The organism is Bifidobacterium rousetti (genome assembly GCF_008698235.1).
GTDB classification, from domain to species: domain Bacteria; phylum Actinomycetota; class Actinomycetes; order Actinomycetales; family Bifidobacteriaceae; genus Bifidobacterium; species Bifidobacterium rousetti.
This window is the reverse complement of the sequence record NZ_PEBH01000011.1, coordinates 1-57671: the sequence shown is the minus strand read 5'-3', so window position 1 is coordinate 57671 and position 57671 is coordinate 1. Positions and strand designations below refer to the sequence as shown.

The 57671-nt window shown below is 64.8% G+C and carries 43 protein-coding genes; 37 read left to right on the top strand and 6 right to left on the bottom strand.

What is annotated here, in order from left to right; all coding sequences use genetic code 11:
• The first annotated feature begins 16 nt into the window (after positions 1–16).
• The 4 genes from pgi (at position 17) to CSQ85_RS10895 (ending at position 4154) form a co-directional block, all read left to right on the top strand.
• Positions 17–1717, top strand: coding sequence for a glucose-6-phosphate isomerase (gene pgi / locus CSQ85_RS10910; protein ID WP_150384070.1), 1701 nt, complete (start codon positions 17–19; stop codon positions 1715–1717).
• A gap of 133 nt (positions 1718–1850) precedes the next feature.
• Positions 1851–2759, top strand: coding sequence for a DUF362 domain-containing protein (locus tag CSQ85_RS10905; RefSeq protein ID WP_150384069.1), 909 nt, complete (start codon positions 1851–1853; stop codon positions 2757–2759).
• Positions 2760–2865: 106 nt separating this feature from the next.
• Entirely contained in the window at positions 2866–3483 is a 618-nt protein-coding gene (locus CSQ85_RS10900; protein ID WP_150384068.1) for an ECF transporter S component, read from the top strand.
• A gap of 200 nt (positions 3484–3683) precedes the next feature.
• Positions 3684–4154 (top strand): DUF1893 domain-containing protein, encoded by a 471-nt coding sequence (locus CSQ85_RS10895; protein WP_190973019.1) that lies wholly within the window; start codon positions 3684–3686, stop codon positions 4152–4154.
• Positions 4155–4203: 49 nt separating this feature from the next.
• On the opposite strand, the gene CSQ85_RS10890 is transcribed toward CSQ85_RS10895, so the two are convergent.
• Together CSQ85_RS10890 and CSQ85_RS10885 are read right to left on the bottom strand one after the other, a co-directional pair.
• A complete protein-coding gene (locus tag CSQ85_RS10890; RefSeq protein WP_219894866.1) occupies positions 4204–5619 on the bottom strand; it encodes a class I SAM-dependent rRNA methyltransferase in 1416 nt (471 codons plus the stop codon).
• 133 nt (positions 5620–5752) lie between these two features.
• Positions 5753–6256 carry a hypothetical protein gene (locus CSQ85_RS10885; protein WP_150384066.1) on the bottom strand — a complete coding sequence of 168 codons (504 nt, stop codon included), beginning with the start codon at positions 6254–6256 and terminating at the stop codon, positions 5753–5755.
• Positions 6257–6781: 525 nt separating this feature from the next.
• On the opposite strand from CSQ85_RS10885, the gene rplS reads away from it, so the two are divergent.
• The 7 genes from rplS to araA all read left to right on the top strand — a co-directional run bounded on the left by rplS (position 6782) and on the right by araA (position 14996).
• Positions 6782–7138 (top strand): 50S ribosomal protein L19, encoded by a 357-nt coding sequence (gene rplS, locus CSQ85_RS10880; protein ID WP_107040675.1) that lies wholly within the window; start codon positions 6782–6784, stop codon positions 7136–7138.
• Between the two features lie 141 nt (positions 7139–7279).
• A complete protein-coding gene (lepB, locus tag CSQ85_RS10875; protein ID WP_150384065.1) occupies positions 7280–8125 on the top strand; it encodes a signal peptidase I in 846 nt (281 codons plus the stop codon).
• Positions 8122–8844, top strand: coding sequence for a ribonuclease HII (locus CSQ85_RS10870; protein ID WP_150384064.1), 723 nt, complete (start codon positions 8122–8124; stop codon positions 8842–8844). Before lepB ends, CSQ85_RS10870 begins: the two co-directional genes overlap by 4 nt.
• Before the next feature lie 228 nt (positions 8845–9072).
• Positions 9073–10194, top strand: a complete 1122-nt coding sequence (locus CSQ85_RS10865; protein WP_150384063.1) for a LacI family DNA-binding transcriptional regulator — start codon at positions 9073–9075, stop codon at positions 10192–10194.
• Between the two features lie 235 nt (positions 10195–10429).
• Entirely contained in the window at positions 10430–12073 is a 1644-nt protein-coding gene (locus CSQ85_RS10860; RefSeq protein ID WP_150384062.1) for a xylulokinase, read from the top strand.
• A gap of 237 nt (positions 12074–12310) precedes the next feature.
• Positions 12311–13003, top strand: coding sequence for an L-ribulose-5-phosphate 4-epimerase (locus CSQ85_RS10855; protein ID WP_107040680.1), 693 nt, complete (start codon positions 12311–12313; stop codon positions 13001–13003).
• Positions 13004–13478: 475 nt separating this feature from the next.
• Entirely contained in the window at positions 13479–14996 is a 1518-nt protein-coding gene (gene araA, locus CSQ85_RS10850; protein WP_107040681.1) for an L-arabinose isomerase, read from the top strand.
• A gap of 85 nt (positions 14997–15081) precedes the next feature.
• Here the strand turns inward: araA and CSQ85_RS10845 are convergent, their stop codons facing one another.
• Positions 15082–16905: an AMP-dependent synthetase/ligase gene (locus CSQ85_RS10845; RefSeq protein ID WP_150384061.1), complete on the bottom strand. Its 1824-nt coding sequence runs from the start codon at positions 16903–16905 to the stop codon at positions 15082–15084.
• A 246-nt stretch (positions 16906–17151) separates the two neighbouring features.
• The gene (locus CSQ85_RS10840) at positions 17152–19218 is read right to left on the bottom strand and encodes a cation:proton antiporter (RefSeq protein WP_190973018.1); all 2067 of its coding nucleotides are present in this window, start codon (positions 19216–19218) and stop codon (positions 17152–17154) included.
• Positions 19219–19568: 350 nt separating this feature from the next.
• On the opposite strand from CSQ85_RS10840, the gene CSQ85_RS10835 reads away from it, so the two are divergent.
• Entirely contained in the window at positions 19569–23549 is a 3981-nt protein-coding gene (locus tag CSQ85_RS10835; RefSeq protein ID WP_150384059.1) for an ABC transporter ATP-binding protein/permease, read from the top strand.
• A 4-nt stretch (positions 23550–23553) separates the two neighbouring features.
• Here the strand turns inward: CSQ85_RS10835 and CSQ85_RS10830 are convergent, their stop codons facing one another.
• Complete coding sequence (locus CSQ85_RS10830) at positions 23554–25611, bottom strand: sugar porter family MFS transporter (protein WP_150384058.1); 2058 nt, start codon at positions 25609–25611, stop codon at positions 23554–23556.
• 301 nt (positions 25612–25912) lie between these two features.
• On the opposite strand from CSQ85_RS10830, the gene CSQ85_RS10825 reads away from it, so the two are divergent.
• The 8 genes from CSQ85_RS10825 to CSQ85_RS10790 all read left to right on the top strand — a co-directional run bounded on the left by CSQ85_RS10825 (position 25913) and on the right by CSQ85_RS10790 (position 36744).
• The gene (locus tag CSQ85_RS10825) at positions 25913–27271 is read left to right on the top strand and encodes an ABC transporter substrate-binding protein (RefSeq protein WP_150384057.1); all 1359 of its coding nucleotides are present in this window, start codon (positions 25913–25915) and stop codon (positions 27269–27271) included.
• A gap of 271 nt (positions 27272–27542) precedes the next feature.
• A complete protein-coding gene (locus tag CSQ85_RS10820; RefSeq protein ID WP_150384056.1) occupies positions 27543–28472 on the top strand; it encodes a carbohydrate ABC transporter permease in 930 nt (309 codons plus the stop codon).
• On the top strand, positions 28469–29458 hold the full coding sequence (locus tag CSQ85_RS10815) for a carbohydrate ABC transporter permease (protein WP_150384055.1): 990 nt from the start codon (positions 28469–28471) through the stop codon (positions 29456–29458). Before CSQ85_RS10820 ends, CSQ85_RS10815 begins: the two co-directional genes overlap by 4 nt.
• 9 nt (positions 29459–29467) lie before the next feature.
• Positions 29468–31609 carry a beta-galactosidase gene (locus tag CSQ85_RS10810; protein ID WP_150384054.1) on the top strand — a complete coding sequence of 714 codons (2142 nt, stop codon included), beginning with the start codon at positions 29468–29470 and terminating at the stop codon, positions 31607–31609.
• A 586-nt stretch (positions 31610–32195) separates the two neighbouring features.
• Complete coding sequence (locus CSQ85_RS10805; protein ID WP_150384105.1) at positions 32196–33266, top strand: LacI family DNA-binding transcriptional regulator; 1071 nt, start codon at positions 32196–32198, stop codon at positions 33264–33266.
• A gap of 47 nt (positions 33267–33313) precedes the next feature.
• On the top strand, positions 33314–34213 hold the full coding sequence (locus CSQ85_RS10800) for an aldo/keto reductase (RefSeq protein ID WP_150384053.1): 900 nt from the start codon (positions 33314–33316) through the stop codon (positions 34211–34213).
• A complete protein-coding gene (locus CSQ85_RS10795; protein ID WP_150384052.1) occupies positions 34206–34991 on the top strand; it encodes an HNH endonuclease family protein in 786 nt (261 codons plus the stop codon). The genes CSQ85_RS10800 and CSQ85_RS10795 overlap by 8 nt, the downstream gene beginning before the upstream one ends.
• A gap of 226 nt (positions 34992–35217) precedes the next feature.
• Positions 35218–36744: an Nramp family divalent metal transporter gene (locus tag CSQ85_RS10790; protein WP_223846950.1), complete on the top strand. Its 1527-nt coding sequence runs from the start codon at positions 35218–35220 to the stop codon at positions 36742–36744.
• Between the two features lie 462 nt (positions 36745–37206).
• Here the strand turns inward: CSQ85_RS10790 and CSQ85_RS10785 are convergent, their stop codons facing one another.
• On the bottom strand, positions 37207–37671 hold the full coding sequence (locus tag CSQ85_RS10785; protein ID WP_150384051.1) for a hypothetical protein: 465 nt from the start codon (positions 37669–37671) through the stop codon (positions 37207–37209).
• Positions 37672–38432: 761 nt separating this feature from the next.
• On the opposite strand from CSQ85_RS10785, the gene CSQ85_RS10780 reads away from it, so the two are divergent.
• The 17 genes from CSQ85_RS10780 to rfbA all read left to right on the top strand — a co-directional run bounded on the left by CSQ85_RS10780 (position 38433) and on the right by rfbA (position 57661).
• Complete coding sequence (locus CSQ85_RS10780; RefSeq protein ID WP_150384103.1) at positions 38433–39917, top strand: sugar transferase; 1485 nt, start codon at positions 38433–38435, stop codon at positions 39915–39917.
• Positions 39917–41797: a DUF4012 domain-containing protein gene (locus CSQ85_RS10775; protein ID WP_223846949.1), complete on the top strand. Its 1881-nt coding sequence runs from the start codon at positions 39917–39919 to the stop codon at positions 41795–41797. Before CSQ85_RS10780 ends, CSQ85_RS10775 begins: the two co-directional genes overlap by 1 nt.
• Before the next feature lie 64 nt (positions 41798–41861).
• A complete protein-coding gene (locus CSQ85_RS10770) occupies positions 41862–43361 on the top strand; it encodes a polysaccharide biosynthesis tyrosine autokinase (protein WP_150384050.1) in 1500 nt (499 codons plus the stop codon).
• A complete protein-coding gene (locus CSQ85_RS10765) occupies positions 43358–44221 on the top strand; it encodes a DUF4422 domain-containing protein (protein ID WP_150384049.1) in 864 nt (287 codons plus the stop codon). The genes CSQ85_RS10770 and CSQ85_RS10765 overlap by 4 nt, the downstream gene beginning before the upstream one ends.
• Positions 44205–44723: a PssD/Cps14F family polysaccharide biosynthesis glycosyltransferase gene (pssD, locus tag CSQ85_RS10760; RefSeq protein WP_150384048.1), complete on the top strand. Its 519-nt coding sequence runs from the start codon at positions 44205–44207 to the stop codon at positions 44721–44723. Before CSQ85_RS10765 ends, pssD begins: the two co-directional genes overlap by 17 nt.
• Positions 44723–45214 carry a glycosyltransferase gene (locus tag CSQ85_RS10755; protein WP_150384047.1) on the top strand — a complete coding sequence of 164 codons (492 nt, stop codon included), beginning with the start codon at positions 44723–44725 and terminating at the stop codon, positions 45212–45214. Before pssD ends, CSQ85_RS10755 begins: the two co-directional genes overlap by 1 nt.
• Before the next feature lie 33 nt (positions 45215–45247).
• Positions 45248–46228, top strand: coding sequence for a glycosyltransferase (locus CSQ85_RS10750; RefSeq protein ID WP_150384046.1), 981 nt, complete (start codon positions 45248–45250; stop codon positions 46226–46228).
• Positions 46225–47154: a glycosyltransferase family 2 protein gene (locus tag CSQ85_RS10745; protein ID WP_150384045.1), complete on the top strand. Its 930-nt coding sequence runs from the start codon at positions 46225–46227 to the stop codon at positions 47152–47154. The genes CSQ85_RS10750 and CSQ85_RS10745 overlap by 4 nt, the downstream gene beginning before the upstream one ends.
• Positions 47155–47158: 4 nt before the next feature.
• A complete protein-coding gene (locus tag CSQ85_RS10740) occupies positions 47159–48271 on the top strand; it encodes a glycosyltransferase (RefSeq protein WP_150384044.1) in 1113 nt (370 codons plus the stop codon).
• Positions 48268–49581 (top strand): O-antigen ligase family protein, encoded by a 1314-nt coding sequence (locus CSQ85_RS10735; protein ID WP_150384043.1) that lies wholly within the window; start codon positions 48268–48270, stop codon positions 49579–49581. The genes CSQ85_RS10740 and CSQ85_RS10735 overlap by 4 nt, the downstream gene beginning before the upstream one ends.
• Entirely contained in the window at positions 49562–50614 is a 1053-nt protein-coding gene (locus CSQ85_RS10730) for a hypothetical protein (protein ID WP_150384042.1), read from the top strand. Before CSQ85_RS10735 ends, CSQ85_RS10730 begins: the two co-directional genes overlap by 20 nt.
• Entirely contained in the window at positions 50611–51588 is a 978-nt protein-coding gene (locus tag CSQ85_RS10725; protein WP_150384041.1) for a glycosyltransferase family 2 protein, read from the top strand. Before CSQ85_RS10730 ends, CSQ85_RS10725 begins: the two co-directional genes overlap by 4 nt.
• Before the next feature lie 5 nt (positions 51589–51593).
• Positions 51594–52697 carry a polysaccharide pyruvyl transferase family protein gene (locus tag CSQ85_RS10720; protein ID WP_150384040.1) on the top strand — a complete coding sequence of 368 codons (1104 nt, stop codon included), beginning with the start codon at positions 51594–51596 and terminating at the stop codon, positions 52695–52697.
• Between the two features lie 57 nt (positions 52698–52754).
• Positions 52755–54257 carry a lipopolysaccharide biosynthesis protein gene (locus tag CSQ85_RS10715; RefSeq protein WP_190973017.1) on the top strand — a complete coding sequence of 501 codons (1503 nt, stop codon included), beginning with the start codon at positions 52755–52757 and terminating at the stop codon, positions 54255–54257.
• An 86-nt stretch (positions 54258–54343) separates the two neighbouring features.
• Positions 54344–55372 carry a nitroreductase family protein gene (locus CSQ85_RS10710; protein ID WP_190973016.1) on the top strand — a complete coding sequence of 343 codons (1029 nt, stop codon included), beginning with the start codon at positions 54344–54346 and terminating at the stop codon, positions 55370–55372.
• 65 nt (positions 55373–55437) lie between these two features.
• Positions 55438–56433, top strand: coding sequence for an acyltransferase family protein (locus tag CSQ85_RS10705; RefSeq protein ID WP_190973015.1), 996 nt, complete (start codon positions 55438–55440; stop codon positions 56431–56433).
• Between the two features lie 301 nt (positions 56434–56734).
• Entirely contained in the window at positions 56735–57661 is a 927-nt protein-coding gene (rfbA, locus tag CSQ85_RS10700) for a glucose-1-phosphate thymidylyltransferase RfbA (protein ID WP_150384036.1), read from the top strand.
• Positions 57662–57671: the final 10 nt, after the last annotated feature.

The following is a 57671-nucleotide window of genomic DNA, read 5'->3' as shown; positions in this document are numbered from 1 at the left end:
GAAAGGAATGGAATCCATGGCCATCAATCCTCCCATTGACGCCACCCAGACCCCGGCGTGGGTCGCCCTGCAGAAGCACTACGACGAGCTGCAGTCCGAGGGCATCAGCCTCAAGAAGTGGTTCGCCGAGGACAGCGACCGTGTCAAGAAGCTGAGCTTCGACGCCGGCGACCTGCACTTCGACCTGTCCAAGAACCTCATCAAGCCGGAGACCCTCCAGCTGTTCGTCCACCTGGCCCGCGAGGTCAAGCTCGACGAGCGCATCAAGGCCATGTACACCGGCGTGCACATCAACAACACCGAGGACCGCGCCGTGCTGCACACCGCGCTGCGTCGTCCGGTCGAGGACGAGGGCAAGTACATCGTCGACGGTCAGGACACCGTCAAGGACGTGCGTGAGGTCCTCGACAGGATCTACGCCTTCGCCGACGAGGTCCGCTCCGGCAAGTGGACCGGCGTGACCGGCCGCAAGATCGAGACCGTCGTCAACATCGGCATCGGCGGCTCCGACCTGGGTCCCGTCATGGCGTACGAGGCGCTCAAGCCGTACGCGGACGCCGGCATCTCCGCCCGCTACATCTCCAACATCGACCCGAACGACCTGGCCGAGAAGACCAAGGGCCTGGACCCGGAGACCACGCTGTTCATCATCGTCTCCAAGACCTTCACCACCCTGGAGACCCTGACCAACGCCCGTGAGGCCCGCACCTGGCTGCTCGAGGAGCTGGCCGCCAACGGCGCCATCGACTCCAACGACGCCGCCCAGAAGGCCGAGGCCATCAAGAAGCACTTCGTCGCCGTCTCCACCAACCTGGAGAAGGTCGCCGAGTTCGGCATCGACCCGAACAACGCGTTCGGCTTCTGGAACTGGGTCGGCGGCCGCTACTCCGTCGACTCCGCCGTCGGCACCTCCCTCGCCGTCGTCTTCGGCCCGGCCCGCTTCGAGGAGTTCCTGCACGGCTTCCACGAGATCGACGAGTACTTCGCCAACACCCCGTTCGAGAAGAACGTCGTCGTGCTGCTCGGCATCCTCAACGTCTGGTACCGCAACTTCTTCAAGGCCGCCTCGCACGCGGTCCTGCCGTACGACCAGTACCTGCACCGCTTCCCGGCGTACCTGCAGCAGCTGACCATGGAGTCCAACGGCAAGTCCGTGCGTTGGGACGGCACCCCGGTCACCACCGAGACCGGCGAGATCTTCTGGGGCGAGCCGGGCACCAACGGCCAGCACGCCTTCTACCAGCTGATCCACCAGGGCACCCAGCTCATCCCGGCCGACTTCATCGCGTTCGTCAACACCCCGAACCCGACCAAGGACGGCGACCAGGACGTGCACGAGCTGTTCCTCGGCAACTACTTCGCGCAGACCAAGGCGCTCGCGTTCGGCAAGACCGCCGACGAGGTCCGCGCCGAGGGCACCCCGGAGGAGATCGTCCCGGCCCGCGTGTTCACCGGCAACCGCCCGACCACCTCGATCTTCGGCGTGGCCCTGACCCCGTTCGCGCTCGGCGAGCTCATCGCCCTGTACGAGCACATCACCTTCGTCGAGGGCACCGTCTGGGGCCTCGACTCCTACGATCAGTGGGGCGTCGAGCTCGGCAAGCAGCTGGCAAAGCAGATCACCCCGGCCATCTCCAAGGATGACGAGGCCCTGGCCGCCCAGGACGCCTCCACCCAGAGCCTGATCAAGTTCTACCGCGAGAACCGCGAGTTCTGATCTCGATCCTCTGGTCGGCTGACTGGTCGGTCTGCTGACTGACTGAAAGCGCCCGGCACCTTCTCGAAAGGTTGCCGGGCGCTTTTACGTTGCCGGCTGTACGATTGGATGTGGAAAGAGCAAGGAGGCAATCATGGCAATGACGCTTGAACACCAAACCGACTATCCGATGGCCGCGAAGGTCTACTTCACCCGCGACATCAGCCCCGCCGGACTGATCCGCGTCTACGAGGCGCTCGGCGCGCGCCCGCACGGCAAGGTCGCCGTCAAGCTGAGCTCCGGCGAGGGCGGCAACACGCACTACCTGCAGCCGGCTCTCATCAAGGACCTCGTCCAGCGGCTCGATGGCACGATCGTCGAATGCAACACCGCCTACGCCGGCACGCGCGACACATCCGAGCATCACTGGAAGACGATCCGGGAGCACGGGTTCACCGACATCTCCCCCTGCGATATTCAGGACGAGGAAGGCGAGATCGAGATCCCGGTCGAGGGCGGTCGGCGCATCACCGGCGACATCGTCGGATCGCACTTCCCGAACTACGACTACTACGCCGTGCTCTCCCACTTCAAAGGCCATGTGATGGGCGGCTTCGGCGGGGCCCTCAAGAACATCTCGATCGGCATGGCGTCCTCGCGCGGCAAGAAGCGCCTGCACTCCGGACAGGACGAGATCCTCGCCCAGCCGTTCAGCGGCGACCAGGACGCCTTCCTCGAGGCGATGGCCGAGGCCGCGACCGCCGTGTTCAACGCGCTCAAGGGCAACATGCTCTTCATCAACGTGATGAACAACCTGTCGGTCGACTGCGACTGCGACGGGCATCCGAGCGCGCCGGTCATGGCGGACATCGGCATCTGCGCCTCGCTCGACCCGGTGGCCGTCGACCAGGCGTGCGTCGACATGGTCTACGTGTCCGACGACAACAAGGAGCCGCTCATCGAGCGCATCGAATCCCGCCACGGCATCCACATCATCGAGCACGCCGTGGAGATGGGTCTCGGCTCGCGCGACTACCATCTCGTCGATCTCGACGCGCGCTGAGCCGCAAAGTCGTCGAACTCGTCATCCGGCAACAAATCCGGTCTCCGGTCCGGTCGCAATGCCGTCCGGCCGGTGATTACTCATTAGTCGTCATAAGGAGCTTGTCATGCAATCCACTTCATCCACCTCATCCACTCGCACGGTCGCCGGCGTCGCCGCCCGCGCCCTGCCGTCGGTCAAGGTCCAGTCGCTGGCCGCCGTGCTCGCCGTCATCGCGGCCGTCGCCCTACCTCAGATCTTCCATCTGGGCGGCGCCGCGCTAGGCCTCGGCCCGGCCCTCGGCCAGACGCTGCTGCCGATGCATCTGCCCGTGCTGTTGGTCGGCCTGCTTGCCGGCCCGTACGCCGGCGTCGCCACCGGTGCGCTCGCGCCCGTCGTGAGCTTTGCGCTCACCGGCATGCCGATGGCGCCGATGGTCCCGTTCATGGTCATCGAACTCGCCTCCTACGGTCTGGTCGCCGGGTTGCTGCGCGGGGTGAACCTGCCGTCCTCCCTGCCCTCGCCGATCGAATGGCTTGTTAAGCTGCTCGGCGCGCAGATCGCCGGCCGAGTGATCGACGCGCTCGCCATCGGCGTGGCCGTCGCCCTCCTCGGCAACACGACCATGACCGTCGCGTCCGTGTGGGCCGCGGTTCTCACCGGTCTGCCGGGCCTCGTGCTGCAGTGGATCGCGATCCCCGCGATCATGTTCGCCGTGGATAAGGCGAGTCGGCGCCGCGACTAGCCCCTATTAGGACCGAATTGAGGGCGCCGGCATATCGTCGTCGCATTTCCTAGGCACTTTTTCCGTTTCCTAGGCAGGTATCCCTGTGAAGGTGGTTCGAGAACCCTTGGAATTACAAGCTTTTGGCATCGTCTTTCGCCGGAAAGGTGCCTAAGAAGCGAAAAATGTGCCTAGGAATTGCAGGAGGAAGGGAGAAAAACATGCCGGCTGATGTGGAACGTGCGAAGGAAGTGCTGCTGGCCGACCCCGCGGTCGGCTGTGTGGCCTGCCGTGGCGACGAGCGCGCTGATGCGCGCGACGATGGCCATGGCGAATCCGACGAGATCCTCACCGGATTCGGCCGCGGCGTGCGCCCGCTGCTCCAATGGCTGGCGGAAGGGCGCAGCCTCGTCGGCTATTCGGCGGCCGACCGCGTGGTCGGCAAGGGCGCGGCCCTGCTGTACGCACGTCTCGGCGTCGTCGCCGTGTACGCCGAGACGATGAGCGAGGCCGGACTGGCGACGTTGCGTACGCAGGGCATCGCCGCCTCCTACGGCACCCTCGTGCCGGTGATCCTCAACCGCGCACGCACCGGCGTCTGCCCGATCGAGCGGTCGGTGACCTCGATCAGCGATCCGCTCGCCGCCGAACCGGCCATCCGCGCCGCGGTCGCCCGCCTGATGGCGGCGTGATGATCCCACGTGGGCTGCGCGGAGTGGCTGCGCGGAGCCCACGTGCCGGTCACACCACCTGGAACAGCAGGCACTTGAGATAGTCGGTCTCGGGAATGCCCCAGACGATCGGATGATCCGGCGCCTGCTGGCGTTCCTCGATCTGACGCAGACGCACGCCGGCGTCCTGCGCGGCCTCGGCGAGCATGCGCTTGAAATGCTCATGATCCATGAAATGCGAGCACGAGCAGGTCGCCAGATAGCCGCCGCGAGGCAGGATACGCATCGCCCGGTAGTTGATCTCCCGATAGCCGCGTGCGGCCGAGCCGATCGTGCTGCGGCTCTTGGTGAACGCCGGCGGATCGAGGATGATGAAATCGAATCGCTCGGGATTGTGCGTGCGCTCCAGCTCGGGCAGCAGATCGAAGATGTTCGCGACGGTGAAGTCCATGCGGCCCTCGACATCCGGCCCGTTGAGACGCGCGTTCTCCCTCGCCATGTCGATGGCGGTTTCGGACACGTCGACCGCACGTACGAACTGCGCGCCGCCGAGGGCCGCGTTGAGGGCAAAGGAGCCGGTGTGCGTGCAGCAGTCGAGCACACGCCGCCCCCGGGCAAGTCGTGCCACGGCACGGCGGTTGTACTTCTGATCGAGGAAGAACCCCGTCTTCTGGCCGTTCGCGAAGTCGACGTGATACCTGACGCCGTTTTCGGTGATGTCGGTGAGGCTCGGGCCGAAATCGGATGCGCCCGAGTCCGACCACCAGCCGGTTGTCTGCTCCAGTCCCTCCAGCGCGCGCGTGGCTACGTCGTTGCGCTCGTAGATGCCGCGCAACGACACCCCGTCCTCGGCGAAGACCCTGAGCAGCGCCGGGAAGATCACCGGCTTGAGGCGCTCCATGCCGGCCGACAGGGTCTGCGTGACAAGCATGTCGTTGAACCGGTCGACGATCAGCCCGGGGAATTCGTCGGCCTCGGAGAAGATCACACGGCAGGCGGACGCGTCGTCGCCCATCACGGTTTTGCGATACTCCCACGCCCAGCGGATCTTGCGCTCCCAGAACGCCGGCGAGAAGTCGTCGTTGGCATTGCGTGTCACCAGACGCACGCGGATGCGGCTGTGACGCGACAGCAGGCCGGTGCCCAGATAGGCGCCCTTGAGGTTCGCGACGTCGACGATCGAGCCGTCCGGCAGATCGTCGAGCGGGATGATCTCATCCTCGGTCCGGGGCGCGTTGAGCAGCTCCTTGCGACGACGGCGCTCGCGGAAGTCACCGCGTTTCGGACGGGCGGAGTCGGAATCGCCTTCGGTCTTGGCAGGTCCGTTGCCGCCGCCGTTCGCATCGGCCTCTTCCCATGCGCCGGGTTTGAGCGATCCGTTGTTGTCCCAAGCCTCACCCGACGGCAGTGCGAACCGCCTGATCTCGCCCTCGTATACCCATGGATGCCCGCTTTCGAGCGCGCGTGCGCCCTTCTCGGTGATCACGGCTCGTGGATATGCTCTGTTCGTTTTCATGGCGCTGCCGTCCTGTCCTGTTGTGCTGTATTCTTTTTCGGTTCTTCTTCGGGTGAAGCCCGTGCCGTGCCCCGTGTTGCGCCGTGGGCGAATCGCGGATGATTCAGTGCGTCAGCACGGGGATTCTGGTGTTCGGCGAGAGCGGGCCGGTCGGGAGGAATCCGGATGCGGGGATCCGCATCAGATTGCGGTCGCGCGTGCCCATCGGATAGTCGGCGTACGCGCAGATGCGATGCTGCCCGTAGCCGACGCGATAGCGGTCGTTGTCGGCCGTGGCTTCGACGCTCGGGTCGCCGTAGCCGAACCACATCTCCAGGAACGTGCGTTCGCGTATCGACGGCACGTCGAATTCGAGTTCGGGCGATGTCTCGGGATGCTGCTCCAGCTGGTCGCTCGCCCGATCCATCTGTTCGCGGATGGACTGCCAGTCCATCTTGTCCCATTCGAGGCGGTTGTACTCCTCGTGGCGACTCGGCCAGAAATCGTCGTCGAACGCGCCTTCATACGGTTCGCTCGCCTGCGGCAACTCGAGCCGCCCGAGCGGGACGGCCCTCCACATCGCCTGCGAACCGATCTCGTTGTTGGCCGTCAAGGAAAACGCGCCCATGATGAAACCCTCCACCACCCTGATGCCGTTACGATCGCGCACGCTCAGTTACGCGCGCGACGCGCCGTCCCGCGACGGCGAATTGCCTGTGTTTGCTATTCGGTATGTGACTTCGATAAGTCCGATATGTGGACAGATGAAATCGCCATACGATGATAGGGGCGGTTGCGCCGGCCGGCCGTCGCCGTCCGGCTCGTGGAAAGGGCCTGTCCGACTCGTGAATACTCGTGAGCCATGCGTGCGCGACGACGGGGCGCGGTGGCGTCGCCGTGGTGTCCCTGTGGCGTCGTACACTGGTCGATTGCTGTGTCGTGAGACGGGTCACCGCATAAACCCGTCCCGCTTCAGAAAGTCCAGCCGGGCCGCCGCAAGGCGCGACTCCCGGCGGATTGGCACCCCTTCGCCGGCGAACCGGCGGGGGAACGAATCGGCGTGCGCGGAGCCGTCGGGCGGGATGCCCGTGAAACGGCCGTGAAACGCGCGCCCCAACCGGTGGCCGATATGCGGCGGCACCTAAGGAACATCATGGTTAACGCTATCGAGGCTTTCGACGCCAAGCACATGAAGCCGGCCGAGGAGATCCCGACCTTCCGTCCGGGCGACACCGTCGACGTGAACGTCAAGATCAAGGAAGGCAACAACTCCCGTATCCAGACCTTCACCGGCGTGGTCATCGCCCGTAAGGGCGCCGGCGTGCGCGAGACCTTCATCGTCCGCAAGGTCAGCTTCGGCACCGGTGTCGAGCGTCGCTTCCCGCTGCACTCCCCGTCCATCGACTCCATCAAGGTCGTGCGTCTGGGCCGTGTCCGTCGCGCCAAGCTGTACTACCTGCGCGCCCTGCGCGGCAAGGCCGCTCGTATCGTCGAGCGTCGCGCCAAGTGACGTCATCTCTGACGCCTGCGCGGAAAGCGTGAAATTCGGCCCGGAAACCCGTTGGTTCCGGGCCGTTTCCATACCCGCGCACTATGATGGCCCAAGCACCGCCGACTAGGACATCAGGGCGGACATATCAGGAAGGCAAGCATGGCATCGAACGAATCCGATGAGCGCGACCGCAACACGTTCGACGTGGCCAATCACGGCGTCGACCCATCCGATGTGCCGGTGACCGCCGAGGTCGTGGGCGTCAGCGAACAGCCGGTCGATGCGCGCGTCGGCCATGCCGGTCATGCCGGTCATGCCGGCCGCGGGGGCTTCCGCGGAAACGCCGACGCCGAAGACGATGGCGACGGCCGGTTCTCCTGGCGCGACACGCTCATCTGGTGCGGCATCCCGATCCTCATCGTCATCCTGATCCGCGTCCTGCTCGTCGGCTTCTACGAGATCCCGTCGCGCTCGATGGAAAGCACGATCGAACCCGGCGACCGCGTCGTCACGTCGAAGCTCTCGCCGCGCGTCATCGGCCTCGAACGCGGGGACGTCGTCGTCTTCCATGATCCCGCCGATTGGCTCGCCGGCGAACAGTCGTCCAGCCCGCTGGCCGGCGACTACCTCATCAAACGCGTCATCGGCCTGCCTGGCGACACCGTCGAATGCGGGGGCGCCGGCCAGCCGATCAAGGTCAACGGCGTGGCCGTCGACGAAAGCGCGTACCTCAAGGCCGGGGTCGACCCCAGCGCCTTCCCGTTCAGCGTGACGGTCAGCGCGAACCACATCTTCGTCATGGGCGACAACCGCGCCAACTCCGCCGACTCCCGCTACCATCAGGACGATGGCGACCACGGCCTCGTGCCGGTCGACGACGTCGTCGGCGTCGGCATCGCCCGATACTGGCCCGTGAGCCGCATCAGCGGGCTCGACGCCCACCACGAGGTCTTCGCCTCCGTACCCGACGCGGGTGTTTCGGGCAGTGCGGGCGACGCCGCATGATCACCCCCACGCTCGATCTGGAACGCGACCTCGCCGCGCGAGGATACGACCTGATCTGCGGCTTCGACGAGGTCGGCCGCGGCGCGCTCGCCGGCCCGGTCATGGTCGGCTGCGCCGCGATCTGGGCGCGCGATCTCGGGGGCGATGCCGGCGGGCCGTTGGAGGTCCCGGCGGGCGTCGCCGACTCGAAGCTGCTGACCGAGCATCGCCGCGAGGCCATCTACGACGAGCTGACCGACTGGGCCGCCGCCTACGCGGTCGGTTCGGCGTCCAACGCAGAGATCGACGAGTGGGGCATCACCTACGCGCTCGGCGTCGCCGCCCTGCGCGCGCTGGCCGAAGTCGAACGCAAACTGGGACTCGGCGATTCCGCGACCGGCGCCGCGTCTCCCCATCCTGTCCGCGTCGGCGCGATCCTCGACGGCCCGAGCGACTACATCACCAAGGCGCTCGACACCTTCGACGCCCCCGAGGTCCCGATCCCCGCCCGCGTGACCACCAAGGTCAAGGGAGACCGCCACTGCGCCGTCGTCGCCACCGCGGCCGTGATCGCCAAGGTCACTCGAGACCATCTCATGGTTGAACTCGCCGAATCCGACCCCAAGTACGAATCTTACGAATGGGAGCACAACAAGGGCTACGGCACCCAGGCCCACCGCGACGCCATCGCCCAACACGGCCCCAGCGACCTTCATCGCCTCTCCTGGAAACTTACATGAAAACGGAGCGGGGAGGCGGAATCCGCTGGTCGCGACCGTAGGCTTGGCCGAGCGGCCTTGAGCGTGTCGCGACCAGCGGATTCCGCCTCCCCGCGGCCCACGCCGGAACTCAGAGGATCGAACATTCTCCGCTGTTACCTGTGAGCGCTCACTGTGTCGGACGGGCGTTCGCGATAAGCTGGAGCCCTAAGTGCCGTCAGTGCAATGCCGCGCGGAAGGAGAAGAGGTATGGTTTCCAGCCGCAACACGAACAAACGTCCCTCGATGTTCGAGGTCGCCAAGCTCGCGGGGGTCAGTCATCAGACCGTTTCGCGCGTCATCAACAATTCGCCGGACGTCTCCGAGACGACGCGCGCCCGCGTCAAGGCCGCGATCCGCGAGCTCGGCTACCGTCCGTCGAACTCCGCGCGCGCCCTCGCCTCCAGCCGTTCGCGCACGATCGGCCTGATCGCAGGCGGCCTCAAGTTCTACGGCCCGATCTCCGCGATCTCGTCGATCGAGTCGATCGCCCGCAGCCACGGCCTGTTCATGAGCGTGATGATGGTGCATGAGGCGCTGTGCACGCAGAAGGAGTTCGACAACCTCGTCGACACGTTCAACGAGCAGAACGTCGACGCGTTCATCTTCCTGACGCCGACCGACGTGATGCTCGACGTCGCCTGCCGCGCCCGCGTCGACCAGCCGCGCGTCATCGTCACGTCGACCCATGGCGGGATGAGCATGCGCGAGGCGCGTTCGCTGATCCCGGACGACGGTCTGACGCGCACGTCGTTCGTCGGCATCGACCAGTGGGGTGCGATGGCGGACGTGATGCGTCTGGTCAAGTCGGCCGGTCATCGCCGCGTGCTGTATCTGGCCGGCCCGTCGGAATGGCGCGACGCCGCGACGCGGCTGGTCGCGTGGGAGACGCTGTCCGCGGAGGCATCGATCCAGACGCAGGTGATGCGCTGCACGACGTGGGAGTCGGGCGAAGCGTACGCGAAGATGAACCGTCTGATCGACACGGCCGGTGTGACGGGCGCGAAGCTGCCGACGGCGGTCATCACCGCGAACGACAGCCAGGCGGTGGGTGTGGCGCGCGCGCTGCACGAGCACAGCCTGCGCATCCCGCAGGACGTGAGCCTCGTCGGCTTCGACGACATGACCGCGATGGACAACATGTATCCGCCGCTGACGACGGTCCGCCCCGATTTCGAGGGGCTCGGCACGGCGGCGATGCGCGAGACGCTGCGGTTGCTGGGGGAGGGGTCGTCGCCCCAGCTGCCGAATTCGCAGCATGGCGTCGGACTGGTGCCGGCGTCGGTGCGCGACCGCACCTCGCTCGGTCCGGTGCCGCCGCGTGTGGTGTGAGATGTCGGGAGTGCGGTGTCGCGTGGAATCGGCGGTATAAGGCCGGATTGTGACCTGTTATCAAACCGTTATCAAGCGTGACACGTCGGGGTTGTGTTCGCCCGGCTCAATCTGTACAATGGAGCACGGAAATTGTGAGCGTTAACAGCACGCCCGACGAGGGGTGGTTGACAACGTTCGCGGGACGACGATCGGGCGGTGATGGCCGGCCGATCAGTGAGGAGTCACACATACTATGGCAGCTACGAATGATTCGGAGCAGGTCGCCGCGATCGCCGAGAAGATCCGCGCCGGCAAGACCTCGCTGGGCATCGAATTCGGTTCCACCCGCATCAAGGCCGTCCTGATCGACGACACCTACAAGACCATCGCCTCCGGCGACTACGGCTGGGCCTCCCATCTGGAGGACGGCCTGTGGAGCTACTCCAAGGAGGAAATCTGGAAGGGCCTGCAGTCGGCCTACGCGTCCATGGCCAACGACGTCGAGACCGCGTACGGCGAGAAGCTCACCCACATTGGCCACATCGGTTTCTCCGCGATGATGCACGGCTACCTCGCCTTCGACGAGAACGGCGAGCTGCTCGTGCCGTTCCGCACCTGGCAGAACACCAACACCTCCGAGGCGCACGAGAAGCTCTCCCAGCTGTTCCAGTACAACATCCCCGAGCGCTGGTCCATCGCCCACCTCTACCAGGCGGTCCTCAACAAGGAGGAGCACGTCTCCAAGGTCGCGTACTTCACCACGCTCGCCGGCTACGTCCACTGGAAGCTCACCGGACGCAAGGTGCTCGGCGTCGGCGACGCCTCCGGCATGTTCCCGATCGACCCGACCACCCACACCTACGAGACCGAGTTCATCAAGCAGTTCGACGCCCTGCCCGAGGTCGCCGTCCAGCCGTGGAAGCTCGAGGACCTGCTGCCCGAGCCGCTCGTCGCCGGCACCCCGGCCGGTGAGCTGACCGCCGAAGGCGCCAAGCTCCTCGACCCGTCCGGCACGCTCCAGCCCGGCATCGTGCTTGCCCCGCCGGAGGGTGACGCCGGCACCGGCATGGTCGCCACCAACTCCGTGCGCGTGCGCACCGGCAACGTCTCCGCCGGCACCTCGATCTTCGCGATGGTCGTGCTCGAGCACAAGCTCAAGGCCCTGCACCCGGAAGTCGACCTCGTCACCACCCCGGCCGGCGACCTCGCGGGCATGAGCCACGCCAACAACTTCACCTCCGACTTGAACGCGTGGGTCGGCCTGTTCGGCCAGTTCGCCAAGGCGATCGGCCAGCCGGTCGACGCCGGCACGCTCTACGGCACGCTGTTCCGCTCGGCCATCGCCGATGACGTCGACTCCAACTGCGGAGGCCTGATCAACTACCCGTTCCGCTCCGGCGAGTTCCTGGCCGGCCTGCCCGAAGGCCGCCCGCTGTTCGCCCGCAGCCCCGAGGCCAACATGACCCTCGGCAACTTCATGCGCGCCCAGCTGTTCTCCGCGTTCTCCCCGGTCAAGATCGGCATGGACGTCATGACCAAGCAGGAGCACGTCCAGATCGACTCCCTCGTCGGCCACGGTGGCATCTTCACCACGCCGAAGGTCGCGCAGAAGATCCTCGCCGCCGCGTTCAACACCCCGATCAAGGTGATGTCCACCGCGGCCGAGGGCGGCGCCTGGGGCATGGCCGTGCTCGCCGACTACCTGTGGAACACCAACGAGGACCACACCAACCTCGCCGACTACCTCGACGGCCGCGTGTTCAAGGACGCGCAGTCCACCACCGAAGAGCCCTACGCCGGCGATGTCGTCGGATTCGAGGACTTCTTCGCCCGCTTCTCGAAGGGCCTGCCCATCGAGCACACCGCGATCGAGACCATCGATCTCGAAGACAAGTAATCCCTCCCTTCTCTGGCCCCCTCTGATGGGACGTTGCCGTGAAGCAAGCAGCAGAGCTGTTTGTAGGCAACGTGCGAGCCGACAGGCGAGCCTGAAGGCGGTCGGGGGCTCGGCCGGCTTCCGTCTTGGCCCCCTCTGACGAGGGGGCTGTCAGCCGGAGGCTGACTGGGGGAGAGACCCGAACGGTATTTGCAATCAAATCGTCAATCCATCACTAGTGGAAAGGAAACCCAAATTATGGCTACTTTGGCTGATTATGGTCCTGAGGTGCGTGCCGAGGTCAAGCAGGTGCGCGAGGTGGTCTCGAACCTGCACCAGCAGCTGATCAAGTGGAACCTGGTCGTGTGGACGGCGGGCAACGTGTCGCAGCGTCTGCACACGGCGGACCTGTTCGTGATCAAGCCGTCGGGCGTGCGTTACGAGAACCTGACGCCGAACTCGATGGTCGTTGTCGATCTCGACGGCAACGTGGTGGACGGCACCGAGGCGCCGAGCTCGGATACGGCGTCGCACGCGTACATCTACCGCAACATGCCTGACGTGTACGGTGTGGTGCACACGCACTCCACCTACGCCACGGCGTGGGCGGCGACGGGTCAGAACATCCCGTGCGGTCTGACGATGATGGGTGACGAGTTCGGCGGCCCGGTGCCGGTGGGCCCGTTCCGTCTGATCGGCTCGGAGGCGATCGGCGAGGGCGTGGTGGAGACGCTGAAGAAGTACCCGAAGTCGCCGGCGGTGCTGATGCAGAACCACGGTCCCTTCACCATTGGCAAGGATGCTGAGGGCGCGGTGAAGGCCGCCGCCATGACCGAGGAGGTGGCGCACACGATGTGGGCCGCCCGTCAGCTGGGTGAGATCATCGAGATCGACCAGGCCGACATCGACAAGCTGAACGACCGCTACCAGAACGTCTACGGCCAGCACTGATCCGATGGTGCGCCTCCCGCGCTGAGCCGTCAAGCGGACAGTCCGGTGGACTGTCCGTAGGCGAAGTGAGCGGTCGTTAAGACCGCGAAGGCTGTGCGTCAGCACAGCGCCGAGACTCGACGTACCTTCGTACGCCTTCGTCTCCCGCGCCTTGGATTCGCACGCATCGGACCACCGCCGGCTACGCCAGCACTGACTTGGCGGAGTGTCCGCGGCGTTGCTCCTCGGTCGACGTGCCTTCGCACGCCTTCCCTCGGTGCGCCTTGCGGACACACACGCCAAGCCGTCGCTGACGCGCTGACTGCGCCAGCAGCACTGAGGGCTTTCCTTCGGCCCCCTCTGACGGGGGGGGGCTCCCGCGGAAGCGGGTGGGGGAGAGACCCATCGATCAACAAACAAAACGACTTTTGGTCCGACTGCGAAGTCGGACCAAAACGTGATCCAATCCATCACAACGAAGTAAAGGAAGTAACCCATGGTTATGGAGAACCCGTTCGAGGGCAAGGAAATCTGGTTCGGCGTCGGCTCGCAGGACCTGTACGGTGAGGAGGCCCTGCGTCAGGTCGCCATCCACTCCGCCGAAATGGTCGACTACCTCAACAACACCGGCAAGATCCCGGCGAAGATCGTCCTCAAGCCCACCCTGAAGTCCTCCGACGGCGTCAAGGAGTTCATGGTCGAGGCGTCCGCCAACCCGAACGTCATCGGCGTGATCACCTGGTGCCACACCTTCTCCCCGGCCAAGATGTGGATCCGCGGCCTCGAAGTGCTGACCAAGCCGCTGCTGCAGCTGGCCACCCAGCACCACAAGGAGATCCCGTGGGAGACCATCGACATGGACTTCATGAACCTGAACCAGGCCGCCCACGGCGACCGTGAGTTCGGTTACATCGTCTCCCGTCTCGGCATCAAGCGCAAGATCGTCGTCGGCCACTACACCGACCCGGAGGTCGCCGAGAAGGTCGGCACCTGGGCCCGCGCCTGCGCCGGCTGGGACGCCTCCAACAACATGAAGGTCATGCGCTGGGGCGACAACATGCGCAACGTCGCCGTCACCGAGGGCGACAAGACCGAGGCCGAGCGCGTCTTCGGCGCCTCCATCAACACTTGGGCCGTCAACGAGCTCGTCGCCGCGTACGAGGCCGTCAAGGACGATCAGGTCAAGGAGATCATCGAGGACTACAAGGCCAAGTACGACGTCGACCCGGCCCTGCTCGACGCCAAGTACGACTCCCTGTACATCGCCGCCAAGGAAGAGGCCGCGATGGTCAACATGATGCGCGCCAACGGCTGCACCGCCGGCGTCGACAACTTCGAGGACCTCGGCGCCCTCCCGCAGCTGCCGGGCGTCGGCCCGCAGCGCTTCCCGTCCGAGTACGGCTGGGGCTTCTCCGCCGAAGGCGACTGGAAGACCGCCGTCCTCGTGCGCATCGGCGCCGTCATGGGCTACGGCCTTGAGGGTGGCGCCTCCCTCATGGAGGACTACTCCTACAACTTCACCGAGGGCGACGAGCTCGACATGGGCTCCCACATGCTCGAGGTCTCCCCGTCCATCGGCACCATCGCCAAGCCGAAGCTCGAGATCCACCCGCTCGGCATCGGCGGCAAGGCCGACCCGGTCCGCCTCGTCTTCTCCGGCAAGCCGAAGAAGGACGCGGTCGTCGTCTCCATGTCCGACGTGCGCGAGCGCTTCCGCCTGCTCATGGACGTCGTCGACGTCGTCGAGCCGCAGGGTTCCCTCAAGGAGCTTCCGTGCGCCCGCGCCGTCTGGCAGGCCAAGCCGGACCTGAAGACCGCCGTCCAGTGCTGGATCACCGCCGGCGGCTCCCACCACACCTGCATGACCACCTCCGTCGGTCGTGAGGCTTGGGAGGACTTCGCCCGCATCGCCGGTGTCGAGCTCGCCGTCATCGACGAGAACACCACCGCCCGCCAGTTCGAGAAGGAGCTGGAGCTGTCCGAGATGGTCCACCGTCTCGACAACCGTCACTGATCGGCTGACCTGTTAGTAACCACGTGAAGGGCCCGATTCCCCATCAGGGGAGTCGGGCCCTTCACGGTTTTCGGCCCCGGCGCGCTCAGCGCTTGCCGGCGTAGAGGTCGTGTTCGATGACGTCGGCGAAGACGCGGTTGACGGCCGGGCGCACCACCTTGAGCGAGGGGGTCAGGCACTTGTTCTCCTGCGTCAGTTGCGTGTCGAGGACCACGAACTTGCGCACGGACTCGGCGCGCGAGACCGTCGCGTTGGCCTTGTCGACGTAGCGCTGGATCTCGTCGTGGACGGCCGCGTTCGTCGCGAGGCGGTCGATCGGGGTGTCGATCGACAGGCCGTGTGCGGGCAGCCACAGGGCCAGCGCCTCCGGGTCGAGCGTCACCAGCGCGCCGATGAACGGGCGCTGGTCGCCGACCACCACCGCGTGTTCGACGATCGGGCACTTGGCGATCTCCTCCTCCAGCGGGATCGGGGAGACGTTCTTGCCGCCGGCCGTGATGATGATGTCCTTCTTGCGGCCGGTGATCGCGATGCGGCCCTCGTCGTCGATCGACGCGAGGTCGCCGGTCTTCAGCCAGCCGTCGGACGTGAACGCCTCGGCGGTCTTGTCGGGCAGGTTGTGGTAGCCGCGGAACACGTTCGGGCCCTTGACCTGCAGCTCGCCGTCCTCGGCGATGCGCACCGAGGAACCGGGCGCGGGCTGGCCGACCGTGCCGATCACGTTGTCGTCGACGCGCGTGGCGGCGAACGGCGCGGCCGTCTCCGTCATGCCGTAGCCCTGGATCATCGGCAGGCCGATGCCGTTGTAGAAGTGCGCGAGATCGAGCGAGAGCGGCGCGCCGCCGCACGCCACGTACTTGATCTTCGGGCCGAGCGCGCCGCGCACCGTGCGGTAGACGAGCGCCTCGTAGCGCGCGTGGTCGGCGATCTCGCGCAGCGTGTGCTTCTCGCCGGTCTGCTCCTCGCGGCTCCACGCGATCGCCGCGTCCGCCGCCTTGAGGAACAGGCGGCCCTTCCAGCCTGCGCCCGCCTTGTGCGAGGCCGCGTTGTACACCTTCTCGAACACGCGCGGCACGCCGAGGAGGTACGTCGGCTCGAACGAGCGCAGATCCGGCAGCAGGGACTTCGTGTCCGGCAGGTAGCCGACCACGCCGTCGTCGGAGGCGATCGACGCGTACTGGATGAACCGGGCGAAGCAGTGGGCGAGCGGCAGGAACAGCAGTAGGCGCGGATGATCGTCGAGGACCATCTCGTGCAGGGCCTCGCTCGCGGCGAGCGTGATCGACACGAAGTTGCGGTGCGTGAGCTCAACGCCCTTCGGCGCGCCGGTCGAACCGGACGTGTAGACGATCGTCGCGAGATCGTCGATCTTCACCGAGGCGATGCGCTCGTCCAGCTCCTCGTCCGACACCGTGACGCCGAGACCCTCCAGCGCGCCCAGCGCGTTGCCCTCGATCATGAGGATCTGCTTCAGGGCCGGGCAACGGTCCTTGACCGAGTCGAGGCGGTCGAAGCGCTCGCGGTCGTCGGCGAACGCGAGCTTCACGTCGGAGTCGTTCATGATGCGCTCGGCCTGCGCGGCGGAGTCGGTGTCGTAGATCGGCACGCTGACCGCGCCGATCGCGGCGATCGCGAAGTCGAGCACGCCCCATTCGAGACGGGTCGAGGAGAAGATCGTCACGGCGTCGCCCTTGCTGATGCCGAGGGCGATCAGGCCGCGCGCCGCGGAGACGACCATGCGGTGGAAGTCGCCGGTGGTGATGTTCTGCCAGCGGCCGGGGCCGAGCTTCTTCTCGGCGATGACCGTGTCCTCGCCGGTGCGCTCGAGGCGTGCGGTGAGCAGGGAGTAGATGGTCTGGTCGTCCTTGAGCTCGATCGACGAGCCGGGGGTGGTGTATTCGGTGAGCATTGCGGGTTCCACGTTCCTTACGTACGTTCGGCGGCGGGGATGGTCGCGCGTCCGCGTGCCCGGCGCCAGCGATGTGGTCCTACGTGGTCCTGCGGTCGAACGTTGACGCTCCCCGTCATGTTGTCAACGAGGTTACGCGCCCGTAGGTTGCGCCGTATTGTGCGCAATGCCACAACCCGCGGCCCCGCTTTTGTGCGAAGCCACAACGGGTCACAACGGGCCACAACGGGCCGGTTTGCCGCCGGCTTACTGGGCCATCACCGTTTCGGCCTGCATCAGGTGGACGTTGGCGCGCATGAGGCGGGCGTCCTCGCGGGTGATCTCCTGGTTTTCGAGCATCTCGCGGATCGTGTCGAGCTCCATGCGCATCGCGTCGGCGCGCACGGCCTCGACCTGTGATTCGTCCGCGATCGGGATCGCCGACATGGATGTGTCCAGGATCTGGTTGAGGCCCTTGCGGTATTCGATGAGCAGCTCCGCGACCAGCTCGGCGTCGTAGACGTGGTCGAGCATGAGATCCTGCAGCTTCTCCATGACATCGTTGTACAGCGGCACCTGCACCGCGCGGATCGCGCGCGTGCGCTCTGCCTCGAGGCCGGGCGTGCGCCGGGCCACGCCCTCCCAGAAGCGACGGATCACCGGCATGAACCGGCGGCGCAGCTTCGCGAGGCGGAACGACAGGCCGTGGCGCACCGTGCGCTCGCCGTCGCCGGGCTCCAGCCGCTCCAGCACCCCCTCGATGTGCTCGAGCAGGTACCGGGCGCCCTCGAGCTGCGTGCGCGTCTCCTCGTCCGGGTCGACGATGTTCTGACGCGCCTTGATCGATTTGAGCAGCCAGTCGCGCTCCCATTCGAGCGTGCGCACGCGCAGCTCGTTGGCCTCGCGCGGCGAGGACGAGGGGATATTCGCCTCCACGCGTTCGATGCGGTCGTTGTAGCTCTTGAGCACGCGCGTGACGGCCGTGTGCGTCTCGGGCGTCTCCCCGTCGACGATCTTCGCGATCGTGCGGCGCAGCATCTCGATGTCGCGTCTCGCCCACTCCTCCTTCGACGTGTCCGCGGGCTTGGGGGAGAGCAACGGCAGCATGATGTTCGAGATGAGGATCGACAGGACGATGTAGCCCGAGACGATGAACAGAATGATGTTGCGCACCGGCACCGACGCGCCGTCATCAACCGAATACGGCAGCGAGAACGCCATCGCCAGCGAGATCGCGCCCTTCGGGCCGCCGAAGGTCATCACCACGGCCGAATGCCAGCGTTCCGACGTCATCTTGCGGCGCAGCCCGGTGGCGAGGTCCTTCGCCCAGCGCAGGGTCGCCACGCACCAGAAGAAGCGCAGCAGCAGCGTGAGCACGGTCAGCAGCAGCACGAGCCCGATCATCGCCCACAGGTTGACGCGCGGATCGTCCCAGATCGTGCGCATCGCGATCGGCAGTTCGATGCCGAGCAGCACGAACACCATGCCGTTGAGCGTGAAGTCGACGAAATGCCACACCGAGTTCGATACGAGGTTGACGCGCGCCACGTCGCCGCCGACGCCGGTGCGCGGGAACGTGATCACTACGCCGCACGCGACCACGGCCAGCAGGCCGGAGATGCCGACGTGCTCCGAGATCAGGTACACGCCGAACGGCAGGAAGCACTCCATGAGCATGCGCGTGGTGACGTCCTCGAGGTTGTGGCGGCGCAGGGTCAGGACCATGCGGTCGAACAGCCATCCGACCACGGCGCCGATCAGCGTGCCGAGCACGAAGCTCAGCAGCACCTGCCAGCCGAAGCCGACCGGCGAGAACTTGCCGGTGGCCAGTGCGACGAGCATCGTCTGGAAGCCGACGAGGCTGACCGGGTCGTTGAGCAGGCTCTCGCTCTGCAGCACCGACTGCTGGCGGGGGGTGAGCTTGACGACGCCGCCCAGCTGCGCGACCGACACCGCGTCGGTGGGGCTGATGACCGCGCCCATCGCGACGGCCGCCATCATCGGGATGGCCGGCCAGATCGCGTGCAGGGCGACGCCGCTGAGCGCCATCGTCACCAGCACGAGGCCGACCGCGAGCGACATCGACAGGTTGAGGTCCTTGCCGAGGGCCTCGCGGTCGATGTTGCGCGCCTCGAGATAGAACAGCGGGACGATGAACAGCAGCATGAACATGTCCGGCTCGAACTGGATGTTCTGCAGCGCGGGCGTGAAGTACCACGCGATGCCGAAGGCTATCTGGATGAGCGGTGTCGAGATCTTGGGCAGGAAGCGGCTGAGGAACGAGGAGATCAGAATCGCGAAGAGGATTTCCGTGACGAGTATCGCGTCCGCCATCGTTCCATGTGCTCCTTTGTGGGGCCGCACGGTTCGCGCGCGTCGTCCGCGGTCCGCCGGGAATCGGCGTCCGGTCGCGCGTTGACGGGCGGATGACGGGGAACGGATGTCCCCAATCGTCCCATCGCCATCCCCGAAGTGGGCCCCATACGGGCATGGACCCGCTTTCATGATATTGACGGAGCGTGCACCGGCGGGCGCCCACTAACGGAACGCATACGCATATGAGGGTGTGTTCCTTATGGTTTCCTAACATATGGCGATATATGACGTTCGCTGCAGGCGCATCTGGCGTGTACCCCCGCTTTTCGGTACGGTGGGAAGGATTTGACACGCGAAGGGAAGCATTCATGTTCGATAAACGACTGTTCCAACTGGCGCCCGGCATCGGCCGGCTCGTGGCGGGCAAGATCGCGTGCCTGTGGGTGGCGCTGCTCGCCAACATCGGGTTCATGGTCGCGCTCGTCGCGCTGCTCGGCAACCTGCTTGCGGCCGTGGGCGTCGGGTCGGGCCACGCCGACAGGCCGATGGCCGGCGACCTCCTCGTCTACCTCGCGATGATCGCCGTGTGCGCGATCATCCGATTCTGGATGACCACGCTCGCCGCACGACTCGGCACCGAGGCCTCCGAGCGCGTCAAGCTCGCGCTGCGCGAGAAGCTGTACCGCAAGATGCTCGCGCTCGGCCCCTCCTACCGTTCCCGCGTGAAGACCGCCGACGTCGTCCAATCCGCCGGCGAGGGCATCGAGCAGATCCAGACCTTCTTCGAACTGTTCCTGCCGCAACTGTTCTACGCGGTGATCGCGCCGCTCACGCTGTTCCTTGTGATCGCCCCGATCAACCTGCCGACCTCGCTCACCCTGCTCGTCTGCGCGCCGCTCATCGTCGTGATCGTCGGCATGGTCGCGATGAGCGCCGCCCGCGTGTTTAAGAAGTACTGGGGACGCTACACCGACATGGGCGCCGCCTTCCTCGACGACCTGCAGGGCCTCGAGACCCTGAAGGCGTTCGACGCCGACGAGCGTGCCGCCCGCGAGATGGACGAGAAGGCCGAGAACTTCCGCGTGATGACGATGCGCGTGCTCCAGATCCAGCTGCGTTCCCTGTCCGCGATGGACATCGTCGCGTACGGCGGCACCGCGGCCGGCATCGGCGTCGCGCTGTGGCAGTATGCCTCCGGGCTCGCCGCGGGTGCGGGTGCCGGTGCGGGCGTTTCGCTCGTCACCTGGGCCGGCGGCCTGCCCGGCCCGCTCGCGTACGTCGGGTACGCGCTCGCCTACGCGTTCCCGTTCCGTCTCGGCGGCCCGCTCACGCTGTCCGGACTGCTGCTCATCGCCCTGCTGTCCGCCGATTTCTTCATCCCGCTGCGCCAGCTCGGGTCGTACTTCCACGTCGCGATGAACGGCATGACCTCCACCAAGCGCATCTTCGCCCTCCTCGACGCGCCCGAACCGCCGCGCGGCGACGAGTCCCTGCCCGCCGGCGCCGCCGACCTCACCGTCCGGTTCGACCACGTCGGTTTCTCCTATGATGCGGGTGATTCGGGCGACTCCGCCGACACGTCCGACTCCGCGGTCCCGTCACCCGCCCTGCGCGACGTCACCTTCACCGCGCGCCCCGGCCTGGTCACCGCGATCGTCGGCCTGTCCGGCTCCGGCAAGTCGACCGCCGCCGCGCTGCTCGCCGGCACGATCACCGGCTACTCCGGCTCCCTGACGATCGGCGAGACCGACTCCGCGGCCGGCGTCACCGGGGACGCGACGGCCGTCGAGGTCTCGCGCCTCGACGTCGAATCGCTCTCCCGCGCGGTCACGCTGATCGGCGCGCGCAGCCACCTGTTCGCAGCCACCCTGCGCGACAACCTCACGATGGCCCTGCCCGCGGGCGAGTCCACGGCCTCGGCCGACAGCGACGCGGACGCCGTCGAATCCCGCCTCTGGCAGGCGCTCGAACAGGCGCGCATCGCCGACTTCGTGCGCGAACAGCCCGACGGCCTCGACATGACCATCGAACAGGACGCCGCGAACCTCTCCGGCGGCCAGCGCCAGCGCATCGCGATCGCCCGCGCGCTGCTGCACGACGCGCCGATCGTCGTCTTCGACGAGGCGACCAGCAGCGTCGACGTCGAAAGCGAGGAGCTGATCCTCGCCACGATCCGCGATCTCGCCGCCACCCACGGCAAGACCGTCGTCATGATCACGCACCGCATGGCCAACGCCGTGCGTGCCGACAACATCGTCGTCTTCGACCACGGCGAGACCGTCGAAACCGGCGACCACCTCGACCTGCTCACCGCCGACGGCCGATACGCCGAACTCTTCCGCACCCAGGCCGACATCGAGTCGCTCGATGAGAACACCGACGAGAATGCCTTCCGTCCCCCTCTGACGGCAGGGCTGTCAGCGGAGCCGACCGGGGGAGAAGCCACCGGCGAAGCCGACGCATCCGTCCCGCCCTCCTATGATGGCGAAGGCGTCGCCAAGCGCCGCAAGGAGCGCGCGGCCCGCCAGCTCGAGGAACGCCGGAACTCGACCGCCGCCAACACCGGCTCCTGCACATCCGCCCCGACCGGGCCGATGACCACGCAGCAACTCATCGCCCGCCTGCTGGGCGAGGCGAAGCCGCTCGCCGGACTCATGACCGCGGCCTCCGTCACCGGCGCGATCGGCCACCTCTCCGCGACCTTCCTGCCGGTGTTCGGCATGATCGCCGCGTTCGCGCTCGCCGGACGGCCGGTGTGGGGGATGAGCGTCCGATCGGCCGTCATCGCGATGGTCGTCTGCGCGATCCTGCGCGGCCTCATGCGCTACGTCGAGCAATACCTCAACCACAACGTCGCCTTCCACCTGCTCGCCCTGTTCCGTTCGAAGGCGTTCGCCGCGCTGCGTCGCCTCGCGCCGGCCAAGCTCGCCGGACACGGCAAGGGCGATCTCATCGCCCTGATCACCACCGATGTGGAGCTGCTCGAGATCTTCTTCGCGCACACGATCAGCCCGGTGGCGATCGCCGTGGTCACATCCGTGGCCTACACGATCGCTCTGCTCACGCTCGACCCGGCGATGGCGCTGCTGCTCATCGTCGCGCATCTGATCATCGGCGTGGCCGTGCCGCGGTTCTTCGCCACCGGCGTGCGCAACCTCGGCCCCGCGATCCGCCGTCAGGCGTCCGCGCTCGACGACGTGATGCTCGATGACATGCGCGGTCTCGACGAGATCCTCCGATTCGGCCGCGGCGAGGACCGCGTCGCCGTGATCGTCGCGCGCACGAAGCGCCTGTGGCGCAAGCACGCCGATCTGAGCCGCGTCAACGGCCGGTTCGCCGCGATCGGCGGCCTGCTCGTGCTGATCCTGACGACCGCCGCGATGCTGCTCGCGGCCTTCGGTGGCGCGTCCGCAGGTCTCGCCGCCGACAGGCTCCCCGCGATCGTCGTCGCGTTCGTCCTGTTCGCCAGCTCCTTCGGCCCGACGATGGCGCTGAGCGCGCTGCCCGCGAACCTCACGCAGACCTTCGCCTCCGCGCGCCGTCTGTTCGCCCTGATGGACGAGTCGCCGGCCGTGCGCGAATCCGGCAAGCACACGCCCGACTACGAGGGCATGCGCCTTGACCGCGTCACCTTCTCCTACCCGCAGGACGCGAAGGATTCCAAGGCGACTCCGTCCGAGTCCGAGTCCGAAACCGAGTCCGGGACCGTCGCCGGCGGCCCGGTGCTCGACGACTTCACGCTGGACATCCCGCTGGCCGGCATCCTCGGCATCCAGGGGCCGTCCGGGCGAGGCAAGTCCACGACGCTCAAGCTGCTCATGCGCTACTGGGACCCGCAGTCCGGCACGGTCACGCTGTCCGGCACGCCGCTGCCGCAGGTGAACGCGCATCACCGCCGCCGCATCCAGGCCCTGATGGGTCAGGAGACGCACCTGTTCGACGGCACGATCCGCGACAACCTGCTGCTCGCCCTGCCGCAGGGCGAGGCGTCGGACGAGGCGCTGCGCGAGGCCCTGCGCAAGGCGTCGGTCCTCGACCTGATCGACTCCCTGCCTGAAGGTCTCGACACGCCCGTCGGCGAGCTCGGCGACCGCCTGTCCGAAGGCGAGCGCCAGCGCATCGGTCTGGCGCGCGTGTTCCTGCGCGACGCCGATCTCGTCCTCTTCGACGAGCCGACGAGCCGTCTCGATGCCCTCAACGAGGCCGTCATCCTGCGTTCGATCCGCGATCTCGCTCGAGGAACTCAAGGAACGGGAGAGGGCGAGGACGGCTCCGCGAAGGCCGTCGTCCTCGTCTCCCACCGTGAATCCGCGATGCGCATCGCGGACCGGACGCTGGCCCTGCGCTGAGCGTCTACGCCTTGATCAGGGCGTCGAGCGAGTCGAGCGCGCGGTCGATGGCCGCGGACTCGCGCTCCTCCTCGGCGAGGCTGTGGGCGTAGGCGTCCGTGGCCGCGGAAAGCGCGACTTCATGGTCGGTTTCATTGGCGGTTTCATGATCGGTCCCATGGTCGGTCTCGCTCGACGGCTGTTGCGGTTGTTGAGACTGTTGCGGCTGTCGCGCGTCCGCGTCACCGACCGCGAACGGATGGGACGTCACCGCGGCCTCGTCCTGCCCGTGCAGCCGTGATTCGTGCAGATAGGCGTTGCCGGTCCGGCCCGCCGCACCGGGGTTCATGCTTCTGATTCCCGAGGCGATGCCGTTTTCCGTCGAGTCCGCGCGGCGGGCGTTGCGGGCGTCGAGGCCCTCGGCGTCGCGCGTGTGCGCGGCCTGCATCGCTTCCTCGGCGGCATGCTGCGCCGACAGCCGTTCCGCCTCGGCCCGTTCGGCCGCCTCGATCTCGAAGATCTTCTTCTGCGCCGCGACGCGGGCGCGTTCGGCGGCGGCCATGATGCCCATCGCCTGCAGTCGCTCGTTCTCCACGCGCACCATCGTCGCCTCGGCGTGGCGGATGTTCGCGTCGGCCGAGCTCAGCGCGTACTTCGCGGCCGCCAGATCGGTGTTCGGCTGCCACAGGTGCTCGATCTCCTCGAGCGTGCGTCCCATCGTCTCGGGCACGATCGTGATGACGCCGAACAGGCAGATCAGGTCGATCACGGCGAAGATCGTGAACGAGATGCCGCCGCCGAGCCCGTCGATCATCAGCGGCGTGAACTGGGCGATGATCCAGTTGGCGAGCAGCAGGCACATCACGCACAGGCCGGTCGCCCGCCCGCGCAGATACGTCGGGAACAATTCGGGGATCACGATCCACGGGATCGGCCCCATCGAGAACGCGAACGACGCGGTGAACATCATCACGAAGATCAGGGTGAGCAGGGAGCTGCCCATCGCGTACGAGGCGGAGATGCACAGCGCGAACGCGCACATCATCGCGGTGCCGATGGCCATCAGGCGCCTGCGGCCGAAGGTGTCGATCAGGTACATGCCAATCACGGTGGCGACCAGTTCGACGCCGCCCACGCTCGCCGCGGCGAGAAACTCGGTGTCGCCGCCGAAGCCCATGTCGGCGAACATGACCGGGCCGTAGTAGGAGATCGCGTTCATGCCGATGAACTGGTTGAACACCGCGAGGAAGATGCCGACCACGAGCGCCCGGCGCAGGCCGGGGCGGAACAGGTCGTGGAACTCGTGCGACATCTCGTTCTCGAGCTTGACCGACGCGCGGATATCGTCGGTGCGCAGTCGCGCGCGTTCGGTGCCGAGGATGTGCTCGAGCACTTCGAAGCCCTCGTCGGTCTTGCCGATCTGGATGAGGAAGCGCGGGCTTTCCGGCGCGCGCATCATCGCCAGGAGGAACGCGGCGGCGGGGATCGCGCCGAGCCCGAGCATCCAGCGCCAGCCGGTCTCGACGTCCCAGCGGTTCGTGCCGTAGGAGGCGATGATGTAGTTGATGACGTTCGTCAGGAAGATGCCGCATACGGCGAGCATCTGGTAGGAGAAGGCGAGCAGGCCTCGGATGTTGGTCGGCGCGGATTCGGTGATGTACGTGACGGCCAGCGCGGCGGTCAGTCCGATGCCGTATCCGCCGGCCACGCGCGCGACGATCAGGTCGAATGGGCCGATGGTCAATGCGCTCCAGATGGCCGCGACGAAGAAGAACACGCCGCCGATGATGAGCAGCCGACGCCGCCCGAACTTGTCGGACAGGAACCCGGCGCACGCGGCGCCGATGACGGCACCGATCATGATGGAGGAGATGACGAGTCCCTCCATCACGGTGCTGAGTCCGTACTTCGCGCGCAGGAATTCGATCGCGCCCGAGATGGACACGGTGTCGTAACCGTACAGCAGACCGGCCAGGCCTGCGCTCAGGGCCAGACCGAACGTGTATTTGCCCGAACCTTGCGTCCGGATCGTCGTTCCCAAGGGGTTCTGCTGTTTCGAAACAGCCTGAAACAGGCCCGCCATTTGCTCTTCCTCTCAAATGCAGCTATGGGGGATTGGTTCCATACTAGTGGCTGGGCCGCTGTTCGGGGGTGTTTGTTCACGTTGCGCGGGGTCGCGCGTGGCGTATTCGGCCCGTCTGATCGGTCGGCGGCATCGGTCGGCAACGGGGGTGCGACACGCGGATTGACAAATTGGTACACAGCTGTATCATAAGAATCGTACTTGGTACACGGATGTACCACCAAGTGCGGCAGACAGGAAACAGGACGGCAACGAATCGGAGAACGTACTCCGACTCGCATGTCCAGGAGGAGATAACACCATGCGAAACCTGAAGAAGATCGTCGCGGCCGGCGCCGCGGTCGCCACGCTCGTCGGACTCGCGGCCTGCGGCGGCGGCTCGGGCTCCGGGGACGCCAACGCGAACAAGGGCGACGCCGACAAGGCCGAGCTCGTGTTCTGGGGCTGGGACTCCGGCAACTCGATGAAGCAGATCCTCGCCGACTTCGAGAAGGCCAACCCCGGCATCACCGTCAAGTTCAACAACACCGGCACCGCCGAGAAGACCTCCACCGCCCTCTCCAACGCGATCGCCGCCGGCAACGGCGCCCCGGACGTCGTCATGCTCGAGGACCCGACCGTCACCCAGTTCGCCGTGACCGACGGCCTCGTCGACCTCTCCGAGTTCGGCGCCGACAAGCTCTCCGACGACTTCGCCGCCGGCCCGTGGAACAAGCTGCAGTACAACAACAAGCCGTATGCGCTGCCGATCGACTCCGGCCCGGAGATGTTCTTCTACAACAAGGCCGTGTTCGACAAGGCCGGCGTCGACGGCGAATCCATCAAGACGTGGGACGACTACTACGAGGCCGCCAAGAAGATCCGCGCCACCGGCTCCTACATCACCAACATCGCCGGCACCTCGAACGACTACCAGCCGTTCACCGCGCAGGTCTGGCAGTCCGGCGCCAAGCCGTGGACGGTCGATGGCGAGAACATCACCATCAACATGACCAAGGATGAGGGCATGCAGCGCTACATCAAGTTCGTCCAGAAGCTCATCGACGAGGACCTCGTCGACACCAAGACCCCGAACTGGTCCGACGACTGGAACCGTGAGCTCAACGACGGCACCCTCGCCTCCCTCACCATCGGCGCGTGGATGCCGATCAACCTCATGACCGGCGCCCCCGACCAGGCCGGCAACTGGCGCGTCGCCCAGCTGCCCCAGTGGGAGGAGGGCAAGGAGGTCTCCGCCGAGGACGGCGGCTCCGCGCTCGCGGTCGTCAAGCTCTCCAAGAACCAGGCCGCGGCCTACAAGCTCGTCGAGTACCTGACCCACGGCGACGGCGCCCAGACCATGGCCGACACCGGCACCTTCCCGTCCCTGAAGAAGATCCTGCAGTCCGATTCCTTCACCGATCCGACCACCGAGGCCAACAAGAAGACCAACGACTACTTCGGCGGCCAGAATGTCAACGAGGTTCTCGCCGAGGCCGCCCAGCGCCCGACCGAGAAGTTCCAGTACCTGCCGTACAACCCGTACGCCCAGTCCACCTACGGCGACGAGGTCTCCAAGGCCTACACCAAGGAGATCACCCTTGAGCAGGCCCTGACCAACTACGGCAAGAAGCTGGCCGAGCAGGGCGAGCAGCAGGGCTACACCGTCACCGTCAAGTGAGCCGGCGGTCCTGAACCACCCGAATATACGAACAAGCGTCGCGGCGCGATGCGGTGACCGGAAGGCGTGTTCATCCTTCCTTCCTTACCCCTCCCGGTCATGTCCTCCTTGATCGCCGGCCGCGAACCCGAATCGATGAGGGCGGGGATACTCCGCAGTATCCCCGCCCTTGTCATGCCCGACAGCCGCGTTTGGCCCCGCGTGTGCCGTGCGTGTGCCATGCGCGCCCAACGCCATCAACCGTTATCCAGTGTCAAGAAAGTGATTCGTCATGTCCGAACAATCGATTCCCGTCACGGCCGGCGGCCATTCGGCGGCCGCCCGGGTCAACAAACACAAGCCTGATTGGCGTGGTTGGAAGTTCATGTGGCCGTTCGCGGTGGTGTTCGTGTTCGTGTTCATCATCCCGATCGTGTACGCGATCTACATCAGTTTCTTCAAGAAGCAGATGATCGGCGGTACGAGGTTCGTCGGGTTCGAGAACTACGCGCGTCTGTTGCAGGACAGCCAGTTCTGGAGCTCGGTGGGCCGTGTGGCCCTGTTCACGGTGGTGCAGGTGCCGATCATGCTGTTCTTCGCGGCCGCGATCGCGTTGGCGATCGATTCGATGAAGCTGCATGGCACGAAGTTCTTCCGTATCTCGACGTTCCTGCCGTACGCGGTGCCCGCGGTGGTCTCGACCCTGATCTGGGGTTTCGTGTATGGCGCGAAGTACGGCCTGATCGGTTCGTTCAACGACTTCTTCGGCACGAACATCGACCTGTTCGCCCCGAACATCCTGCTGGCGTCGATCGGCAACATCAACACGTGGGAGTTCACGGGCTACAACATGCTGATCTTCTACAGCTCGCTGTCCACGATCCCCCACAGCCTGTATGAGGCGGCGAGCATTGACGGCGCGTCGGAGTGGAAGATCGTGAAGTCGATCAAGCTGCCGGAGTTGAAGGGTTCGTTGGCGATCACGGTGATCTTCAGCATCATCGGCTCGTTCCAGCTGTTCAATGAGCCGAGCATTTTGCAGAACATGGTGCCGGGCAACGCGATCACGACGTATTACACGCCGAACATGTACGCGTACAACCTGAGCTTCAGCGGCAACCAGAGCAATTACGCGGCGGCTTTGGCGATCACGATGGCGGTGATCACGATGGCGATCGCGTACGCGGTGCAGTTGAACAGCCTCAAGGAGCAGATGAAGTGAGTGGTGCGACCATTTCCGCGCAGTCGGTGCGCGAGCAGGAGCGTGAGGCGAGGCGGGCCGAGAGGGCGCGTCAGAGGCGTGTCGCGAAGGACGAGGCCGCCGAGCGCAAGAGGGCGCAGAGGAGCGGGTTCGCGAACGTGAACAACCCGCGCCGGAGCGTGTGGATGACGGTGGTGTGCGCGGTCTTCGCGGTGTACTGCCTGTTCCCGTTCGTGTACCTGCTGATCAACGCGACGAAGACCCAGGCGGACTTCACGTCGACGTTCGGCCTCGGTTTCGGCAGGACGTTCGCCCTGTGGGACAACATCGTGACGGTGTTCACGTACCAGGACGGGATCTTCGGCCGCTGGCTGATCAACACGCTCCTCTATGTGGTGGTGGGCGCGGGCGGCGCGACCCTGCTGGCGATCATGGGCGGGTACGCGTTGGCGAAGTTCCGGTTCCCGGGCCGCAAGGCCGTGTTCGCCGTCATCATCGGCTCGATCAGTGTGCCGGGTATCGCGTTGGCGGTCCCGCAGTTCCTCCTGTTCGCCAAGCTGGGTTTGACGAACACGCCGTGGGCCATGATCATCCCCTCCCTCATCAGCCCGTTCGGTTTGTACCTGATGTGGATCTTCAGCGAGCAGGCGGTGCCGACCGAGCTGCTGGAGGCGGCTCGTGTGGATGGCGCGTCGGAGTGGCGTACGTTCTGGACGATCAGTCTGCCCTTGTTGGCGCCGGGTATCGTGACGACGGCGTTGTTCACGATCGTGGCGACGTGGAACAACTACTTCCTGCCGTTGATCATGTTGAAGGACGCTGACTGGTATCCGTTGACGATCGGTCTGAACCAGTGGAAGGACCAGGCGTCCACGGCCGGTGGTCAGGCGATCCAGAACCTGGTGATCACGGGCTCGCTGATCACGATCATCCCGCTGGTGATCGCGTTCCTCGCATTGCAGAAGTACTGGCAGTCCGGCCTCGCCGCCGGCGCAGTCAAGGAGTAACCGACAATCATGGAAACGACATCGCACAGGCCATGCACATGGCCGTCCCTGCTGACCGAGTCCGGGCGAGGCATCGCGTTCGGCGGCGACTACAATCCCGACCAGTGGCCGGACGACGTGGTGGCCGACGACATCCGCCTGATGAAACAGGCGCACGTCAACACTGTTGCCCTCGCCATCTTCAGCTGGGATCGCATCGAACCGACCGAAGGCGCGTTTACGTTCGCATGGCTTGACGGTGTCATCGACCAGCTCGGGCGTGCGGGCATCGCGGTGGATCTCTCCTCCGCGACCGCCTCCGCGCCGATGTGGCTGTACGAGGCGCATCCCGAGGTGCTGCCGGTCGACAGGTACGGGCACACGGTCAACCCGGGAAGCCGTCAGTCGTGGCGACCCACGAGTCCGGTGTTCAGACAGTACGCGCTGCGCCTGTGTAGCGAACTCGCCGAGCACTACCGGGACAACCCGACCGTGACCGCATGGCACGTCGGCAACGAGTACGGCTGGAACAACCGCTATGACTACTCCGACGACGCGCTGCGCGAGTTCCGCCTCTGGTGCGAGCGCCGCTACGGCACCATCGACGCGCTCAACGCGGCGTGGGGCACGGCGTTCTGGTCGCAGCACGTCAACGGCTTCGATGAGGTGCTGCTGCCGCGCCACATGGGCGGCGACGCGATGGTCAACCCGTCCCAGCAGCTTGATTTCGAGCGATTCGGCAACGACATGCTCCTCGACTTCTACAAGGCCGAGCGCGACGCGATCGCGTCCATCTGCCCGGACAAGCCGTGCACGACGAACTTCATGGTCTCCACCGACCAGTGCTGCATGGACTACGCGCAATGGGCGGACGAGGTCGATTTCGTCTCGAACGACCACTACTTCCGCGAGGGCGAATCGCACTTGGACGAGCTGGCCTGCTCGGACGCGCTCATGGCCTCGCTGGCCCACGGCGACCCGTGGTACGTGATGGAGCACTCTACGTCCGCGGTGCAGTGGAAGCAGTGGAACTCGCGCAAACGCCACGGCGAGATCGTGCGCGACAGCCTTGCGCATGTGGCGCTGGGCGCTGACGCCATCAACTTCTTCCAGTGGCGTCAGTCCGTCAGCGGCGCCGAGGCGTTCCACTCCGCGATGCTCCCGCACGCGGGGGAGGACTCCAAGGTGTATCGGGGCGTCGTCGAACTGGGGGAGAGGCTCGAGACGCTGTCCGACGCCGGTGTGCAGGGCACGCGCCTGCGCCGCGCGGACACGGCGATCCTGTTCGATGCGACCAGCGAATGGGCCACGCGTTGCGAGACCCTGCCGAGCATGAGGCTCAGCCACTGGCATGACGTGCGCGACTGGTATCGGGCGTTCCTCGACGCGGGCTCGCGCGCGGATGTGGTCCCGCTTGCCTACGACTGGAGCGGATACCGCACGATCGTGCTGCCCACGCTCATCGCCCTGTCCGACGCGGATGCGCGGCGCGTCGCCGACTTCGCGCGCTCCGGCGGCCGGGTCGTCGTCGGCTACGCGACCGGCCTGATCGACGAGCGATTCCACATCGGGCTCGGCGGCTATCCGGGGGCGGGAAATGGCCTGCTGCGCGAGCTGCTCGGCATCCGCTCCGAGGAGTTCAACATCCTCGGCCCCGACGATGGATCCGGTGACGGGACGTCCGAAGGCGAGCCCGTCGCGATCGCCCTGTCGAACGGCATGGTCACGCGACTGTGGCAGAACGACGTGACCTCCGTCGCCCCGGACGTGACCGTGATCGCCACGTACGAGGGCGCGGCGGCAGCCGACTGGGAGCTCGACGGCACGCCCGCCGTCACACGCCATCCCTACGGGAGCGGCGAGGGCGTCTACGTCGGTTGCGATCTGGACCGCCACGATCTGGCGAAGCTCATCGCCTCGGCCGGATTGGGCGCCGAGGTCGTGAGCGAGACCGACCCGCGTATCATCCACACGATCCGCGAATCCGAGGACGGTCGAACCCGGTTCGATTTCTATCTGAACCGGGCCAAGGAGACGGTGCAGGTCCCGGGAATCGAGGGAACGCCGTTCGTCGCCTACCGGTGCGAGGCATCAGAGGCTCCAGAATCGTCGGGAACCGTGGCCTACACGCTCGATCGCAACGCGATCCTCGTCACCAGGACCGTGTTGTAGCCGCTTGTAGCCGTGTCGAGGCCGCTATCTTTCTTACGAGGGGTACTTCGGCTGGTTCGCGGACGTCTATCTTCGTTATGAGGGGTACCTGACCGAAGTATCAAAGACCGAAAATGGCTTGGCGCCGTCGCCATCAAGCCGTTCATGGCGCCTGATACCTGAGATGGGTACCCCTCATAACGAAGATAGATGTCCGCATAAAGCCGAAAGTACCCCTTATAAAGCAGTTAGCCGTTCGTTTTCTCTCGACCGAATGTCTGCGACCATCCTCATGGTCGCGGATCAGGTGCGAAGATGCTCTCAGGGCGAGTAAGGCGAGTAATATGGTGGCGTCAAAATGGTAAGGCTGGTGTCCTCCTGCATGGAAGTCCGTTGGCTTTCGGTGAGGATCCGTGGATCTGAGGGACGGTCGGTTCGTCGATGATTGTATGGCGCGGCACGCTGGGCATATGCGAGTACCACGGATAGCGTAAGGATGGTGGGTTCAATGAACGAAGTGGAATCGAAGGCATCATCCGATCCGGCTGCGGATGGCTCGTCAGTGCAAAGCTCGTCCACACCCGACTCATCTGCGTCCGGCTCGTCCATGCCCGCCGGCGGCACGTCGGCCAAGCCCGCCCGCCCCCGCCGCGTCACGCTGCGCGACGTGGCCGAGGCGGCCGGCGTCTCGCTCAAGACCGCGTCCAACGTCATCAACCATTCCGGCCGCATGAGCGATGCCACGCGCGCCAAGGTCGAGCAGGTGATCAAGGACCTCGGCTACCGCGTCAACGTGGCCGCGCGCAATCTGAGCCGCGACCACACCGGCTTCATCACACTCGCCGTGCCCACGCTCACGCCGCCTTACCTCGCCGAACTCGCCAACCGTACGATCGACGCCGCGCGCCTGCAGGACTACTCCGTCTACGTCACCACCTACGCGGAAGGCTCTGCCAAAGGCGCGCGCGACCTGTTGCGCCGCTTCAACTCCACCGTCTCCGACGGCATGATTCTGTCGATGAGCGAGGTGGAGGACATCCGTCCGGAGGATCTCGAGGTCGATTTCCCGCTCGTCGTGGTCGGCGCACGCACCACATGGGGCAGGGCCGACCATGTGACCCCCGACGACGTCGCCGCCGCGGCCACGGCCGCCGGATACCTCTACGACCACGGTTCGCGCCACCTCGCGGTCGTGGGCGCGCGCGGCGCGTACGACGAGTCGTCTCTGCTGGGGGCGATCGAGGGCAACGCCCAGCTGCGTACGCGCGGCGTCATCGAGGAGACCCGGCGAAGGGGCCTCGAACTTGATCCGCGGCTGGTCGGCGCCACCGATCAGGACTGGACGATCGGCGCCGGCGCGCGCGTCACCCAGCGGCTCATCGACAACGGTGTGCCGTTCGACGGCGTCGTCGCGTTGAACGACCAGCTCGCCATCGGCGCGATGACCGCGTTGCGCACCGCCGGCTATGACGTGCCGGGTCAGGTGCAGGTGATCGGCTTCGACAACATCGAGGAGGCCCCCTACCTGCAGATCCCCCTGACGACGATGGCCTCGCGCCTCGAATGGACCGCGCCCACCGCCGTCGAGCGCATTCTGGGCCGGATCCGCGGCGACATCTCCGCCCCCGAACTCCTCATGACCAAGTCGCACGTCATCCCCCGCGCTTCCACACGGTGATGCACCAACGTGTACAGTGAGTGCGTAGCAGCAACGAAGGAGCACTCATGACGAACGAATCCATATCGAATCCGGCATCACAGTCCGCATCGAAGCCCACATTCCACACGCCCGTGATCACCCTGAACGACGGCCATCTCATCCCGCAGATCGGCCTCGGCGTCCTGAGGATCGACGACGAGGGCGTCACCCCGGTCGTCGAAAGCGCGCTTGAGGCCGGATACCGCCACATCGACGGCGCGGCCGGGTACAACAACGAGGCCGGCGTGGGGCGCGCGCTCGCCGAAACCGGTTTCAACACCGGCGAGAAGCGCAAGTCCCTGTGGCTTACCACCAAGCTGCGTGACTCCCAGCAGGGCTACGATTCCGCGCTCAAGGCGTTCGACGACTCCCTTGCCAAGCTGCAGGTCGACTACGTCGACATGTACATGATCCATTGGCCCACCCCGTTCGACTGGCGCAGCGGCGAGACCTGGAAGGCGTTCACGAGGCTGCGCGAGGAGGGGCGCGTGAAGACCCTCGGCGTGTGTAACTTCCTGCCCGAGCACTTGGAGCGTCTGCACGAGGAAACCGGCGAATGGCCGGCCGTCGACCAGATCGAACTGCATCCCACCTGGCAGCAGCGCGAGGTCGTCGCGTTCTGCAAGGAGCACGGCATCGCCGTCGAAGCCTACTCGCCGATGGCCCGCGGCGCCGACCTCAACGCCGGCGACGGCACGATCGAGCGCATCGCCGAAGCCCACGGCGTCACCCCGGCGCAGGTGATCCTGCGCTGGCACATCGAAAACGGCACGATCATCATCCCCAAGTCGGTCCACGCCGAGCGCCAGCGCGAGAACCTCGACCTGTTCGGCTTCGTGCTCGACCCGGCCGAACACGCCGCGATCGACGAGCTCGACGGGCCGACCCGCGCCGGACACGATCCGCTCACCTTCACGTATGCGTGATCGCCGCGGCGGCCGGCGACGCGGGGGAGGCGCAGGCGCCGCTCCCGCTCGATTCCGCCGGCGCCGCGTCACCGCGACGAGTCCGCTCGAACGCCTCCTGATCCTGCTGGTCGTCGTCGCGTTGGGCGGCGTCGGCGCGGGGTCCCTGCTGCCTAGAATCAGTCCCGAAATCGGCAAGGTTTCGGGGCTTACCGCCGCGTCCGGGCCCGCTGCCGATGCGCTCGAGAAACTCACGGTCGACGACAACCAAAGCGCATCCGGCTACGACCGCGACGCGTTCGGCTACCGCGAGACCGACGACGACGGCAACGGCTGCGACATCCGCGAGGACATCCTCGCCCGCGACCTCGAGGCCGTGCGATACAAGGCCGCGACTGGCCCCGGCGCGTGCCAGGTCAAATCGGGCGTCCTCGACGACCCGTACACCGGCCGCACGATCCGGTTCACGCGCGGCGTCGACACCTCCGCCGCCGTGCAGATCGACCACGTCGTCGCCCTCGAGAACGCGTGGGCGTCCGGCGCGCGCGACTGGGACACCGCCATGCGACGCCGGTTCGGCAACGACCCGTACAACCTGCTCGCCGTCGACGGCCCCGCCAATCAGGAGAAAGGCTCCGCATCCGCCGCGTACTGGCTGCCGACGAACGCCGCCTACCGTTGCGAATACGTCGCCCGCCAGATCGGCGTCAAAACGACATACAGCCTGACCGTCACCACCGCCGAAAAGGACGCGATGCTCGCCGTCCTCCACACCTGCCCCGCCCAGCAGATCCCGTAGGATATGCTCTGCCTCCCTCGGCTCCCCTTGTCAGGGGAGCTGGCCCGTGAAACGGGCCTGAGGGGTAGTCGAGGCGACAATGAGACCGTGCATGCGACTGGCGAAAGCAGCAGCAAGTAACACGGTCGCGCTATACCTTTGCGTGGAAATCGATGACCATGGCATGGTCATGCGCAGATACATGCGAGCACATGCATGACACGCGAGGGGATGGATAACGAAAAGAATGAGCGTGAACATCGATAACGGCAGCAACAGCGGGAACGCCGGTAACGGGGAACACGCACCCAAGAACGACGATCGCGTCGTCGAAGGATCGACCGAAACCAGCTACCCGACCATCGTCAGAAGCGGACGCGCCCACGGCAGCGGCTACGGGCGCATCCACGGCGACGCCAAACGCGCCAAGATCACCGCGGCCATGCGCCGCAACGGCGACTTCGCGCACGGCAACCTCGTCGACGCCGACGGATACCGGCGGCCCGAACCCGAGATCGAGAAGGAGCGGCAGGCCGCGCGACACCAGTCGGGCACGGTGCACCACGGGCACGCGCTCGCCGGCATCCTGGGACCCGCGTTCGTGGCGGCCGTCGCGTACGTGGACCCGGGCAACGTGGCCGCGAACATCACCTCCGGCGCGAGGTACGGCTACCTGCTGGTGTGGGTGCTCGTCGTCGCCAACGCGATGAGCGTGCTCATCCAATACCAGTCCGCCAAGCTCGGCATCGTCACCGGCAAGTCGCTGCCGGAGCTGCTCGGCGAGCGCATGAGCGACGCCGGGCGGTTCATGTTCTTCATGCAGGCCGAGGTCATCGCCATCGCCACCGATCTGGCCGAGCTGATCGGCGGCGCGATCGCGCTGAACCTGCTGTTCGGTCTGCCGCTGTTCGTCGGCGGCGTGATCATCGGCGCGGTCTCCACCGTGCTATTGCTGTTCGAGGGCGGCAAGACGCATCGCCTGTTCGAGAAGATGGTGATCGCGCTGCTGCTGGTCATCACGTTCGGTTTCATCGCGGGGCTGTTCATCGCTCCGCCGAACCCTGCGGATGTGGCCGGCGGCCTGATCCCGCACTTCACCGGGCGCGACTCGGTGCTCATGGCCACGTCGATGCTCGGCGCGACCGTCATGCCGCACGCGATCTACCTGCACTCCACGCTCGTCAACGACCATTACGCGGGCGGCGAGGAGCGTCCGACCACGCGCGAGCTGCTCCACGGCTCGAAGATCGACGTGGTGTGGGCGCTGCTGCTCGCCGGTTCGGTGAACCTGTGCCTGCTGATCCTCGCCGCGAACTCGTTGTACGGCATGAAGGGCACCGATTCGATCGAGGGCGCGCAGCATGCGATCGTGACCGTGCTGGGCCCTGTCATCGGCACGATCTTCTCGATCGGCCTACTGGCCTCGTCGCTGAGCTCCACCTCGGTCGGCACCTACGCCGGCTCCGAGATCATGCATGGTCTGCTGCGCGTCAAGGCGCCGATGTGGGCGTGCCGCGTGGTCACGCTCGTGCCGGGCCTGATCGTGCTGTGGTTCGCGCCGAACCCCACCGAGGCGCTGGTCATCGGCCAGGTGATCCTGTCCGTGGGCATCCCGTTCGCGATCATCCCGCTGCTGCGTTACACCCACGACCGCAAGCTGATGGGCGAGTACGCCGACGGCATGGTCAAGCATGTGATCTTCATCGCCGTCGCCGCCCTGATCGTCGCCCTGAACGTCCTCCTCATCGCCCTCACCCTCTTCGGTCTGGCGTGAGGTGCGCTTACCAGCGAGCGCACCGACGGGCGGCACAGTGCTTGTCGTGGCTGTTTTCGGTCTCCCTCATTCTTTTGGAGTCTCGCTGCCGTTCAACATGATTATCCGCTGATTTTACGTCGAATTGCCATGATGATGAATTGCCGCAATGAGTCTGCCACTCAACGTCAAAAGTCACCAAATTCGTGTTGAGTGACAGCAAACCGTCTACTCATGCTTGGATTGTATATCAAATAGTATACAATCCAAGATATCTTGTAGATCAAAGAAGACAGTATGCGAAAGTTAGGTTGAGGTATAAGTGGTAATGCGCATTGCGTTGAGGACCGGGTGCGTCGCACGTGCGTTCGATCGAAACCGATATGCATCACAACGAACCGCTATGCGGCGTGATTGCGCTCCGGTCCTCAGGCAATGGGGTGCTGACAGCTCAGCGAGGATGTAGGTATGGCAGGGTTGTGATCACTCGGCGCTCTTGTCGGACTCCGCGGACCCCGTGGCCTTCTTGCGGCCGCGGCGCTTCATCGTGCCGGCGGTGGCGTCGTCGACGTTGAAGATGACGGCCTTGTCGTCCGGGTAGTAGGTGCCGGGGACGGACACGTACGCGACCTCGCCCTCCGGGGCTTCGGCGAGCGTGAAGAACTTGCCGATCGCCTCGAGCGCGGCCTGCTCGCGCACGCTGACGGACGCGGTCTGCTTCTCCTCGGGCTTGCTGAACTTCACCGCGTTGAGCGCCTTGCCGGTGGTCACGGCGACGGCGATGCGCCTGCCGTTCTCGTCGACGAGCAGTCGCACGAATGCCGGGAAGCCCAGCGCCTGCGCGGTGGCCTTGTTGAAGCGGATGGCGTTGGCGGTGATGGTCATCGTGATCTTGCCGACCGGCTTGACCAGCCTGACTTCCTCGAATCCCTGCAGGACGGATGCCATATGAACTCCTTAATGAGATGTCGATTTTCGGCAAATCGACATTCCGAATGTTTATTCGACATCTATTGTAGCGAATGGCCGCGGTGTATTTCGAATGCAATTTCATTGAGCGTGTCCCCGTGGTTTCCACTATGATTTCGTCTTTCTTTTCCGGGATGATTTCGCTGTTCGCGTTCGGTATGCATCGCCCTGAATTGCATGGTATTGCGGCCTGTGGCGCATTGGTGTCGCAACGTGATTATGCGGCAGTGCGCGGCGTATTGATTCATGTATTGCGTTCATGGATCGCGACCCGTATCACATCATATTGTCTGGCGTATGCCGCGATATGCATGACTCGGCTGCATCTGCATCCGAGCGTCGACGGTCGGGCCGCTGGGCCCATCCGGCACGGCACCCCCGATCTGACTCGCGAACACCCCGATCATACCCCCGATATGTCACGGGGGGGGGGTGTACGCTTCATGGGCACCATAATTCGGGGGTAACTCTGCTTCCCCATATCCCGGTCCGCGGACGGTGTCCGCGGACCCGGCGGCACCAGCACGGCGGCAACCATTGACGACATCGTGAAAGCGCAGGGTGGACAAGTGGCTCAGGCATCGCGGTCCCGATACCGTACCGACATCGGGACTCCCCACGGTCCCGGCTCGCCCGCGGAGATCGTTGTTAGCGCGAACACCGCCGATACCCCCTACCGTGACGATCCCGCCGACTCCCACCAGAGCCAGAGTCAGAGCCGCAGCCGGGGCCAGAGCCAGATGTCGCAGGTCGTCTACTGGCGGTTCTTCGTCAACACCGCGCTGATGCTGGTCGACGCCGCCATGTTCATCATCGCCGGCGCCACCGTGCTCAACCTGGGGCACGCCACCGGCGTGTACTGGTCGGTCCGCTTCGGGATCGCGTTCGGCCCCACGGCCTATTCCATCGTCAGCGCGTGCTTCTGGATCGCATCGCTGCACGCCGTGGGCATCTACCACCGTCACATCATGGGCGACGGCTATCAGGTGAACATGCTGCTGGTCAAGGGCACGGCCCTGTGCTGGATGCTCCACTGCACGTTCAACTACGTCTTCGACTTCCGCCTCACGCTGCGCTCGCTGACCGCGATGGTGGTCGCCGGCGGCCTGCTGACGATGGCCGAACGCGTCGTCTCCCGCCTGTTCCTCGCCCGCAGCCGCGAGAAAGGCCAGTTCGCGTACGGCGTCGTGATCGTCGGCTCGCCGCGCGGCATCGGCGACGCGCTGCGGTTCCTCGCCAAGCGCACCCAGCTCAACTACCGTCCGGTCGCCGTCTGCCCGATCCGTTTCGACCCCGACAGCGGCCTGATCGTCGGCGACCACGACCTCATCGAGCTCGAATCCCGGATCGCCGACTCGTGGGGCCGTTCGCTGCCCGTGCTGGAGTACGACGACACCGACCTGCCCCGCCGCGTGATCGACGCGGGCGCGCAGACCGTGCTGGTGGCCGACGAGCTGCGACGCTACTCCGACAACTACAACATCTTCAGCGTACGCATGGAGTCCTTCGGCCTGGAGATCGCGATGTTCGCGTCCGCCGCGGACACCGCGAACCACGAGTTCCGCATCCGCTCCATCCAGGGCACGACCATCATCACCCAGCGTCTCGCCCAGTACACGCCGTCCGTGCGCGTGACCAAGCGCCTGTTCGATCTCGCGGTCTCGTCGCTCGCGATCGCGTGCTCGCTGATCATCACCCTGCCGGTCGCGATCGCGATCAAACTCACCGACGGCGGCCCGGTGTTCTACACGCAGACGCGCATCGGACGCGGCGGCAGGCCGTTCGAGATGATCAAGTTCCGTTCGATGGTCGCCAACGCCGACGCGCTCAAACGCGAGCTCGCCGAACGCACCGGCCAGACCGACCGGTTCATCTTCAAGATGAAGGACGATCCGCGCATCACGCCGGTCGGCCGCTTCATCCGCCGGTTCTCGATCGACGAGCTGCCGCAGTTCATCAACGTCTTCAAAGGCGACATGTCGGTCGTCGGCCCGCGTCCGCCGCTGCCAGAGGAGTACGCGCGCTACAACCGCCTGTACGCCACGCGCATGCTGGTCAAGCCGGGCATCACCGGCCCGTGGCAGGTGTCCGGACGCTCCGACCTGTCCGCCGAGGAAAGCGAGGCGCTGGACGTCGCGTACGTGCAGAACTGGTCGATGATGGGCGATATCGCGCTGATGTTCCGCACCGTCGGTGCCGTGCTGAGCCACAAGGGGGCCTACTGATGGGCGGCGTCGATCCGATGGACGGCGTGCGCCCCGCTCCCGAGTCCCGCCCGCCCCGCCGGCGCATGAGCCGGGCGAGCGTCGCCCGCATGAAACGCGGCCGTCGCCGTCGCCGCATCGTCCTTATGACGCTCGTCACGGTCCTCGTCGCGTTCGTCGCCGTCGTCGTGTGGTTCGCGGCTTCCGCGTGGATCGCCAAGGGCGAGATCGAAGCGTCCGTCGCCTCGGCGAACGGCATCCGCGACGCCGTGCGCGACGGCGACCTCGAGTCGGCCGCCGACCGCATCGACGACATGTCCGTGCACATCGGCAAGGCGTACGCGCAGACCAGCCAGCCGGTCTGGTCGATCGCCGGCATCACCCCGTACTACGGACGGGACGTCACCTCCGTGCGCGAGACCGTGCACATCCTCGAGGACATCGCCAACAACGCGATGCCCGCGCTCTCCCGCACCGCGCGCTCGATCGACCCGGACGCGATCGGCGTCAAGGACGGGGCGATCTCGCTCGGCGGGCTGGACGCCGGCGTGGCGTCCGACCTCGCGCGCGCCGACCATGCGCTGACCGACGCGGCGGCGAGGCTCGCCGACGTGCCGGACACGCATTTTGCGCGGGTCAACGACGCGCTCGCGAAGGGACGGGAGCAGCTCGCGGCGATCGCGGGACTGACCGACACCGCATCCCGGCTCGCGGACACGCTGCCCGCGATGCTGGACCTCGACATCTCAGCCGCCAAGTCGTCCGGCACGTCCGGCACGTCGCGCACGTACCTGCTGCTCGCCCAGAACAACGCCGAACTGCGCGCCACCGGCGGCATCCCCGCCAGCTGGGGCACGCTGCGTGTGACCCGCGGCAGGCCGACGCTCGGCACGCTCGCCCCGCCTCCCTCCGACGCCGCGTTCAGCGAGGACGAGGCGCTCACTGTCCTCACCGCGGACGAACGCAACCTGTTCTCCGTGAAGATGGCGACCGACTATCAGGACGTGAACTTCACGCCGGACTTCCCACGCGCCGCCGAGCTCGCGAGCGGGATCTGGAAGCGCGCAGGCGGCGGGGACGTGGACGGCGTGATCAGCGTCGACCCGGTGTTCCTGCAGCGGATGCTCGCGATCACCGGCCCGGTCACGCTCGCCGACGGGACCGTGTTGACCGGGAGCGACGCCGCGAGCACGCTGCTCAACCGCACGTATCTGGACAAAACGACGCAGGCCGCGCAGGAGGCGTTCTTCGCGATGGCCGCGGGTCAGGTCTTCGACCATGTGCTGCACGGTCTGGGTTCGGGTGATTCCGGTTCGGGTGATTCCGACAGGCTCGCGCTGCTCAAGACCGTGAGCCAGGCCGTCGAGGACGGCCACCTCACCGTGTGGAGCGCGCACGAGGACGAGCAGGACCGCCTCGCCGGCACGGCCGTCGCCGGAGCGATGCCCTCGAAGCCCGCCGAACCGGTCGCCGGCGTCTACTTCAACGACGCGACGATGGGCAAGATGGACTGGTATCTCAAGCGCGAGACGAAGATCGCCTACGACAGGACCTACCCCAACGGCGCCTGCCAGTACACGCTCACCGTCACGATGACCAACACCGCCGACCCCGCGACCATCGGGAAGACGCCCGACCTGCTGCGCGGCTTCGACGCGGACGGCAAGGCGCGGCACGGCGAGATCGAGACGGTGCTGTACGTGTACGCGCCCGCAGGCGGCCGGCTGGTCGACTGGAGCGAGGACTTCGACCAGATCGCCACGCACGACGGGCTGACGGTCGGGGCGACGACCGTGACGCTCGAGGCGGGGGAGCGGTTCGAACTGACCGTCCACCTGCTCGCGAGCCCCGCGGCGGGCGACACCCCGATGACCGTGCGCACGACGCCCGACGCCGGGTGACGGCGAAACGACAGACGACAGACACATCAACGACAGACATGAGATAAGGAATGGAGTCCCTCCGGTGAATGAGACAGAACAGGTTCAGGACGTCATCACCATCGACGTGCTGGGCGCCCTGAGGAAGCATTGGATCACCGCGGTCGTCACGCTCGTGGTGGTCTTCGCGGCCGCCGCGGCGTACACGTTCACCCGCACGCCGATGTACACGGCCACCTCCGAGCTGCTGGCCACCTACCGCTCGTCGTCCGGCGCCGCCGCGGGCAGCGCCGGCAACGAGCTCAACTCCGGCGCGAGCTACATCAACAGCCAGATCCAGACCTACCCGCAGCTGGTGAAGACCGAGTCGGTCCTCCAGCCGGTGATCGACGATCTCGGGCTCAAATCCTCGGTCAAGGAGCTGGCCGCCACGGTCACCGCCTCCAACCCAAGCGACACGATGCTCGTCGACATCTCCGTCGACAACGCCGATCCGAAGTCCGCTTCCACGATCGCCAACGCCGTGGCGGAAAGCCTCAAGAAGCAGGTCACCTCCACGCTCTACAGCGACGAGGGCGACAAGATCGTCTCCCCGGTGAACCTCACCGTCGTCCAGCAGGCCTACGTCCCCGCATCCCCGAGCTCCCCGAACGTGAGGATGAACCTCGCGGTGGGCGTGCTCGTCGGCGTGGTGCTGGGACTGGTCGCGGCCGTCGTCAAGGATTCGCTCGACACGCGCATCCGTCACGAGTCCGACATCGCCGCGCTCATCGACGCCCCGATCCTGGGGTCGATCCGCCGCAACGACCTCTACCACGGCAAAACGCCCGCGGTCATCTCCAAGCCGGCCTCCCGTGAGGCCGAGGAGATCCGCCGACTGCGCACGAACCTGTCGTTCATCCTGCCTGATGCGCCGCGCTCCAATGTGATCGTCGTGACCTCCGCCGGTCCGTCCGAAGGCAAGACGACGATCTGCGTCAACATGGCGACCGCCTTCGCCGAGTCCGGCGCCAAGGTCCTGCTCGTCGACGCCGATGTGCGCAATCCCTCGGTCAGCAAGCAGCTCGATCTCGAGGGCACGGTCGGCCTGACCCATCTGATCACCAACGAGGTCTCCTCGCAGGAGGCGATCCAGAAGTACTGGAAGCAGAACTTCCACGTCCTGCCGGCCGGAGCCCAGCGCATCAACCCAAGCATCCTGCTCAACTCCCGCGCGATGAAGTCCTTCATCGACCAGGTCTCCGACGCCTACGACTACGTGATCGTCGACACCGCCCCGATGCGCGTGTCCAACGACGCCGTGGTGTTCGCCAAGGAGGGGCCGCAGCTCATGTTCGTGGTCGGTCTGGGCGTCGCCGAGAAGCGTCTGCTCAGGAAGACCATGCAGGAGCTCGACACCCTCGACGTCCATCCGATCGGCGTCGCCGTCGACTACGCCGAGAACGACAACATGCAGAAGACCGGCTACTACTATTACGGCGACTCCTATCAGGACCCCTCCTCCGCCTCCTCCGATGACGCCAGCGGATCGGGCGCCGCCAACGGCCGTCCCGGTGAGCGCAACAAGCACAAGGCGCGATCATGAGCGACACGAACGGCACCACCGTGAGCGCAGGCTCCCGCACCTCCGATCGCGCATCCGCTGATCGTGCGCCATCCGGCCGCAGTCGATCGACGCTCGTCGTCGCCACGCACAAGCGCTACCGCATGCCCGAATCCGATCTGTACCTGCCGGTGCAGGTCGGCGCCATGGGCAAGGCCGATCTGGGCTATCAGCGCGACGACGCCGGCGAGCACATCTCCGGCAGGAACCCCTATTTCTGCGAGCTGACCGGCCTGTACTGGGCGTACCGGAACCTCGACGCCGAGAACTGGGGTCTGGTCCACTACCGCAGGTTCCTCGGACGCAGGGGCCTCGTCCTCTCCCGCGACAAGTACGACCGTCTGCTCACCGAGCGTGACGTGACCCGCCTGCTGGGACGCCACGACGTGATCGTGCCGCGCAGGCAGCACTATGTCATCGAGACCATCGCGTCGCATTACTCGCACACGCACAACGCCGCCGACCTCGATGCCACGAGGCGCGTGCTCGAGGACCTGTACCCGCAGTATGTGGCCGATTGGGACGCCGTGATGGCCCGTCGCTCCGCGCACATGTTCAACATGTTCGTGATGCGCGACGATCAGGCCCGCGCCTACTGCGAGTGGCTGTTCGACGTGCTGTTCGAGCTGGAGCGCCGCATTGACGTCTCCCGGTACGACGCCTTCCACGCGCGCCTGTTCGGCCGCGTCAGCGAGTTCATGCTCGACGTGTGGATCCGTCATCACCATCTGACCTGCGCCGAGGTGCCGGTCGTGTACATGGGCCGGATCGACTGGCCGCGCAAGATCGCCTCGTTCGTCAGGGCCCGGTTCGCGGGGGTGAAGTATGAACGCAGCTTCTAGGACCAAGGCAACAGGGGCGGCGGGAGCGACGGGGGCGAAGCCCGGCGTGAAGCTGTGCCTCGTGGCCTCCTCCGGCGGGCACATCGAGGAGCTGATGCAGCTCGGCGTGCTGCGCGAGCGGTACGACCATTTCCTCATGACCCCGCGCACCAAGTGGACCGAGAGGATCGAGGGGCGCAAGCACTTCATCCACGACATCGACCGCAGCGGCAGGCTGATCAGACTGGTCACGCTCGCGCGCGTCTTCCTCGAGCAGATCCCGATCTTCCTCAAGGAGCGTCCGAACGTCGTGGTGACCACCGGGGCCGTGGTGGCGCTGCCGATCTGCCTGTACGTCAAGCTGTTCGGCGGCCGGGTGGTCTTCATCGAAAGCATCGCCCGCGTCAACACGGCCAGCCGGACCGGCCGCATCATCGGACGGTTCGCCGACCTGTTCCTCGTGCAGTGGAGGGAACAGCTCGACTGCTATCCGAACGCCACGTATGCGGGGTGGATCTACTGATGGACATCTTCATGATCGTCGGCGGCGTCGTCGAATTCGACTTCAGCCGCCCCTTAAGGATCCTCGACGAGCTGGTCGCCGAAGGCGCGCTTGATGGCGACCGGATCGTCGCCCAGCGCGGCCACGCGGCATACGTGCCGAAGCGCTACCGCAGCTTCGACTTCGTCGACGGCGGGACCTTCGATCAGGCCATCGCGGACGCGGATCTCATCATCTCGCACGGCGGCGTCTCCTCGCTGATCTCCGCGCTGCGCCACGGCAAGAAGGTCATCGCCTTCCCGCGACTCGCGCGCTACGGCGAGCATCTGGACGACCACCAGTGCGAGATCACATCCGTGTTCGCCGACCGCGGATACCTGCTGTACGCCACGGACAAGGCCTCGCTCAAGGCGGCCATCGCGAAGGCCGCCGAGTTCACGCCGAAGCCGTTCGTCGGAGGCAACGCGGCGATGACACGCATCGTGACCGATTTCATCGACGGCAGGCGCTGAAAAGTGCGGAAAGGACAAGCGAAGGAGGTGAACATGGACGTCAGCGTGATCGTCCCCGTCTACAACGGCGAGCGCGACCTCGCCCGTTGCCTGGATTCCCTGGTGGGTCAGAGCCTGGAAGGCATGGAGATCATCGTGGTGGACGACGGTTCCACCGACGGCACCCCGGAGGTCATCCGAAGGTATGTCGAGCGTCATCCCGGCCGTGTGCGGGCGCTGCGCAAGGAGAACGGCGGACAGGGCGCCGCCCGCAACCTGGGGCTGGCCGAGGCGTCGGGCGAATACGTCGGGTTCGTGGACGCCGACGACTACGTCTCCCGCGACATGTTCGGCCGGATGCTCGCCGCCGCCCGCGAGGCCGACGCCGATCTGGTCACCTGCGACTACACGTACACGTATGGCGGCGAGCGGGACGCGAAGCGTGTGACGCTTGCCAAGCCGGCCCGGCCCCTCGACCTGTTCTTCGACCCGTGGGCCGCGCCGTGGAACAAGCTCTACCGCCGCTCCATGCTCGTGGACAACGGCATCGCGTTCCCCGGGACCCGCGCGTACGAGGACACCGCGTTCTACGCGGACCTGATCCCGTTCGTCCGCCGGATCGCGAACGTGGACGAGGCGTTCGTGCATCAGTACTTCCGCGAGTCGTCGACGATGAACCAACGTCAGGATGAACGCGTGCTGCTCATCTTCGACGTGGTCGACGACATCATCGCCTTCTACCGGGCGCACGGGGTCTACGAACGCTACAGGGAGTATCTGGAGTATTTCTGCGTCAAGATCCTGTTCTCCAGCTCCGTGCTGCGGATCTGTCAGATCCGCGACCGCGCGGTGCGCCGCGACTATCTCGACCGCAGCATCGGCAAGGCGCTCAGGCTGTTTCCCGGATACCGTCGCAACCGCTTCTTCCGCAAGGGGCTCAAGGGGCTGTATGTCAGGAGCGTCAACCGCCTCACGCTGCCGCTGTACGCCGATCTGATCTATCTCATCCGCTACCGGGGAAGGAAACGACTGTGAACATCTCAGTGGTGATGGCCACCTACAACGGCGCGCGCTACATCGTCGAACAGCTCGACTCCATCCGCACGCAGTCCCGTCCGGTGGACGAGGTGGTGATCCGCGACGACCGTTCGTCCGACGGCACCGTCGCGATCGTCGAAAAGTACATCGAACGATACGGTCTCGCCGGTTGGAGCATCGCCGTCAACGAGCGCAATCTCGGCTACGCCGACAACTTCCACACCGCGATGGCGCATGCCACCGGCGATCTGGTGGTGTTCTGCGATCAGGACGACGTGTGGCTGCCGGATCGCATCGAACGGATGGAGGCATGCTTCGCGCACGACCCGCGCATCAAGGCGCTGTACTCCGAATTCGAACTGTTCTACGAGTCCGACGACGTGGCGCGCGTCTCTTCGCCGGTGGTCAGGGCCATGACCTTCGACGACATGGTCGAGCAGGCGCCGTTCACGCCCCCGAACCTGTTCATCAGGACGGAAGGATGCACGATGGCCGTGCGCGCCGACTTCCTGCGCGAGATCGAACCGTACTGGTTCGACGGGTTCGCGCACGACGAGTTCGTGTGGAAGATGGCGCTCGCCGCCGACGGGCTGTTCTGCCTGCATCGCGCGACGCTGCGACGCCGCATCCACGGCGGCAACGTGTCCACGAGCAAGCTGCATGATGTCGGCCGCCGCCTCGCGTTCCTGGAGAATCTGGAACAGGGGCATCGGGCGATGCTCGACTATGCGCGCGATCTGGGATCGCCGGCCGAACGCGTCCGCATGATCGAGCGGGACGTCGACGGCACCGCGAGGCGCGTCGCGATGATGCGCGACCGCGAACTGTGGCAGGTGGCGCCGCTGGCGCTTCGCTACCGGGACTGCTTCTACAGCTGGAAGGCCATTCCGGTGGAGTTCCTCATGTCGTTGAAGGGGAGGTGAGACGATGCCGCGAACGAATGGAACGAAGAGGACCGGAGAGCCGGGCGGCGGCCCGCTCGGTAAGGCGGTGCTGGTCTACAACTGGCGTGCCGGGGCGAACGAGACGTTCCCGGATTACCTCCGCTCGCACGGTGTGCCGTGCGAGGTGCTGGACAACCCCGACGACGGCGCCCGACGCCTGTCGAAGTGGTACAAGGCGGTGAACTCCCTGGAGTGCGTGGCGCTCGCGTTGCGTGCGGTGCTGCGCGCCCGCAAGGGGGATGTGATCGTCTCCATGTGCGCCACGCCGGGCATTCTGGCGTCGCTGCTCAACTGGAAGCGCGTGCCCGTGGTGGTGGTGAACCTGCTGTGCCATTCCTCCGAACGCCCCGGCGTGGGAGAGCGGTTGCGCAACCGTCTGTACGCGCATGCGCTCAACAGGCCGGGCGTGTGGGCCACCTGCAACGCCCGCGGGGATATGCCGCGATACCGCGCGATGTTCGCGCTGCGGCATCCGGAACGTCTGGTGCACCTGCCGGACGGAGTGCGTATGGACGGAGTGCGCATGGACGGGGACGCGCAGGCCGTGCCCTCCGACGCCCCCTCCTACGACGTGTTCTCCTGCGGCGCCAGCGTCCGCGATTGGGACACGCTGGTCGAGGTCGCGCAACTGCTGCCCGACCTGCGGTTCCATGTGGTGGCGCGTCAGGCCGACTGGAAGCCGGAATACGCCGATGCCGCCAACGTGCGCGCGGACTTCAACCTGCCGCACGACGAGTATCTGCGCGCGTTGGGCGACGCGCGCATGGTGGCGTTGCCGCTGAACAGCCCGGTGACCGCCGGACTCCTGGTCATGTTCGACGCCGTCCGGTACGGCAGGCCCGTGGTCATGACCCGCACCGCTTCCACCGAGCAGTTCGTGCCGGAGCCGCTGCGCGACCGCGCGCTGGTGCCGATGGGCGACGCCCGGGCGCTGGCCGACGCCATCCGGACCACGCTCTCCCTGAACGAGGGGGAGCGGAAGGCTCTCGTGGCCGAGGAGCGCTCACACCTTGAATCCAACCATTCCGAGGACGCCCGCCACCGCAGGCTGCGCGAGATCATGCGGGAGTCGGCGGAGGAAGCAGGTGCGCGATGAAGATCCGCATCCGCTATTCATCGCTGTTCATCGTCTATCTCGCGTGCTTCTGGGTGATGCCGAACTATTTCGCGGTCAAGGTGTCCGGCCTTCCCCTGATGACGATGCACAGGGTATTGCTGATCGCGCTGCTGCTGTGGGTGCTGCTCAACCGGCGGATGATGTCCGATTTCTGGCGGGTCATCAACACACTGTCGCTGGTCGAGAAGGCCGTATTCATAGGCTTCGCCGCGTCCACCTTCGTGACGGGCCTGTTCTTCGGCATGAACAGTTTCTTCAATCCGCTGTTCGATGACATTCTCTCCTTCTGCATCATCTATTTCAGCCTGTATCGGTACCTCGATTTCGATGATGTGCAGTCGTTGGCGAGGAAGATCCTATGGGTCGTCTGCCTGCTTGGCCTGATCGAGGCGGCATCGGGCGTAAACGTGTTCGACTACCTGAACACGGGCATGTCCGATCTGAACTACGGGTCGTTGATGAGGGACACCACGTTGAGGGTGACTTCGGCCTATGGTCATCCGCTCGCCTACAGCATGGTGCTGAACCTGCTGTTTCCGTTGGTGTGCTACGACTCGAGGAACAGGGAGGTCTACCTGTTCCGCGACGGCCCGTTGTTCGTGCTGGTGTTGCTCAACATGCTGCTCACCGGATCAAGGTCGGGCATCGCGTTGTTCATCATTGAATTGCTGCTGATTCTGCTGCTGTCCGATCGCCGGTATATGCAGAAACTCGTGGTGAATGGCTTGGTCGCCGTTTCCGCGTCCACCCTGGTGCTGATGTTCGGCAGTTCCAACGTGTTCATCCGATCGCTGATACGGTCGGTCCTGTACACCGTCGACGGCATGTTCCACACGAATTACGCGGTGCTCTACGGCGGCGATGCGCATGTCGCCCAGAGCTCCGAATACCGCAACGTGCTGTGGAAACTGCTGGGAAGGCAGGAGCTACTCACGCCTTTCGGCAAGGGCAACGACTATCGCATCAACATCATGATCGGCGGATGGTACATCAACTCCATCGATAACTTCTACATCAACTACTACATCAGGTTCGGGGTCGTCGGTGTATTGGCGTTGCTGTGCTTCTTCCTCGTCTATGTCCTGATCTTCCTGAAGAGGGCGCTGGAGCATCGCGAGGTGCGCAAGCTATGCCTGCTGTTCCTGATCATCATGGTCGTATATCTCTCCAATCTGGTCGTCGTCGACGAAATCGGCACCTTGAGAATCTTCATGTCCGTACTTGCGCTCGCATCCGTATACGTCAAGCTGGGAATAGAACGGGAAACCAATGATCGATACACATACTGACATGCATGCCGTTGCGCGTGCGGGCGGAAACCGTGGCAGCATATACATACTGTGCCCTGCCGGACGTACCACCGGGGGAACGGAGGCCCTGCATCAGCTGCGCTACTATCTCGAATCCATCGGGAAGGACGCGTATCTGAGCTATTACGATGAAGATGAGAGGTTCGTGGATTGCGAGCCTCCCGAACGCTATGCCGAATATCTGCCGACCGAGGGGAAAATCGTCAACGGGAACGCCATTGCCGATGATCCCGAGAACTCCGTTGTCGCGCCGGAGTTCTCGACGGGAATGCTCGCCGCATACAGGAACGCCCGGCGGATCGTATGGTGGCTGTCCGTCCACTACTATGATGGCGGGCCGTTGATGAGCAGACTGGCGGTCAGGCATTGGCTGAAACGGTCATTGTCCAATCCGACGGATCTGTTTCGCTTCCGCAAATACCATCATCCGCTACGTCCCGATGCCGCCGAGCACCTCTGCGCCTCGCAGTATGCGTACGAATATGTCACCGAAAGTCTGCGTATGCCCGCAAGAAGGCTCGTCGAACCGATCTCCAAACCGTTTCTGGAGATCGGCATGGAACGTGAACGTTCCCCGCGGCGCAAGGACATGGTCGCATACAACCCGGCGAAACCCTCAAAGGTGATGCGGGAGCTGCTCGCGCGCAATGAGTTCGACTATGTTCCGATCACCGGTATGACCCCGGAACAGATCGTCGGGGTTCTGCGCGAGGTGAAGCTGTACGTCGATTTCGGTGAGTTCCCCGGTCCGGAGCGAATCCCCAAGGAGGCCGCCTACAACGGTGCGGCCGTGCTGGTGATCCGCCGGAACGCCGCTTGTAACCCGTTCGACGTCAACATCCCGGAACGCTACAAGCTGCCCGTTGATACGTCGTTGGACGAGATCAGTCGGACGATCCGCGTGATGCTGGACGACTATGCCGCCATTTACCCGGATTATGACGTGTTCAGGACTCAGATCGACGGCCTTGAACGGCGGTTCGTCGAGACGTTGCGAGAGGTGTGGGGATGACGATGATGAAGGCTGGCTTGGTAAGCGTCGTCGTACCCGTGTACAACGGCGAGCAATACATAGAACGGTGCCTGAACAGCCTCGGCGCGCAGACATACGGGAACATCGAGGTCCACATCGTCGATGACGGATCCACCGATTCGACGGCGACGATCTGCGAAGCGTACTGTTCTCGCGACGACAGGTTCATCCTGCACACTGTCCCCAACGGCGGCGTATCCGCCGCGCGCAATGTCGGCATCGAACACGCTCGAGGGGAGTTCGTCTGCTTCATCGATTCGGACGATTATGTGACGCCCGATTATGTCGAATGGCATCTCGGGAACATCTCCGCAGAGCCGGGAATCGACATCAGCGTGTGCGGATTCGTGGACGAGGACGAGCGTGGCGAAGTGCTGCACCGCAGTGAGAACACTTCGGACTATGTGTATGACGTCACCGCATTCGATGCCTCGAGATTCCTGCCGTATACCTGTTGGCAGACGATGATGCGCCGGTCCGCCCTGACCGATGCCGAGGGTAGGACCATCCTGTTCGATCAGGACGTCCACATCAAGGAGGACCTGCTGTTCCTGTACGCCGTGATCGCCAATTCCAGAAGGATCGCGGTGGGGTCCAAGGTGATCTACCACAGCGTATACCGTTCCGACAGCCTGTCGCATGGCGCATTGAACGAGGACGGCGTCGGCACGTACCTCAGCTCGCTGAAGGTGTATCGCAGGATCATGGAGGTGACCGCCGGCGTGCCCCGACTGCACAGGTATCTGTGCCTGAACGTGCTGAAGGACACCGTCAAGGTGTCCGAACATCTGAAAGCCGTGCACGGCCTTGACCGTGATTCGATGGGGCGGATCAGGGACATCCGTTCGGCTGCGGTCTCCCATCTCGGCCGATACGACCTGTCGGCGAAGGAACGTCTCATCGTGCTCATGATCCGGCGTTGTCCGGCATTGTACCGAAAGATCGCGAGGTGATCAGGATGAACGGGAAATCCAGGAAAAGCGTCGGCGTCATCACGCTGTTCGATCTCAACAACTTCGGCAATCGGTTGCAGAACTATGCGGTCGTGCGGATACTGACGGATCTGGGATATGATGTGGACACGGTCAGGGTCTACCGGGGCAATCCCCTTCTGCCATTGAAGGAGTACCTCAAGTGCCTGATCGCTCGACGTCGTCATGCACGGTACGCGCAGTTCTATGCCTTCTCGAAGGAGTATACGAGACTGCGCAATGTCCATGCGGGGAACACCCTGCGCGGGCATGCGGGGCTGAAGCGGTACGGGTTCTTTTCCGTGGGATCCGATCAGGTATGGAATTCCAGGTATCTCGACCCGAGCACGAAGAACCAGGTGCTTGAGGAACGGCTGCTGGCCTTTGTCGAAGGCGGCAGGCGGATGTCGTTCGCCGCCTCTTTCAGCGTCAACGACATTCCGGAGCCGGATAAGGCGTATTTCGCGCGCGAACTGTCGCAATTCGCGGGAATCACCGTTCGTGAGGAACAGGGCAGGCGCATCATCGCTAAACTGCTTCCCGACACCCCAGTCGATGTCGTGCTGGATCCGACGTTGCTGGTGGATCGTGACGAATGGGAGCGCGTGTCCTCCGACGACGTGCATCTGCAATCGGAGTACGTTCTGGAGATCTTCATCTGCCCGAAAAGCGATCTCGCTCGTGAGGGCGTCGAATATCTCGCCGATGGCAGGTATGCGCGCATCAGCGTATATGACGATGGCGCATTACCCGACGGAATCGGCCCCCGGCAGTTCGTCGAACTGGTGTCCAAGGCACGATACGTCGTCACCGACAGTTTCCACGCCGTGGCTTTCTCGATTATCTTCAACAGGCAGTTCTTCGTCTTCAAACGTTCGGACAAAAGCCAGACCGTCGATTCCCGATTCATCACGTTGTTCGACGCCCTCGGCATCGAGGGAAGGATGATCGAGGACACCGAGCAGCTCCGGACCGCCATCGACACTCCCATCGATTTCGATGAGGTCAATGCGCGGTTGGCCTCGCGGCGGTCGGAATCACTGACCGTGCTCGAAGCGATGGCGGCAAGACTCGATGCGGAGAATGCGTAGCTCGCGCGTCCCGGTCTCCCGATAATCCCCGTCTCTCGATAGGAAATGAAAACGCATATGGTGTCACAACGTAAGATGGGCATGGCCTTGGGCTATGTGAACATCATCGCGAAGAACCTGATCAACCTGATGTACACGCCGTTGCTTCTCAGGTTCCTCGGTCAGGGCGATTACGGCGTCTTCCAGATGACGAACTCCACGGTGATGTCGCTCAGCTTGCTGAGCATGGGCTTCACCTCGGCGTACGTGCGGTTCTACTCGCAGCGTGCGGCGAAGGACGACCAGCAGGGCATCCGCAGGCTCAACGGCATGTACCTTCTCGTCTTCCTCATCATCACCGGCATCTGCATGATATGCGGACTGGTGTTGTGGGGTTTCACCAATGAGCTGTTCAAAAACGGCCTGACCGCGGAGGAAATCGGTCTCGCTAAGACGCTGATCCTGATTCTGGTGTTCAATCTGGCCATACAGTTCCCGGCCTCGGTGTTCGACTCCTTCATCATGGTGCATGAGCAGTTCGTCTTCCAGCAATCCCGTCAGCTGTTCTCATCGCTTATGGTTCCCGTCATCGCCGTGCTGCTGCTGGCGTTGGGGTGTGGTGCGGTCGGTGTCGCCGCGGCCCAGGCGTTCGTCTCCGCGGTCCTGCTGCTGCTCAACATCCGATACGCGGTACGGACCTTGGGTATGCGGTTCGATTTCGGCTCGTTCGACTGGGGGCTGTTCAGGGAGATCGCCGTGTTCAGCTTCTGGATCTTCCTCAACCAGATCTTCGATCTGATCAACAACAACGTGCCGAACTTCCTGCTCGGCGCGTTGGCGAGTTCGAACGCCGTGGCGATTTTCGCCATTGCGACGCAGTTCAGAACCATCTTCTTTACGCTGTCCACGACGGCGGCGAACGTCTTCGTTCCGAAGATCAATCGGATCGTCGCCGACAGCGACGACAACACCGCATTGACGAGATTGATGACCCGTGTGGGACGATTCCAGATGGTGCTGTTCTGCTTCATCTACGGTGGCTTCGTGCTCGTCGGCAGGTACTTCATCTCCATATGGGCGGGGGAGGGATATGACGATTCCTACTGGATGACACTGCTGATGACACTGCCTGTCATGATCCCCCTGATCCAGAACACCGGCATCGAGATCCAGCGGGCGAAGAACAAGCATCGGGCTCGGAGCCTCGTCTATATCCTGACGTCGCTGGTCAATATCGTCATCAGCGTCATACTCATTCCGACGTGGGGGTATTGGGCGACCACGTTGGGATATATGGTGAGCATCCTGCTGGGTACCGGCCTGTTCATGAACTGGTATTACCAGCGTCGCATCGGGCTTGACATGCTGTATTTCTGGAAATCCATGGCCCCGGTGTTCGCCGTCAGTGTGGGGGTGCTGGCCGTCAGCGGAGCGATCGCCTATGTGACGGCCGTCCAGGGGCTTGCGGGGTTCTTCCTGTACGGGATGCTGTACGTCGTCCTGTATGCGGTCGCGGCGTGGTTCTTCATCGCCACGAAAGCGGAACGGAACATGTTGAAGGTCAGGTTTTCCCATAAATAGTAATCGATGGTCCGTTTCGGACAGTCGGCGCATGCGAATGCGCGCATGAGATGGCATACGGAAGGTGTATGCGGAAAGGAACGAGTATGGCTAAGTCAACGATTAAACAGATCGTCAGGTCCATGGTCCCGGATGCGCTGTTGCACGCGCGTCGGGATCGCAGGGAACGTCGACGGCTGTATCGCGACGGTCGCAGGCAGCTGGCGCGTTTCGACCGATACTACTCGCGCGAGTACTCCACGGACGCGGGGCGGATCGAGACCCGGATCATGTTCTGTGTCCACCAGATCGAAAAGGGACTCACTCACGACGATTTTCGTGCGGGGTTCGGTAAGGGGGCGTTGCACGGTCTCGCCGAATCGATGGCGGCGCTCCGTCGCGCCGATGCCCGATACGCCGATAACGCCGTGTACCGGCAGGCGTTGTCGGCGCTGCACGCGTACCGGAAGCGGCATGAGACCATCGGGTACGACGTTTCATCCCTGGAGGCGATGTTCCCTGAGGACGTGCGCGCGTCCATAGGGTCCGCTCCCGTTGATCTGTCGGGAGGTCTTGTGATCGATGCCGCGTCCAAGACAGGCAACCGAGACGTCGATTTCCGGTCGCTGGCCGAGCATCGGTTCGCGATTCGCGAATACTCGTCTCGTCCGGTCGATGAGACGCAGCTCATCGAGGCGGTTGAGATCGCGATGAAGACCCCTTCGGTGTGCAATCGCCAGTCTTCGCGCGTATATGTGATCCTCGACCCGAGGAAGATCAAGAAACTGCTCGACCTGCAAGGTGGGCTGCACGGGTATCCCATGCCTCCCGCCCTCATGTTCGTGACGTCGGATATTCGCGCGTTCATGAACTTCGCCGAGCGCAACGAGCCATTCGTGGATGGGGGATTGTTCTCGATGTCCCTGTTGTACGCGCTCGAATACGTGGGACTTGCCGCGTGTCCGCTGAATGCCATGTTCGACGAGGACAAGGCGAGGAGGACACGTGAGGTTCTCGGCGTGCCGGATTGGGAGCTGCCGGTCATGTACATCTCCATCGGGCAGTTCCCCGAACATGCACAGGTGTGTCGTTCATCGAGGTTCCCTGTGGAACGGGTGACCACGATCATCAAATGACATCGTGCGGGTGCGGGCCGCTGACAGACACGGTTCCGGCACGGGTGAAACGTGAGGAAAGGATCTTGCTCACGAGGTACGTATGGGTTGACAACGTCAGGGGCGCGATCATCCTGCTGATGGTCGCCGGGCATGTGGAACGGGCGGTTGTCTCCGCTGGCGCGGGGACCGGTGTGCTTACGGTGTTCGATATGGTGCTGTACTCGTTCCATATGCCTGTCATGTTCTTCCTGAGTGGGTTTCTTGTCCGGGATCTCGGGAAGCGGTATTCCAGCGCGGAGTGCGGCGAGCGCGTATTGAAAAGCGTGGTAAAGCTGTACGTTCCGTATCTGTTCGCGGTATACGCATACTGGGGTGTGAAGATGCTGTTCCACGCGGGCAATGAACCGGTTTCATGGCATGACGTCTTGACGCTGTGGATCATGCCCCGATGGAACCTGTGGTTCCTGTGCGCGTTGACGCTCATCGAAGTCATCGTCGCGGTGTTCCGCCGTTTCAGTGACCGTTATGCGTTGCTTCTGACGATGTTCCTGTGCTATGCGCTGTGGTTCGTGATCGCCGGAGTCGGTCTGGACTCCGACAAGCCGTACAGCTGGTGTGCATATGGCGTGTTCTATGTGCTCGGCATGATCGTGCGATGCCATGAACGTGATTGGAAGAGCCGTGTGGTGGTATTGGCGGCGTTGGGTCCGTTGGGCGTCGCCATGGTCCTGCTCGTGTTGTCGGTGAATCCCGTGGGACGTATGCTGTGCGCAGGCGCTGCGGTGAGTTTGCTGTGCTTCGCCGGGCGGTCGGTGCTGGAGCGGAGGATGCGGGTGCTTGGCCTGTTGGGACGATATACGCTGGAGATCTATCTGTGCCATTTCATCGGTGTGAGTGTTCTGGTGGAGGCATGTCTCGCGTTGGGAATGAGCGATGCCTACGTCATCTGGATGGTGTGCACATTGCTATGTACGCTTTTGCCGCTGTTGGTGGTCGCCGCGTACGCCCGCGTCAGGCCGCTGGCGTTTCTCCGGTATGTATTCCATCCCTATTCATTGCTGAGATCCCGGAGAGAATGAGGTACGGCTGTGTAATCTAAGGCAGCTGCTTCATGCGTAGGCAGTCTGGTCGATCTTGTTCGGGAATAAAAATGTCACGAACAAGGTGTCTTCTGGAGGGTGTCGTTTGAAAGGCCGAGAGGTCTTGTGTGGTATGTGTTCCGCGCGGTCGGCATAGCGTCAGTGCGGTTTGAAGGGGGAGTTTGAAGGGGTTCCCCCTTGTGTAGAATGGGGGGAATCTTTGCGATGCCTCTTCTCCATGGCGTCCATCCGAATATTCCCTTCCCGTCATGAAGTCGGGACATATCACGAAAGGAAAACCATGAAAGGCATCATCCTCGCGGGCGGATCGGGCACGAGGCTGTACCCGCTGACCACGGTCACCTCGAAGCAGCTTCTGCCCGTCTACGACAAGCCGATGATCTACTATCCGCTGAGCGTGCTCATGCTCGCGGGCATCCGCGACATCCTCATCATCTCCACGCCGAAGGACCTGCCGAACTTCGAGCGGCTCCTCGGTGACGGCTCGCATTACGGCGTGCGATTCAGCTACAAGGTCCAGCCGAGCCCGGACGGCCTCGCGCAGGCGTTCCTCCTCGGCGAGGAGTTCATCGCCGGCGAGCCGTGCGCGCTGGTCCTCGGCGACAACATCTTCTATGGCAACGGTCTCGGCGCGACGTTGCGCAAGGCGGTCGCGAAGGCCGAGGGCGGCGAAGGCGCGAGCGTCTTCGGCTATTACGTCGACGATCCCGAACGCTACGGCGTGGTCGAGTTCGACGAGCGCAAGAAGGCCGTGTCGATCGAGGAGAAGCCCCTGCATCCGAAATCGAACTACGCGGTGACGGGCCTGTACTTCTACGACGAGCGCGTCGTTGACTTCGCCAAGCGGATCACGCCGTCCGCGCGCGGCGAGCTGGAGATCACCGACCTCAACCGCATGTACCTCGACGCGGGCGCGCTCAACGTGCGTACGCTCGGCCGTGGCTACGCGTGGCTCGACACCGGCACGATGGATTCGCTCTACGAGGCCGGCGAGTTCGTGCGCACGGTGCAGCGCGCGCAGGGTCTGCCGATCGCGGTGGTCGAGGAGATCGCGTACGAGAACGGCTGGATCGACCGGAGCGAGCTGCTCGACTCCGCCGCCCGATACGGCAAGTCCCCGTACGGCCGTCACCTCGAGGACGTCGCCGAAGGCCGCGTGCTCCTCATCTCCGACGCAGTTCCCGACGCAGTTCCCGACGAACACTGAGGCGCCCGCC

What these genes read in the sequence shown, in the direction of transcription:
- pgi (WP_150384070.1), top strand. Translation starts at nt 17, where the DNA reads ATGGCCATCAATCCTCCCATTGACGCCACCCAGACCCCGGCGTGGGTC.
- CSQ85_RS10905 (WP_150384069.1), top strand. Translation starts at nt 1,851, where the DNA reads ATGGCAATGACGCTTGAACACCAAACCGACTATCCGATGGCCGCGAAG.
- CSQ85_RS10900 (WP_150384068.1), top strand. Translation starts at nt 2,866, where the DNA reads ATGCAATCCACTTCATCCACCTCATCCACTCGCACGGTCGCCGGCGTC.
- CSQ85_RS10895 (WP_190973019.1), top strand. Translation starts at nt 3,684, where the DNA reads ATGCCGGCTGATGTGGAACGTGCGAAGGAAGTGCTGCTGGCCGACCCC.
- CSQ85_RS10885 (WP_150384066.1), bottom strand. Translation starts at nt 6,256, where the DNA reads ATGGGCGCGTTTTCCTTGACGGCCAACAACGAGATCGGTTCGCAGGCG.
- rplS (WP_107040675.1), top strand. Translation starts at nt 6,782, where the DNA reads ATGGTTAACGCTATCGAGGCTTTCGACGCCAAGCACATGAAGCCGGCC.
- lepB (WP_150384065.1), top strand. Translation starts at nt 7,280, where the DNA reads ATGGCATCGAACGAATCCGATGAGCGCGACCGCAACACGTTCGACGTG.
- CSQ85_RS10870 (WP_150384064.1), top strand. Translation starts at nt 8,122, where the DNA reads ATGATCACCCCCACGCTCGATCTGGAACGCGACCTCGCCGCGCGAGGA.
- CSQ85_RS10865 (WP_150384063.1), top strand. Translation starts at nt 9,073, where the DNA reads ATGGTTTCCAGCCGCAACACGAACAAACGTCCCTCGATGTTCGAGGTC.
- CSQ85_RS10860 (WP_150384062.1), top strand. Translation starts at nt 10,430, where the DNA reads ATGGCAGCTACGAATGATTCGGAGCAGGTCGCCGCGATCGCCGAGAAG.
- CSQ85_RS10855 (WP_107040680.1), top strand. Translation starts at nt 12,311, where the DNA reads ATGGCTACTTTGGCTGATTATGGTCCTGAGGTGCGTGCCGAGGTCAAG.
- araA (WP_107040681.1), top strand. Translation starts at nt 13,479, where the DNA reads ATGGTTATGGAGAACCCGTTCGAGGGCAAGGAAATCTGGTTCGGCGTC.
- CSQ85_RS10845 (WP_150384061.1), bottom strand. Translation starts at nt 16,905, where the DNA reads ATGCTCACCGAATACACCACCCCCGGCTCGTCGATCGAGCTCAAGGAC.
- CSQ85_RS10840 (WP_190973018.1), bottom strand. Translation starts at nt 19,218, where the DNA reads ATGGCGGACGCGATACTCGTCACGGAAATCCTCTTCGCGATTCTGATC.
- CSQ85_RS10835 (WP_150384059.1), top strand. Translation starts at nt 19,569, where the DNA reads ATGTTCGATAAACGACTGTTCCAACTGGCGCCCGGCATCGGCCGGCTC.
- CSQ85_RS10830 (WP_150384058.1), bottom strand. Translation starts at nt 25,611, where the DNA reads ATGGCGGGCCTGTTTCAGGCTGTTTCGAAACAGCAGAACCCCTTGGGA.
- CSQ85_RS10825 (WP_150384057.1), top strand. Translation starts at nt 25,913, where the DNA reads ATGCGAAACCTGAAGAAGATCGTCGCGGCCGGCGCCGCGGTCGCCACG.
- CSQ85_RS10820 (WP_150384056.1), top strand. Translation starts at nt 27,543, where the DNA reads ATGTCCGAACAATCGATTCCCGTCACGGCCGGCGGCCATTCGGCGGCC.
- CSQ85_RS10810 (WP_150384054.1), top strand. Translation starts at nt 29,468, where the DNA reads ATGGAAACGACATCGCACAGGCCATGCACATGGCCGTCCCTGCTGACC.
- CSQ85_RS10805 (WP_150384105.1), top strand. Translation starts at nt 32,196, where the DNA reads ATGCCCGCCGGCGGCACGTCGGCCAAGCCCGCCCGCCCCCGCCGCGTC.
- CSQ85_RS10800 (WP_150384053.1), top strand. Translation starts at nt 33,314, where the DNA reads ATGACGAACGAATCCATATCGAATCCGGCATCACAGTCCGCATCGAAG.
- CSQ85_RS10795 (WP_150384052.1), top strand. Translation starts at nt 34,206, where the DNA reads ATGCGTGATCGCCGCGGCGGCCGGCGACGCGGGGGAGGCGCAGGCGCC.
- CSQ85_RS10790 (WP_223846950.1), top strand. Translation starts at nt 35,218, where the DNA reads ATGAGCGTGAACATCGATAACGGCAGCAACAGCGGGAACGCCGGTAAC.
- CSQ85_RS10785 (WP_150384051.1), bottom strand. Translation starts at nt 37,671, where the DNA reads ATGGCATCCGTCCTGCAGGGATTCGAGGAAGTCAGGCTGGTCAAGCCG.
- CSQ85_RS10780 (WP_150384103.1), top strand. Translation starts at nt 38,433, where the DNA reads ATGTCGCAGGTCGTCTACTGGCGGTTCTTCGTCAACACCGCGCTGATG.
- CSQ85_RS10775 (WP_223846949.1), top strand. Translation starts at nt 39,917, where the DNA reads ATGGGCGGCGTCGATCCGATGGACGGCGTGCGCCCCGCTCCCGAGTCC.
- CSQ85_RS10765 (WP_150384049.1), top strand. Translation starts at nt 43,358, where the DNA reads ATGAGCGACACGAACGGCACCACCGTGAGCGCAGGCTCCCGCACCTCC.
- pssD (WP_150384048.1), top strand. Translation starts at nt 44,205, where the DNA reads ATGAACGCAGCTTCTAGGACCAAGGCAACAGGGGCGGCGGGAGCGACG.
- CSQ85_RS10755 (WP_150384047.1), top strand. Translation starts at nt 44,723, where the DNA reads ATGGACATCTTCATGATCGTCGGCGGCGTCGTCGAATTCGACTTCAGC.
- CSQ85_RS10750 (WP_150384046.1), top strand. Translation starts at nt 45,248, where the DNA reads ATGGACGTCAGCGTGATCGTCCCCGTCTACAACGGCGAGCGCGACCTC.
- CSQ85_RS10740 (WP_150384044.1), top strand. Translation starts at nt 47,159, where the DNA reads ATGCCGCGAACGAATGGAACGAAGAGGACCGGAGAGCCGGGCGGCGGC.
- CSQ85_RS10735 (WP_150384043.1), top strand. Translation starts at nt 48,268, where the DNA reads ATGAAGATCCGCATCCGCTATTCATCGCTGTTCATCGTCTATCTCGCG.
- CSQ85_RS10730 (WP_150384042.1), top strand. Translation starts at nt 49,562, where the DNA reads ATGATCGATACACATACTGACATGCATGCCGTTGCGCGTGCGGGCGGA.
- CSQ85_RS10725 (WP_150384041.1), top strand. Translation starts at nt 50,611, where the DNA reads ATGACGATGATGAAGGCTGGCTTGGTAAGCGTCGTCGTACCCGTGTAC.
- CSQ85_RS10720 (WP_150384040.1), top strand. Translation starts at nt 51,594, where the DNA reads ATGAACGGGAAATCCAGGAAAAGCGTCGGCGTCATCACGCTGTTCGAT.
- CSQ85_RS10715 (WP_190973017.1), top strand. Translation starts at nt 52,755, where the DNA reads ATGGTGTCACAACGTAAGATGGGCATGGCCTTGGGCTATGTGAACATC.
- CSQ85_RS10710 (WP_190973016.1), top strand. Translation starts at nt 54,344, where the DNA reads ATGGCTAAGTCAACGATTAAACAGATCGTCAGGTCCATGGTCCCGGAT.
- rfbA (WP_150384036.1), top strand. Translation starts at nt 56,735, where the DNA reads ATGAAAGGCATCATCCTCGCGGGCGGATCGGGCACGAGGCTGTACCCG.